Genomic DNA, 50488 nt, shown 5'->3' with positions numbered 1-50488 from the left:
AGCAGGTCATAGTGGACTACATCAACGGCGACCCGGACCGCCCCATCGTGACGGCGTTCGTGCCCGATGTGAACAACATGCCGGCGTGGAAGCTGCCCGAGAATCAGGCGCTCACGGGCATCGTCACGCGCAGCCTCGGGCGCGGCACCACGACCAACCATCTCGCGTTCGACGATACCCAGGACCGGCAACAGGTGCAGCTCGCCAGCGACCATGCGAATTCGAGCCTGAGCCTGGGCTATATCACACGCATCGAGGGCAATGCGGGACGTCAGGAAGCAAGGGGTGAGGGATTCGAACTCAAAAGCATCAAGGCAGGCGTGCTGCGCTCGCTTGGCATGTACATCTCGACCTTCGTTCAGGCCGCCACAAGCGGCATGGTCAAGGAGATGCGTGAGACCGTGGCGCGTCTCACGCAGGCTCGTCAGCAGCATGAGGACCTGTCACAGCTTGCTGCCAGGCACCAGGCGCAAACGTCCGAGTCCAACCAGAATGACGTGACCCGCACCATCAAGGCGCAGAACGATGCAATCAGGGGAGATGCGCAGACAAGCGAGAACACGTTCCCTGAACTCTCCCGCCCCGACATTGTGATCGCGAGCGCTGCGGGTATCGCTACTTCGGCGAACGATAGCACGCACATGGCGAGCCACCATGATCACGCCATCACGGCAGGACGCGACGCGAGCGTGTCGTCGGGCCGCTCGTTCTTCGTTGCGGCGCGCGAAGCGATCTCGATGTTTGCCGACCAGTTGGGGCTGAAGCTGGTCGCGGCCAATGGCAAGGTCATGATCCAGGCGCAGAACGACGGGATCGATACGACTGCGAGGGGTGATATAACAAACACGAGCACTGGTGGCGCGATTACGCTGGCGGCGCCAAATTACATCGAGTTCAAGGTGCAGAACACCACGGTTCGCGTCACGCCTCAGGGCTTCTTTGTGTTTACCAATGGGCAGCACCTCGTCCATGCAGCAAATCACGCGACGGATGACCCGCAGGCTCCACCTGTGCAGTTCCCGGTCACGCCTGATAACCCCGGCAAGCTCGCGGCCCATCATGTGCTCGTCGAGAGCGGTGGCGGCTTTACGGTCCCGAATCAGCCATACCGCCTCACGCTGGACGATGGCCAAATCATCCAGGGCGTCACAAACGAACTCGGCGAATTGCAGATGGCGACGAGTAACGTCGTGTCGTTCGGCATGATTGAATTGATGTCACAGAGTGAGCCCGATAACGTAATTGGATTCGCCAGTGCGTCAGTCGTCCGTGACAAGGACTTGCTTCCGCCGAATGCACCACTGCCAGCACGAATAGTGCAGGTCGGAGGTAAGACCGCGTCAACGCCTGAATCAGACGTGACTTCCCAGCAGCAACCGGCTCTATACCTGACGTGTGATCCGATGAACTTCGGCTTGCGTACCTATCGCTATACCGGCAAGGAGAAGGAGCATCCCCCAAGCGAATTTATCCGGAAGGACGTGGAATATCCGGTTGCCAAAGCATACACCGCAGGAGCCAGGAAATCGTTGACAGCAATAGAGTGGGCCAAGCTCAGTTCAGGTGACACAAAAAATGTTCAGAATGCCGTTGTCGCTGCGATACGAGAGCCTTTGATTGCCGCACTCAAGTCAGGCGCGTTTGGGCTTCCAGGAACAGCCATGCCGGAAATTGAGCTTGTCACCCAAGACAATTCCGAGAAGCTGAATATTCCCATCGACGGTGAAAGAGTGGCCGCCTTTAACGCCAAATATTGGGGTTTAGGCATAACGCAGACCACTATCGACCGCCTATTTGCGGCGCTCGACAAAATTAATGAAATGAAGGACGATGAATATAAGCTCAAAATTGCCAGGATGACTTTTGATGGAAAACTGTGCAGCCTTGCTAAAACCATCTATCACGAAGCTCGCCACTGTCAGCAGAAGTTCTGGATGCTTTCGTTGCTCGGGACTTATCCAGATGACTACAAGCAATTCAAGTCGATTAAGGGATTTGAATTGGCGACCGTAAATGATGGCATCTATACGCTTGCGACTAAAACACAATTCCCGAATGACGAGAGAGTCCGACTGGGAATGCATCGCATGCTAGTGTTCGATTATTACTGGTCGCTACGAAATTCAAAATACCTGCCTGATTCCATGCGTAGCGATACTCCGATCGTCGAGGCAGAAGTTTGCAAAATGCGGAATGTCAGCTCTGAACAAGCCCAGCAAATGGCGGCACACAAACCAGGCTACCGCAGCCAGTATCACGAAGAGGATGCATATGCAACTGAATACGCGATTGAAAAATATTGGAATGATCCTGACTATCCTTTCTTGCTCAATCCAGGCGTATGCACAACCGAATACACTGCTACCCTCAGGCAACTCGGAGTTGAAGGAAATGGATAAGCCGATTGCGAATTCCCAGATTGAAACAATCATGTCCATGCTTGAAGAGGCTATGATAATTCTTCGTGACGACAAGCAGCGCCCAAAAAATGATTTGGTTTTTGGCAACATTCGAAAAATCCAAAAATCAGTTTTTTCAGACTATGGAGACGAATATTCATTCGACAACGATAAAATTCCGCTGGCAGACATAACATTCCACACCGTGGACGATCCACTCAACTACTCTGATGATCGAAGCAGCGTCGCGCTTGTTCCGTCAGATTTTACACTGCGTTTCTATCGTTCAATAGCGGGAATTACGCCCGAGATGATAGCAAAGCGCCTCGACCTCGCGGACTACTGGATAGATCCAGACGGGCAGCGTACTCCGAATCACATGAACATTCGCGTCCCCCCGAATCTCGCGCAACACTCATATCGTTATAGAGCGAATGCACATGCGAACAGCCGCTTCCCGGTTGACGTAGAAGTTTTTTATATCGATTCGTCACTGGATGCACCCCAAGGTTCGCTAGCCAAACTAGATCGAATCAAGATTCGTCGTGCCTATCCGCTCGTCACCGCTGAGGACCGCGAGAGAATGCGCGAGGAAAAGGAACAGCGCATCCGCGAGCTGTACGGCAAACCGGAGGCCGGCAAATAAAGCCGCGCTTCGAACAAACGATCTCGCAGATCGATCATGCTGCATCGGTGGCGGCCCGCACTAATGCGCCTCGCCTAGACAGCGGAACGACCCCATAATTCCCAACATCCGCGTCCAACACCCCACCCACCCTCAGCGCGCAGCGTCCCCCGCCAGTTCATAGGCACCCCAATAATAAGGATGCCGATACACCTTCCCATCCTTCCCCGCGAGCATGTCACGTTCGGCCTGCGCAAGCGCGCCGGCTTTCGAAAGCGCGGGATTGGCAGCATAAGCCTCGAACACGCCCGCGGTGATCCGCGCCGCCGACTGCGACTCCACAGCCCACTGAGTAACAAGCAACGAGCGAGCGCCAGCAGCAAAAAAAGCGCGCGACAGCGCGGAGATGGCGTCGCCCGCGTTCCCCGTCGCGAGTCCCGTATTGCAGGCCGAGAGCACGACCCAGTCGGCGTTCAGGCGCAGCGTCACGATGTCGTCCGCGGTAAGGATGGAGTCGACGAGTCCGTGCCCTTCATAGGCAAGCGCCAGCCCGGACTTGCGCCAGCCCGGCACTTCGCCCGGCGAGATCCCGTGCGTGGCGAACAGCACCACGCGGTCGCTCGACAAGTCCGCTTTCATGACCGCGCTGCGCGAGGCGCGCGTGCCCCATCGCACGCTGTCTTGCGGTGCGCCGAGCGCCGCAGCAATCGAGCGCGCTTCGGCTAGCGTTTCGGGAAGTGGCGCCACGCGGTGGTAGTCGAACGCACGCGTGCCGGCGTCGAGCGGGAACGCGCGCGACGCCGCCAGCGTTGCGGCCGGCGCCCCCTGCTCCGGCGGCTCGGCGTCGAGGCCGTCGAAGCTCGGATCCGCGAACGCCAGCAGTGGCCGTTGCGCATGCGGCGCCGGATACGTACGCGCGAGCACGAGTGCGGCCGCGCTCGGTATGCGCACCGGCAGGGTCTTCTCGATCCACCACGACGCGCCGCTCAAGCTCGACGCCGGCTGCGTCACCAGCACGTCGAACGGCACGCTCGCGAGCAGGCCGCTGGTGGCCAGATAGACCGTGTCGGCGCCGGCGAATTCGGCTTCGATCGGTGCAATCAGCGCGCTGTACAACGCGGCTGCCGCGTTCAGATCGAAGCCCGCCAGTTCGCCTGGCCGCGTGGGCGGCACGCCCGCGTCGAAGCTCGCGCGCAAGGCCGCGATTTGCGTCTTGAGCGTCTCATGCGTCACCGCGAGCCGGATTGCGCGAAACGCACCGCCCGGGTGCACCACAAACGCATAGCTCGCGTCCCGGCCCGCATAGAGATCGACGTAGACCTCACCCGGATGGAGCACCGCGCCCACCTCGCGCGGCGCAGGGATGGCCGGCGACGCCAGTTGCCGATAGAGCGGAAACTGCTCGGCGATCTGCTTGCGCAGCGCCGCGAGCTGCGCGTTGGCCTCGCGTTGCGCGCGATCTTCGCGCGCGAGCTCGATGGGAGTGTCAGGCGCGGCGGACTCGTCATCGTTGTCTTGCACAGAAAGTCCGGCGTCGGCGCGCGCGAGCGCGAGCCGCGCCGTGTTCTGCCTGTAGCGCAACGCCTGCTCGCGCTCCACGAGCTCGCGCAATGCCGGCGTGGCGGCGGCAAGACGCGCCGCACCGTCGTTCATGGCGTCTTGCGTCGCGTCCATCTGAAAGTGCTCGGCAATGCGAAAGGCCAGCGCCGCATCGTCGCCGCCGCGCTCGACCAGATAGCGCGTCGACATTTCCAGCGCGCCATCCTCGACGTAGGCACCGCGCGACGTGGCGTCGTTCCAGCCCCCCTGCGTGCCGACGATCGGGGAAACATAGGCGATCACGTCCGCCTCCTTCGCGGGGGTGACGGGATCCTGCAGGCGGTAGAGCATCTGCATCGCGGTGGAATACTTGTAGAACGGGCCCTGCGCGCCCTCGACGCGTAGCTCGTATGCAATGACCGGGTCGAGGCGCTTGCTCGCCGCTTGCCATTGTCCGCGTGAGGCGAGGCTCAGCGACTCGCGGCCGTTGGCGCTGTCCCGCCGCTGGGCAAACGGATTGAGCGACACGACCCTCTCGTAAACTTCGACGTCGCCGCGATAGTCACCGATACGGCCCATGGCGAGCGCGATAAGCAGGCGCTGGCGCAGGCAATCGGCGTATTCGCTCGTAATCTTCCCGGGGTCCCCGTGCTCCTCACCGGCAAGCGCCGCGTCGATGGCGGCAAGCGCGCCGTCGTAGTCGTTGTTCGACTCACGCGCAATCGCGAGGCCGCGTTCGAGCCGCGCATGCTGGATCACACTGGCCCGCATATCCGGGCGATGTTCCGCATCCCAGCTCAGTTCATTCGCATAACTGAGCGCTTCGGCGGGCCGGTTGTTTTGCGCGAGAATGCGGATCAACTCGACGGCACTGTCGTAAAGCGCGTTCACCGCCGCCAGGTGGCGTTTTTCGCTGAGCGTGGGATCGTTGAGGTTGTGCCACGCGAGGTCGGCAATCTGCTGGTATTTGAGCAGTGCGAGGTCATTGCGGTTTTCGACGAGGCGCACCCTCTCGGCCTCCGCCGCAAAAAAAGCGTAGGCGGGATCGCGCGGCAGCGTTTCCAGCTCTGCCGGCGTGGTCTGTCGTGCAAGCGTGCGGGCGAGTGCAAGGAAGTGGTCGCACTTCTTGTAGTAGTGTGAGAGCACGTAAAGGAAAGCAAGATTGGAGGCCTCGAGCGAGCGCCGCCCGGCGCCGATCTTCGAGTCGTCCACGATCAGCTCGCGCACGCGCACCGAATCGGCAATCATGCCGGCCCGAAAGTACTCCGTCGAAACCGAGTCGAGCAAGGCGTAGCGTTTTTCGCCATCCTCGATGCCCGCCAGCCTCGCGTGGATCGCGCGTTCATGCTCGCCCGCCGTCTTCCATGGCGTTGCCGAGGAAGACCTGGCAGCGTGGGTACTATGGGATGTTTGCGTACGTGCAGGCGAGCACGCAACGCATGCCAGGCCAGCAAGGCCAAGCGCAGCGGCAAGCAAGACAGCATCGACGAGATTCAGCGTGCGGTGCGCCATCGCGCCGGCCCTCCCGAGCGCGCACGCATCGAACCCGGACGTCGCGTGCGGTGCGCGATCCCGACGATTCAAGCACCGCCGCAGCGGCGCTTCAAGCCGCCTCTGTGCGCTTGCGCACAGATGGCCGGCGCGCGGCTCACTCCCGCCCTGTCACGGCCGTCGAGTACGCCACGCGATTGCGCCCTTCGCGCTTGGCCCGGTAGAGCGCCGCGTCGGCCGCTTCGATCAGCGCGGTTTCCGCAAGCGTTTCGGTAGGCGTGAGCGTCGCCACGCCCACGCTGATCGTGAGATGCTCGCTCACGGCCGACCCCATATGCGGCAGCTCGAGCCCCGCCACGTCGCGGCGCATCTTCTCGGCCAGCAGGCGCGCGAGCGCGCTGCCCGCGCCCGGCAGCACGACGGCGAACTCCTCGCCGCCGAAGCGCGCCACGAGGTCGCGCGGCTGGTTCACCTCGCGGCGGATCGTGGTGGCCACCGAGCGCAGCACGTTGTCGCCGGCCACGTGGCCGTAGGTGTCGTTATAGGGCTTGAAGTAGTCCACGTCGATCATCAGCAGCGAGACTTCCGTGTTTTCGCGCTGCGCGCGCCGCCATTCCGCGCCGAGGAATTCGTCGAAATAGCGGCGGTTCGACAGACCCGTGAGGCCGTCCGACTGCGTGAGGCGGCGCAGCTCCAGGTTCACCTTGAGCAGCTCCTGCTGCGAGCGGCGCAGCGCGCGATAGGCCTCGTCGCGCTGGATCATGTTCACATAGGAGCGCGAATGATATCGGACGCGTGCGATGAGCTCCATGCTGTCCGGCAGCTTGACGAGATAGTCGTTCGCGCCCGAGGCGAAGGCCGCGCTCTTGATCGACGGCTCCTCCTTGGTGGAGAGCACGATGATGGGCACGTCGCGCGTGGCGTCGTTGGCGCGGTAGGCGCGCACCAGCGTGAGGCCGTCGGTGCCCGGCATCACGAGGTCCTGCAGGATCACGGTCGGGCGCACCTGCTCCGCCATATGCATGGCCTGGTCGGGGTGCGCGCAGTAATGGAAGTCGATGTCGCGCTCGCTCGCCAGCGCCCGCCGCACGGCCTCGGCGACGATGGCCTGATCGTCCACCAGCAGCACCATCATCGGCGCCTCGGCACCGGGCAGCGGCTGCGCGAGCGCGGTGCGCACGGCGGCAAGCGCGGCTTCGAGCGATGCCTCGTCGGGCCCGCCTTCGGTCAGCGCGGAGTCGGCTGCGGTTGATGGGTTCGGCTTCTCAGTCATGGTTTCTGTCGCTTTACGGTCGCTGTTTCAATTGCTTGACGTCCAGGTGCTTGACGTCTATCAGGCGCTACTACGGTCTTTCGCAGGCGCTCTTTAAGGTGCGGGCGGTCTCGTCGTGCCCAGCGTGGCGGGTGTGCCGCGCGCGCCCAGGCGGCTCACGAGTTCGCCGGCAATCGCGGAGAGCGGCAGGATCGCGCGCGCGGCGCCCAGCGCGGCGGCCGCCTTCGGCATGCCGTAGACCGCGCTCGTCGCCTCGTCCTGGGCAATCGTGTAGTAGCCCTTCGCGCGCATCGCCTTCAGGCCGATGGCGCCATCGCGCCCCATCCCCGTGAGCAGCACGCCGATCGCCTCGCCCGGCCAGTGCTCGACGACACTATGAAAAAACGTGTCCACGGAAGGCCGATACGGCGTCTCGGCCGGCTCGCGCGTGTACGCGAGGCGCCCGGAAGCCGTCATGCGCAGATGGTCGTTGGTCGCCGCGAGTAGCGCTTCGCCCGGCGCCGCCCGGTCGCCTTCGCGCGCGACGCGCACCTTGAGCGCGGTTTGTCCGTCGAGCCAGTCGGCCATGCCCAGCGCGAACGACTGGTCCACGTGCTGCACGATCACGATGCCCGCGCTCAAGCTGGCCGGCAGTTCGCCCAGCACCGCCGCGAGCGCCGTGGGCCCGCCCGCCGAGGCGCCGATCGCCACCAGCGGCGTGCGCGCGTCGGGGGCCGCCGCAAACGCCTCGGGCGCGCGCACCGCCTCGGCCGTGCCGTTCACGCGGCCGATCTGGTCGATCTTCGCGAGCAGCAGGTCCATCGTGCTGCGCGCGGCGGGGCCCGCGAGCGTGGGCGTGTCGACCGCGTCGAGCGCGCCGGCGCCCATCGCCTCGTACACGCGCCAGGCGTTCGCGCCCACGCTGCTCGTCACGATCAGGATCGGGCACGGCGAGCGCGCCATGATGCGCCGCGTGGCCTCCACGCCGTCGATCCTCGGCATCACGAGATCCATCAGGATCACGTCGGGCGGCTGGGCGGCGCAGAAGTCCACCGCCTGCTCGCCATCGGCGGCCACCCACAGCACGCGATGCCCGGGCCGGGCCGCGATGGCATGGCGCAGCGCCTCCACGGCGAGGGGCATGTCGTTCGCGATACCGATGTTCATCAGGTCGCCTCTCCGATCAGGTCGTTCACTGCGTCGAGCAGCGCTTCGTCGTGGAAGCTGCCCTTGGTGAGGTAATAGTCAGCGCCGGCGTCGAGGCCGCGGCGCCGGTCGTCCTCGCGGTCCTTGTACGAGACGATCATGACCGGCACGCCGCGCTGCTGCGGATCGTTGCGGATCATCGTGACGAGCTCGATGCCGTCCATGCGCGGCATGTCCACGTCGGTGATGACGAGGTCGTACTGGCCCGTGCGCAAGGTGTTCCAGCCGTCCATGCCGTCCACCGCCACGCTCACCTGGTAGCCGCGTTTTTCGAGCAGCTTGCGCTCCAGCTCCCGCACGGTCAAGGAATCCTCGACCACGAGGATGCGCTTGCGTTCGCGCGCGGCGGCCTGGGTGCCGCGCGCCACGCCCGCAAGCTGGCCTTCGCGCACGAGGCGCGCGACCGAGGCCACGAGATCCTCCACATCGACGATCAGCGCCACGGCGCCGTCTTCGAGCAGCGCCGCGGCGGCCACGTTGCGCACCTTGCCGAGGCGCGCGTCGAGCGGCTGCACGGCAAGCGTGCGCTCGCCCGCGAAGCGGTCCACCGCGATGCCGTAGAGCGCCGCTTCGTGGTCAGCGCCATGGCCCGCGCCGATGAGCACGACGCACACGTCGCCCGAGCTCGTCTGCGCCCCGCTCGCGCCGAATAGCTGGCGCGCCGTGACGAGCCCGACGGGCCGCCCTTCGTAGATGATGTGCTGCTGGCCCTCGAGCATCTCGATGGATTCGCGCGGCACGCGCAGCGCGCGCCGCACGTGCGCGAGCGGGAACGCATAGGCCTCGCCCGCCACCTCGACGATCAGGCTGCGCAGCACCGAAAGCGTGAGCGGCAATTGCAGCACGAAGCGCGTGCCGCGCCCCGCCGCGCTTTCGATGCGCACGGTGCCGCGCACGGCCTTGGCGAAATTCTGCACGGCGTCCAGACCCACGCCGCGTCCCGAAACATCGGTCACGCGCTCGCGCATCGTGAAGCCAGGCAGCAGCAGGAACTCGAGCAGCTCGGGCTCGGACATGGCCGCGACGGCCTCGGGTTGGGCGAGCCCGCGCGCGACGATCGCGCGCCTGAGCGCTGGCAGGTCGACGCCCGCGCCGTCGTCGGCCACGGCGATCAGCAGCTTGCCCGCGCTGTGGCGCGCTTCGAGCGTGAGGCGCGCCTCTTCGGGCTTGCCTGCGAGCCGCCGCGTCTCGGGGTCTTCGACGCCGTGATCGAGCGCGTTGCGCAGCAAGTGGCCGAGCGGCGCGTCGAGCATTTCGAGGATGTCGCGATCGACTTGCGTCGTCTCGCCCTCGATGACGAGGCGCACGCGCTTGCCGAGCGAGCGCGCGAGATCGCGCACGATGCGCGGGTACGCATGCGCCGCGTCGCCGAACGGGCGCATGCGGCATTGCAGGGCTTCGTCGTAGAGACGCTGCGCGAGCTGGGTGCCGCGCCGGTCGATGCGGTCGAGGTCGTCGAAGCGCTCGCCTAGCTGGCGCTCGAGCGCGGCAAGCTGCTCGCGGATGCCCGCGAGCGAGGCGCGCGCCTCGGCGCCGAGCGCTTGCGCGTGGCGCTCGTGGAACTGGCCGAGCGCGGCGAGCACTTCGCCCTGCGCGCGGCGCACCCGCAGCAAGGTGTTTGCGAACGGACGCATGCGGCGCGACTCCACCAGCGACTCGCCCGCCAGGCCCAGCACGCGGTCGAGCGTGCCGGCGCGCACGCGCAGCATGCGGTCGCGGTCCTGAGTGGCGTGGGTCGCGGAGCGTTGCGTGAAGGCGGGCGTGGAAGCGGTGGCTTCTGTGGCGGCTTCACTGCCGATGTCGCCGCCAATCTCGCGGCCTGGTTCGCCACCAGCGTCTGCGGAAGCGGATTCGCCGTATGCCCCGCCTTCGCTCCACGCCGGCGAACCCAAACCCGGTATGCCCGCAAGACTCGCGGCCAGTAGCGCCTCCGCGTCCGGCAACCCGGGTGGCGCCGGATCGTGCGCGCCGTCGTCCGTGCCGCGCGTAAGCCCAGCCGCCGCATCCCGCCCCGGCTGCGCGTGTGCGGGCGCAACGGCATCCGCAGCGGCGCCCGCCAGCCGCGCGACAAAATCGTCGACGGCCTCGCGCGCGAGCGGCGGCGCCGAAGCGTCCCCCGCCGCCAGCAGCAGATCGATGCCCACCAGCAGCGCGTCGATGCGCGCCGCATCGATCGTCACCGCGCCGTGCTGCGCGGCGACGAAGCAATCTTCCATCGCACTCGCCACGTCCACCGCCTCGGGCAACCCGACGATGCGCGCCGCGCCCTTGAGCGAATGCGTCGCGCGCATGCAGGCCTCGAGCGTGGCCGCGTCGGCGGGCGTGGACTCGAGCGCGAGCAGGCCCGCCGAGAGCGTGCGCGTCTGCGTCTGCGCCTCCTCGCGAAAGAGGTCGAGCAGCGACCGGCGGCTCAGTTCGTCGTCGCTCATCGCAGGCTCCGGGTCAGCGCGCCGAATAGCGCATCGGGATCGAGCACGCCCACCGAACGCCCACGCCAGGCGAACACGCCGCGCACATGGCGGCCCGCCGCGTGCGAGAGCGTGGCAGGCGCACTCAGCAAATCGTCCTTGCCGAAGTAGGCCACCCCTTCGACATCGTCGACGGGAAACGCTGTCGTCTCGCCGCCCCACTCGGCCACGAGCAGGCGCGGCGTGGCGGCGCGCGCGCCTGCCGCGCTCGCTGCGCCAGCGCCAGGCGTCGCGAATTTCAGCGCTGCGGCCGCCGTTGCGTCCGCTGTCACGTCGATATGCAGCAGCTCGGCGAGCGAAGCCGCGAGCGTGAGCACGCCGCGCACGTTCACGACGCCGAGCACCGCGGGGCTGCGCCGGTGCGGCAACGAATGAATCGCGCGCGCCTCGCCCACGTAGCGCAACGCCTGCGCGCTGAGCGCGAGCCACTCGGCCCCCACGCGGAACACCAGCGAGCCTTCCTGGCGCGCGCCCGCTTGCGCGGTGTGGCCGCCCTCGAGTTCGGGCGCGCGCGCCGTGCGCGGCGCGGGACGGTCGAGCATGCGTGCGGCGGCCGCCTCGAAGACGGGGCAGTTCAGGCAGCGCACATATTGCGCGAGCCGCTCGCATGAGCCGTCGCCGCGCGTGCCGATGCGGTTCCAGCAATCGTCGAGCGGCGCGGCGCGCGCGCCCGATTCGTGAATCGCGTCGTGTTCGTGCTCGATTGCGTGCATGGCGTTCAGGTGCGGGGAAGTCGAGTCACGCATCTACACCTCCATGGCCCGCGCTGCGCTGCGCCGCGCGTTCGGCGCGACGCATCAGGCGGCTCGCGCCATCCGCGTCGCCCTGCACTTCGAGCAGCGCGGCCAGATGCGTGAGCGCCTCGTAATGGCCAGGCTCCAGATACAGCGCCTTGCGATAGTGCTCGAGCGCTAGCGCGGCGCGGCCCTGGGCATCGGCGATCAGGCCGAGCAGATACCACGCCTCGGCGTCATGCGGCGACGTCTGTGTGACTTGCGCGGCGGCGCGGGCGGCTTCCTCGAGCGCGCCGGCGTCGGCAAGGCGGCGCGCGGATGCCAGCGTAGCGACGCCCGAAGTAGCGATGCCCGGCGTAGCGACGCCTGGAGTAGAGAGGCCTCGCGAAGCTTCGACCGGCGGGTTGGCGCCCGGCGAAGCTGTGCCTCGCGTAGCTGCGCCCGACGCGGTGGCGCCCGTCGTAAGGGCGGCGCGTTCCGCTGAACCTGGCGCTACGGCTGCGTGGATAGTGACCCCCTTCATCAACGCGCCTCGCAACTGCGTGGATGCGGCTGCGCTATTGGCCGACACACGCACGGTGGCAGAAGGTGCCCACAGTCCGGGTGAAGGCACGCCGGGCGTCGCCACGCCGGGCATCGCCACACCGACGCGGCCACCCGCGCGCGCAGGCGGCACAAGCGGCACGGCCGGCAACGGACGCCGCGCATCGGCCGCCGGCTGTGCCCCTCCCACTGCAGGCAGCGTCACACCAGGCAAGCCAGGCGCCCACGCGGACCGCAAGGTATCCGAAACATGCGCGCCGCGCGCGGCGCCCTCGCCCGGCGCGGTGAAACCGAACGCAAGCGGGATCTGCGCCGACATCCACTCATGGCGCATCATGAGCCCCGTCTCCGCCGGCCCGACAAAGATCATCCCGCCATCGGCAAGACGGGCGCGCAACAGGCCGATCGCGCGGTCCTGCGCCTCGCGATCGAAATAGATCAGCACGTTGCGGCAAAAGATGAAGTCGTAGCGCACGGGATGCGCCGCGAGCCAGTCGAACAGGTTCGCACGCTCGAACGACACGGCGCGCCGCACGGCGTCGGCGAGCTGCCAGCCGTCCGGCGTCGCATGGAAGTAGCGCTCGCGAAACGCCAGCGCATCGCCGCGAAACGCGTTGCGGCCATAGACGCCGCGCGCCGCGGCCTCGATCGAGGCCGCACTGATGTCGATGGCGTCGATGCCGAACTGCTCGTGCGCGAAGCCCGCGTCGATGAGCGCCATCGCCGCCGAATAAGGCTCCTCGCCGGTCGAGCACGGCACGCTGAGGACCCGCACGAGCTCGCCGGGCTGCGCCGCAAGGCGCTGCGCACCGCCGCGCGCGAGCGCCGCGAACGCCTCGCGCTCGCGAAAGAACCAGGTTTCGGGCACGACGAGCGCGTCGATGAGCGCCTGGCGCTCGGCGGCGTCGGTCGTGAGGCGCGCCCAGTAGGCGTCGCGCACCGCTTCGGGCAGCGCCGCGCCGCCGGCCCACTGTGCCGGCATCGCCGCGGCGTGCGCTGCACGCGCGCCGTGTGGCTCGGGCGCGCCGTCCTGTGCGTCCGGCGCCACGACGAGCGCCGCGCGCGCGGCCACTGCGCGAGCGAGCGCGTGGGAGCCCAGCGATTCGGCGTCGATGCCGGTCTCCTGCACGAGCCAGGCCGCGAAACGCGGGTCCACGTACTGTTGGGCGACCATCATGGCATGCGCCCTGCCGGTATCGAATCGCCCGGCATGGCGTCGCCGGGCACGGCCGCGTCGCGCCAGGTGGGCGGATCGGGAAAGAGCAGCGCGCGCACCCGCGCGTCGAGCAGTTGCCCGACCTTCACCCATTGCACGAAGCCGTGCGCGTCGCTCGCCACGGGGCCAAGCCAGCGCGCCTCGGGCGTCGCGATGCCGCCATCGATGAACGCTTCGGGCGCGAGCGTCTGGGTGCGCGTCGCGCATTCGAGCAGCAGCGCGATGCAGCGCGGCCGCGCCCCATGTCCGGCCGATGCCGCAGCCACGGCCGCAGTCGTGTCCGCTGTGGTGGTCCGAGTCATGTCCAAAGCGTCCGGCGCTTTATCGTTCACGAGCACAAGCCGCGTCGACATGAGCGCGCGCGCCGGCCGGCCGAGCGCGAGCATCGCCATGTCGACGACCGGCACCGGCGCGCCCTCGTGATCGATCACGCCCGCGATATACGGCGGCGTGCCCGCGAACGCGCGCACCGGCTGCAGCGGCAGCACGCGCACGATCTCGCGCGCATCGAGCGCGTACCGTTCGCCGTCCAGCTCGAACACGAGAAACAGCATCGCGGCTCCGTTCAATGGACCGAAAAGCGGGAAACCAACAAGCGGCGGCCCGCAAAGCCGACGCCGTCGCGCGCACCTGCGCGCACCATGCCGCTCACGACCCTCACGCCTCGATCCTGAAACGCGAAACGCCGGTGCGCAGCTCGTTGGCCACGAGCGTGAGATTGTCGATGGCCTGCGAGGACTGGCGCAGCGACTCCGCGGTCTGCTGCGCCGCTTCGGAGAGCTGCGTGAGCGCCTGGGTAATCTGCTCGGCGCTGGTGGCCTGGGCCTGCATGCCGTCGTTGACCACCTGGAAGCGCGGCGCGAGCGTCTGCACCGCGCCGATGATCTGCGAAAGCTGCGCACCCACTTCCTGCACGTCGTGCATGCCGCGGCGCACTTCCTCGGCGAACTTGTCCATGCCCATCACGCCCGCCGAGACCGCCGACTGGATCTCCTTGACGGTCTGCTCGATGTCGTAGGTCGCCACCGCCGTCTGGTCGGCGAGGCGCCGGATCTCGGTGGCCACCACCGCGAAGCCGCGCCCATACTCACCGGCCTTTTCCGCCTCGATGGCGGCGTTCAGCGAAAGCAGGTTGGTCTGGTCGGCGACCTTGGTGATGGTCGCCACGACCTGGTTGATGCTCACGGCCTTCTCGTTGAGGATCGCGAGCTTGGCGTTGACGGAGCCCGCGGCCTCCATCACGCCGCGCATGGTGTTCTCCATATGCGTGAGGCCGCTCTGGCTCGTGGTGGCGAGCGCCGCCGACTGCTCGGCCACGGTCGCCACCTCGCCCATCGTGCGCACGAGGTCGCGCGCGGTCGCGAAGATCTCGCGCGAGGTCGCGCCGATCTCGGTCGTGGTGGCCGCGGTCTCGCTCGCCGTGGCCTGCTGCTCCTTCGAGGTGGCCGCCACCTCGGCCACCGAGGTCGTCACCTGCAGCGACGACTTCTGTGCCTGGGCAACGAGGCTCGCGAGCTCGTCGCTCATGCGGTTGAAGCCGTCCTCGAGCACGCCGAACTCGTCGCGGCGGTTCAGGTGCAGACGCTGCGAGAGGTTGCCCATGCGCATCGAATCGTGCACCTCGACGAGGCGCGTCATCGGCCGCGTGATCGCGCGATGCAGCGCATAGCCGGTCGCGAGCGAGGCGAGCAGCACCACGCCGAGCGCCGTGGCCAGCGTAATCTCCGTGCCCGTTACCGAGCCGCGGATGGTCTGCGCCGAGTCGTCGGCCTGGGCGCGGTTTTCGTCGACGAGCGTGTTGGCCGCGTCTTCCACCTCGTGCCACGCCGCGCCGACCTGCAAGAACGCGGCCTGCGCGGCGGCGCGCTGGCCGGGCACTTGCCGCACGATTGCCATCAGCTGCGGCAGGTAGCGTGCATAAGCATCGTGGAAGCGCTGGTAACGCGCGCGGTCGTCGCTGCGATACACCGTGCGCTCGTATTGCTTCTCGTCCTGATCGACCTGGTTCAGGGCTGCCGGCAATGTCCCGAGCATGCTCGCAATGCCCGCCGCATCGGGCTCGACGAACGCGGCGCGCTCGACGATGTTGTAGGTCTTTCTCGTGGAGGCGCGCAGCGAGGTCGCATAGAACAGGCCCGGCACGGAATCGCGCGTGAGGCTCAAGCCCTCGTCGTCGATGGCGCGCAGGCGGCTGTAGGAGATCGCGGCCATCACGAGCATCAGCACGAACAGCAAGCCGAAGCTCAAGACGATGCGCGTTCCGAGGGTATAGCGGCCATGGGTCTGGCGCGGGAGTCCGGCTGAGCCGGAACGGGGCATGGCTGTGCTCATTACGCGTGGCCTTAACCGGTTGGCGAGGGAAGGCGCCCTGCGCCCGCGCAACGTGCGTGAGCGTACAGACGACGCAGCAAAAGCCCGTCAGCCGGGCTTCCGGGGCGTAGTGTAATGCGTCCGGGCACTTTTATGGGATGAGGGAAGAACAGGATGTGCCGCCGCCACGCGCCCCAGCGTGAATATCGGGATTGCTTTGCGCGCTCGCGAAGCTCAGGCGGTCTTGCGCGCGAACCGCACCACGGCGTCCACCACCATCTCGCGGTGACGCGCACGCAGCCGCGGATGCGAGGGGTCGCGCCCGAACGCCGCGCCGAAGGTGTGGCGGTTGCTCACGCGATGAAAGCACATCGAGCTGATCAGCAAGTGCAGGTCGATGGGATCGATGTCGTCGCGGAACACGCCCGCGCTCACGCCGCGCGCGAGCAGGTCCTCGATGGTGCGGATCACGCTGGCGTTGCGGCTGCGGAACGTCTTGAGCCGCTCGAGGTACTTCGCGCCATGAATGTTCTCGATCGTCACGAGGCGCACGAAGTCGCGATGGCGGTCGTGATAGTCGAAGGTGAATTCGACGAGGCGCTGCAAGCCCTCCTCGGGATCGAGCTCGTCGATATGCAGGTCCTGCTCCAGCGCCCGGATGTCGCCGTACACCTTGTCGAGCACCGCTTCGTACAGCCCTTCCTTGCTGCCGAAGTAGTAATAGAGCATGCGCTTGGTGGTGTGCGTGCGTTCGGCGATCTGGTCCACGCGCGCGCCCGCGAGTCCCATGGCCGAAAACTCGGCGGTCGCGACTTCGAGAATGTTGCGCTTGGTCTGCTCCGGATCGTACTTGCGCCGGCTTTCGGATTGAGCGTCGTTGCGTTCGGGCGAAGCCGCCGGTCTTGCCATTTTGAGTGGAGCGCGAGTGGAGAGGAATGCCGGCGATTCTAGCATGGGCGCCTGAAGCCCCGCCGGGCCGGACGCCCGGGCCGGCGGGGCTTCGGGCCGCTCCGGGAGCGCCCCAGCCACCGCCTTACAGCTCGATGCGCTTGATGTCGCCCACCACGAAGATGTACGACGCGGCGCCGACCAGCGCGATCGTGCCGATGAACGCGAGCGCCCAGACGAACGAGCCCGTCGCGCCCACGATCACCCCGACCACGAGCGGCGTGATGATGCCGGCGAGGTTGGCCGCCAGGTTGAAGATGCCGCCCGTGAGACCGAGCATGCCGGCCGGCGCGATATCGGAAACGAGCGTCCAGCCGAGCGCGGCCATGCCCTGCGCGAAGAACGCCACCGAGAGGATCGCGATCACGGCCACGTTGCTCTGGACGAAGTTCGCGAGAATGATGGTCGAGGCGAGCAGCAGGCCGGCGATGATCGGCAGCTTGCGCGCCACATTGGCCGAGAGGCCCCGGCGCAGCATCCAGTCCGAGAAGGTGCCGCCGAACATCACGCCGATCGAAGCGGCGATGAACGGCATGATCGCGAAGAAGCCAATCTTGAGCCATCCCATGTGGCGCTCGGTGGCGAGGTAGGTCGGGAACCACGTGAGGAAGAACACGAGCGTGGAGTTGCCCGCGAACTGGCCGAGGCAGATGCCCGCGAGCTGACGCTTGCGCAGCAGCTTGCCGGCCATGCGCCAGTCGAACCCCTTCTTGCCATCGGCCGCCTGCGCCTTGTCCGCATCGGCCTTCTTGTCGTGCTTCGCGAGGCCGCCGCCCGCCTCGATATAGTCGAGCTCCGCGCGGTTGGCGCCCGGATGATCGTGCGGCTCGCGGTAGAAGCACCACCAGACGAGGCCGAACGCGATGCCCACGCCGCCCACCACGTAGAACAGCGAGCGCCAGCCATAGGCGCCCATCAGCGCGAACAGGAAGGGGCTGAAGAACGCGAGGCCGACGTACTCGCCTACCGTATAGGTACCGGTCGCGAACGCGCGTTCCTGTTGCGGGAACCATGTCGCCACCACACGGCTATTGGTGGGGAAGCACGGCGATTCGGCCACGCCGAGACCCAGCCGGCACGCGAGCAGCGCGCCCACGCTGCCGACGAACCCTTGCACGAGCGTGCACATCGACCACAGCGTCATCGCCAGGTAGTACGTGACCTTGCTGCCGAAGCGGTCGAGAAACACGCCACCCGGAATCTGCGCCACCACGTAGCTCCACGAGAACGCCGAAAAGATCAGCCCCATGAGCGCCGCGTTGATGCCCAGCTCCCTGGTGAGCTGCGGCGCCGCGATGCCGAGCACCGTGCGGTCCAGATAGTTGATCATCGTGCCGACGGCCAGCAGGCCGAGGATCCGATAGCGCGCCTTCGAGCGCCGCAGCGCGCCTTCGGCGGGCGTCGCGGCAAGGGTAGGCGCGTCGCGCCCCGTCGATACGGGTGGTGCCATGTCTCTCTCCTGACTATTTATGGCCGAGCTGACTCTCGAGCGGCGGGTTATTGGCCGGCGTCCTGCGCCAGCATCGTTTGCAAATGTGCATACATGCGCTCGGCGTCCGGTTCGAGGCCGGTGAAGAGCCTGAATGCATCCACGGCCTGATAGACGGCCATGCCGCCGCCGCTCAAGACACAGCAGCCGCGCGCTTCAGCCGCTTCGAGCAACGCGGTGCGGATCGGGAAATAGACGATGTCGGCCACCCACAGGCGCTCATGCAGATACTCGGCGGGCAGCGGCAAGCCGGGCAGCTTCGCCATGCCGGTGGGGGTGGCGTGAATGAGGCCCGTGGCGGCGGCCAGCGTCGCCTGCAAGTCGCCGCCCGCGCTCACGCGCGCGGCGGGAAAGCGCGCCTGCAACTCGTCGGCGAGCGCCTGGGCGCGCGTGGCGTCCACGTCGAACAGCGTGAGTGCGTGTGCACCCATCTGCAGCGCGGCATGCGCAACCGCCGCGCCCGCGCCGCCTGCACCCAGCTGCACGACCGATTCGAGCGACACGTCGGGCAGCCCGCGCTTGAACGCGCTGGCGAATCCCGACCAATCGGTGTTGTGGCCGATGCGCTTGCCGTCGCGGAACAGCACCGTGTTCACGGCGCCCAGCGCCCGTGCGTCGTCCGAGAGTTCGTCGAGCAAGGGGATCACGGCCTGCTTGCACGGATAGGTGATGTTCAGGCCGTCGAAGCCCATGCGCTGCGCCGCGAGCAGCAGCTCGGGCAGCGCGTCGATGGCGAGGCCGAGCGCATCGAGATCGATACGCCGATACACATAGTTGAAGCCGAGCTCGCGCCCTTCCTTCTCGTGCATCGCGGGCGTGAGCGAGCCGCCGATACCCTTGCCGATCAGCCCGCAAAGGAACGAGCGCGGCTTCGTTGCGGTGTTGTGCTGGCTCATTTCGACACCTTCCCTGCCAGCAGCGTGGCCATGCGTTCGAGCGCGAGCACATAGCCCTGGGTGCCGCAGCCGACGATGATGCCGTCGGCTATAGGCGAAACGAACGAATGGTGCCGGAACGCCTCGCGCTTGTGGACGTTGGAAATATGGACCTCGATCACGGGCTTGGCGATGGCCGAAAGCGCATCGGCAATGGCCACCGACGTGTGCGTGTAGGCGGCCGGATTGATGACGATGCCGTCGACGCGCGTACGTGCCTCGTGCAGCCAGTCGATCAACTGATGCTCGGCGTTCGACTGGCGGAAGTCGACTTCGAGCTGCAACCGCCCGGCAGCTTCGCGGCACAGGCGCGCCACGTCGTCCAGCGTTTCGGACCCATATACCGCGGGTTCCCGCGTTCCCAGCAGATTGAGATTCGGCCCGTTCAGGACCAGTACCGACGGCAATTGCATCAGGCGCTCCACAATACGTAACAACTCGATAACGACGCGACAACTCCGTTTCAGGCGCGGCATTTGCGGCGCATTGGCCCTGCCCCGCGGCCCATGCGCTCACCCCACGCATGGCCGCCAGTGTGCCGCGCACGCGCGCTCAGGTCACCCTGGGGTTTCCGAGAATTTGTACTAACTAGTTAGTTTTATTATCCTTGCAACACTCCGGCGGCGCTTGCGTGTTCAGCTTGCTTGCCCGCTGAACGCGCAGCGCGCGCCCCGCCGGCACGCGCAAGCCCGCGCCGCCGGCCCCTGGGTTATCGTTCAACCGTTGCCGCGCCACGCCATGTCCAAGCCGCCTCTCGCTTCAGCCCTCGCCCCGTTGTGCCGCTCGATCGCGACCGTCTCGATCAGCGGCACGCTTGCGGAAAAGCTCGCCGCGATCAGCGCCGCGGGCTTCGCGGGCGTGGAGATCTTCGAAAACGATCTGCTCTATTTCGAAGGCTCGCCCGCCGACGTGCGCCGCATGGCCGCCGACTTCGGGCTCGCCATCGTGCTGTACCAGCCGTTTCGCGACTTCGAGGGCGTGAGCGCCGGGCGGCTGGCGCGCAACCTCGAGCGCGTGAAGCGCAAATTCGATTTGATGCACGAGCTGGGCACGGACCGCCTGCTGGTCTGCAGCAGCGTCTCGCCCGACACGATCGACGACGATGCGCTGGCCATCGATCAACTCGGCCAGCTCGCGCAGGCCGCCGCGCAGGCGGGCGTGGTGACGTGCTACGAAGCGCTCGCCTGGGGCCGCCACGTACGCACGTACCGCCATGCATGGAAGCTCGTGAACGCCGTGAACCATCCGAACCTCACGCTCGCGCTCGACAGCTTCCACACGCTCTCGCTCGACGACACGCCCGATGCGATCGCCACGATTCCGGGCGAGCGCATTGGCTTCGTGCAGATCGCCGACGCACCGAAGATGAACATGGACGTACTCGAATGGAGCCGCCATTACCGCTGCTTTCCGGGCCAGGGCGACTTCGCGCTCGCGGACTTTACGGCGCAAGTCGTGAAGAGTGGCTACACGGGCCCGCTCTCGCTGGAAATCTTCAACGACGGCTTTCGCGGCGCGCCGCCCGCGGCCACCGCGGCGGACGGCAATCGCTCACTGCTGCTACTCGAAGAGCTGACACGCGAAGCGTTGACGCACGAAGCACCACGCGGCGCCGATGCGCAAGCGGCACCGCTCTACAACCCGCCCGCCGCGCCGGCGCACGCGGGCTGGCAATTCCTCGAGTTCGCAGTGGACGACGCCGCGCGCCAGCGCGTGGCCGACTGGCTCGAAAAGCTCCATTTCCGCCGCGCGGGGCAGCACCGCTCGAAAGACGTGACGCTCTACCAGCACGGCTCGGCGGCCATCGTGCTGAACGCCGAGCCCGATTCGTTCGCCGATGCGTTCTTCCAGCGCCACGGTCTTTCGCTGTGCGCCTCGGCCTTGCGCGTGGACGACGCGCGTCTCGCGCTCGAACGCGCGGCGGGTTTCGGCTATCAGCCGTTCTCTGGCCGCCTCGGCCCCAACGAGCGCGTGGTGCCGGCCGTCCAGGCACCGGACGGCAGTCTTAACTATTTCGTTAACGAACAACCGGGCGAGCCGACGCTCTTCGAAGCCGACTTCGTGCTCACCGATGTGGACGGTCCCACGGAGGTCGGCCCGATCACGGGCATCGATCACGTGAGCCTCGCGCTGCCGGCCGGTTCGTTCGATGCATGGGTGCTGTTCCTGAAAGCGGTGTTCGGCCTGCAGGCGAGCGCCGCCGTCCTGCTGCCCGATCCCTACGGCCTCGTGCGCAGCCGCGCGCTCTTCAGCGCCGACCGCGGCCTGCGCATGGTGCTCAACGCCTCGGTCGACCCGCACACCGCGACCGCCGAGAGCGTGCGCGCCTATCACGGCACCGGCCTGAACCACGTGGCGTTCAGCACCGGCGACATCTTCCGCGCCGTCACGGAATTCGAGGCGGCGGGCGTGCCGCTGCTGCGCGTGCCGGCCAACTACTACGACGATCTCGAAGCGCGCCACACACTGCCCGCCGAGTTCCTCGACGCGCTGCGCCAGCACAACCTCCTCTACGACCGCGACGAACAAGGCGGCGAGTTCCTGCACGCCTACACCGAAACGCTCGACCAGCGCTTCTTCCTGGAATTGGTGGAGCGGCGCGGCGGCTACGACGGTTATGGCGCGCCGAACGCCGCGGTGCGCCTCGCCGCGCAGGCACGCCAGCGCTCGCGCGACGCGCGTCAGGACGACGAACAAGACAAGAGCCTATAAGGGCCCCCCAGAAGCATCCCCGGCGATATCGATCAAGCGACACGGAGCAATCCGTGCCGCTCGCAGCGCGCGCTCACGCAAAGCACATGCACCGGTCGTGCGATACACCAACAATCAATAAGTAATCCTATAATTCTTGGAGATTTACGACGATGAAGAAGACTGGCTTCGGTCCGGGTATTTTCGTAACCGCAGGCGCCGCATTGATCGCGGGCCCGGCGTTCGCGCAATCCAGCGTCACGCTCTACGGCGCTGTCGACGACGCAATTACTTACGTCAACAACCAGAACGGTCACTCGAACGTGTACCTGCGTCAGGGCAACGTCTATGCCTCGAAGTTCGGCCTGCAAGGCAAGGAAGACCTGGGCGGCGGCACGCTCGCGATCTTCGACCTGCAAAACGGCTTCGATCCGAATAGCGGAGCGCTCCAGACCAATGGCCTGCTTTTCAACCGCCAGGCTTACGTAGGTTTGCAGAACCTCAGCGTGGGCCAGCTCACGCTCGGCCGCCAATACACGCCCTACTATCAGTTCGTGGGGCCGCTCACGGGCAGCAACTGGCTCACCGGCGCGACCGGCGCGCACCCCGGCGATATCGACGGACTCGACACCACCGTACGCATCAACAACTCGGCGATCTACACGTCGCCCACCTGGTACGGCGTGCAGGCGAGCGCCATGTACGCGTTCGGCGGCATTGCGGGCAGCACCGGCAAGGGCCAGACATGGAGCACCGCGCTGCGTTATGCGAACGGGCCGGTCTCGCTCGCCGCAGGCTACCTGCGCATGGACAACGCCGCGCTCACGAGCGGCTTCGACACCTCCTCGACCGCGAGCTTCGGCAAGTCGTCGCTGAACACGGGCTATGTTTCGGCGCGCGCCGTGCAGCACGTGGCCGTGGCAGGCAACTACACGATCGGCAATGTGATGCTGGGCGCATCGTATTCCAACGTCGAATACCTCGCGGGCGGCAAGTCGCTCTTCGGCACCACGGCCGTCTTCAACACCTGGGCAGCGCTCGCCACCTATCGCTTCTCGCCCGCGTTCGACGTGGGCGGCGGCTTTGCCTACACGCTGGCCTCGAAAGCCAACGGCGTCACGAGTGCCGCGCGGTATGAACAGGTCTCGCTCAAGGAGACCTATCACCTCTCCAAGCGGACTTCGCTTTACGCGCTGCAAGGCTATCAGCACGCGAGCGGCCAGACGCTCGGCGCGAACGGCGCGGGCGATATCGTCGAGGCCAGCCCCTCGGTGGGCGACTCGCAGAACAGCACGCCTTCGAGCACGCACGCGCAGTTCGTCGGCATGGCGGGCATTGCGCTGCTGTTCTGACGCGTCAATCCGACGCAATTCGCCGCGGACCCGCGTCACACGGGCGTCGCGGCGCCGAAGCAGCCCGGCACGGTGGCATCCTGGCTACGGCGATTCGGCCGGTGTGCGACACTGGCGCGTCTCGATCGAGCCGCCCCGGTTCTGGCGCGCCCGACGCGCCCGCCGCCATCGGCGCCATCGACTGGCGGCGTCATGGCACATGGCGCCTTCAAGGCGCAGCGCGCGAGGCTCATGAGCCCAACCCTCAGCGCACATCCATGCCGGACGTCCCCTTATCCCAGCCGCGCGCGGCGCAACCGCGCCGCCGAGGCCTCGCCGCCGCGCTCTTCTTCCTCGTCATCGCAGCGGGCGCGGTCTATGTCATCAACCATCTCGTCGTCGACCTGCGCACCGTGCAGGGCAGCTCCGCGCTGCCGTTCGTCCTGCTCGGCATCGCGCTTGTCATCGCGCTCGGCTTCGAGTTCGTGAACGGCTTTCACGACACCGCCAACGCCGTCGCCACGGTCATCTATACGAACTCGCTCGAACCGCACACCGCCGTGGTCTGGTCGGGCGCATGGAATTTTCTCGGCGTGCTCGTCTCGAGCGGCGCGGTCGCGTTCGGCATCCTGCAACTGCTGCCCGTCGAGCTGATCCTCCAGGTGGGCAGCCACGCCGGGTTCGCCATGGTGTTCTCGCTGCTGATCGCGGCCATCCTCTGGAATCTCGGCACCTGGTATCTCGGGCTGCCCTCGTCGAGCTCGCATGCGCTGGTTGGCTCGATCATCGGCGTGGGCATCATGAACCAGTGGCTCAGCGGCGCTTCTGGCACTTCGGGCGTCGACTGGACCCAGGCGCTGGGCGTGGGCAAGGCCCTGTTGTTTTCGCCCGTGGTGGGGTTCGTGCTCTCCGCGCTCTTGCTGCTCGCGCTGAAGTGCTTCGTGCGCGCGCCGCGCCTCTACCGCGAGCCTAAGGCGAACGAGCCGCCGCCGTTCTGGATCCGCGCGCTGCTCATTCTCACCTGCACGGGCGTCTCGTTCGCGCACGGCTCCAACGACGGGCAGAAAGGCATGGGCCTCATCATGCTGATCCTGATTGGCGTGGTGCCCACCGCCTATGCGCTCAACAGGGCCGTCACGCCCGAGCAGACCGTGACGTTCGTGGCATCCGCCCGCGCGGCTTCGACCACGCTCGCGCACTACGCGAGCGCCACGCCGCCCGACAATCCGCGCGCGGAAGTCGAAGCCTACGTGAGCACGCAGCGCCTGCAGCCCGCGACGCTGCCGGCGCTGCGCGCGCTCACCGACACCATCGGCGACCAGGTGAGCCTCTCGGGCTCGATGGCGCAGGTGCCGCAAACGATGGTCGACAACGTGCGCAACAACATGTACGTCGCGTCCGAGGCCATCCGGCTGATGGAGAAAGCGCACGCGCCCGCCTTCTCCGCCACCGACACCGCCACGCTCGAGGACTTTCGCAAGCAGATGGACCACGCCACCAAGTTCATCCCCACGTGGGTCAAGGTGGCGGTGGCCATCGCGCTCGGACTGGGGACGATGGTGGGCTGGAAGCGCGTCGTGGTGACCGTGGGCGAGAAGATCGGCAAGCAGCATCTGACCTATGGGCAGGGCGCCTCCGCCGAAGCGGTGGCCATGCTGACCATCGGCATGGCCGACGTCTACGGCTTGCCCGTTTCGACCACCCACGTGCTGGCCTCGGGCGTGGCTGGAACCATGGCCGCCAATGGCTCAGGCCTGCAATGGTCGACCGTGCGCAATCTCGCGCTTGCATGGCTGCTCACGCTGCCCGCCTCGATTGCGCTTGCCGCCTCGCTGTTCTGGGTTTTTCGTCAGTTATTCTGAGTGAATTTCCGGCTACGCGCGGCGCATGAATCAGCGATGCGTGAACACCGGGTCGCGCTTTTCGAGGAAGGGCGCCATGCCTTCCTTCGCATCCTCGCTCGCAAACCGAGCATGCAGCTCGCGCCGCTCGAACAGCATGCCCTCGCTCAACGCGCTCTCCCAGGCGCGGTTCACCGACTCCTTGATCGTCAAGCGCGTTCAGATGCTTCGGCCGGTTGAGCGTGATCTTTTCCGGGCACTCGGCCACGCAGGCGTCCAGTTCGTCGTTGATGGTGCGCCCCGGCCACCAGCGGCGCGTTGCTTCGCTCGCGCGCATCTGCGCGATCAATACCGCGTCGAACGCCATCGTATGCCCCCGTGCAAGAGAAGCGCCGCTCATGCGGGAACGGCGTCGCGCCCGGCGTTCGCGCGCGCCACGATGGTCTTCATGATCTGCGCCGTGCCGTCGCCAATCTGAAAGCCGAGGACGTCGCGCAGGCGCTGCTCCAGCGGCCCGCGATCGTAGCCGCCGTGGCCGAATGAGAGCAGGCATTGATGCACGACGTCGTAAGCGAGCTTCGGCCCCCACCATTTGCACATGGCCGCCTGCGCCGTGTGCGGCAGGCCACGGTCCTTGAGCCAGAGCGTTTGCAGACACAGCAGGCGCGCGGCCTCCACCTGGGTCGCGTACTCGGCGAGCGGATGCGAGACGCCCTGAAACGCCGAAAGCGGCTTGCCGAACGCCTCGCGCTGCGCGATGTACTCCCACGTCTCCTCGAGGCTCACGCTCGCGACCGCGAGCACCTGCAAACCGATCAGCGCGCGCGAGAAGTCGAAGCCCTGCATCACCTGCACGAAGCCCTTGCCCTCGTCGCCTAGCCGATGATCGACGGGCACGCGCACGTTCTCGAAGAAGATCGAGCCGCGCCCGATGGCGCGCTGGCCATGACAATCGAAACGGTTGCGCGTGATGCCGGGAAGATCCATCGGCACGAGCAGCGCGGAAACGCCGCGCGCGCCATCTTCCGCGCGGCCCGTGCGGGCGAATACCACGGCGGCGTCCGCCTGATCGGCTGCCGAGATCGAAGTCTTCTCGCCGTTGAGCACGTAGTGGTCCCCCACGCGCTCCATCTTCAGTCGCAGGTTCGCCGCGTCCGAGCCGCCGCGTGGCTCGGTCAACGCGATTGCGAGCAGCGCGCGCCCCTGCGTCAGGCGCTCGAGCCAAGGACGCGCGATCTCGGGCGCCGCGTGCTGCGCCAGGATCTGCCCATTGAGCGAAGCGAGCAGGTTGATATAGGAGAGGCTCAGGTCGGCGCGGGCGATCTCCTCGTGGATCACACCCGCCGCGAGGCAGCCGAGCCCCTGCCCGCCGTAGGCTTCAGGCAGCTCCGGCGCGATGAATCCCATCTCGCCCATTTCGCGCATCAAGCCACGGTCGAGCACGCGCGTTTGATCGCGCTCCTGAAAGCCCGGCGCGACGCGTCCCTGCGCGAAACGCCGCGCGTGCTCGCCAAGGGCGACGAGGTCTTCGTCGATATAGGGATTCATGTCCACTCCTGGTACGGGGTCGCTCTATTCATTCGTCATGCTAAACGTGATGGATACGCCTTTACTTCGCGTATTTGCGGAACTCGGGCTTGCGTTTCTGATTGAACGCCCGCACGCCCTCGCGCGACTCCTCCGTGTCGTAATAGAGCTTGAGCGCATACATGCCCATGCCCGCGATGCCGGCCTGATGCGCGGTATCCATGTTGAACGAGCGCTTGGCGATGGCGATGGCCGTCGGGCTCTTTTCCATGATCTCGTCGCACCACTTCTGCACTTCCGCGTCCAGTTGCTCGTGCGGCACGACCGCATTCACGAGCCCCATCACCAGCGCTTCGGCGGCCGGATAGCGGCGGCACAGATACCAGATCTCGCGCGCTTTCTTCTCGCCCACCACGCGCGCAAGAAAGGCCGTGCCGTAGCCGGGGTCCACCGAGCCGACCTTCGGGCCCGCCTGCGCGAATACGGCCTTCTCCGAGGCGATCGTGAAATCGCAGATCGTGCACAGCACGTTGCCGCCGCCCACCGCATAGCCCTGCACGCGCGCGATCACGGGCTTGGGCACGTCGCGGATCGCAGTGTGCAATTCCTCCATCGGCAGCCCGATGGTGCCGCGCCCGTCGTATTGGCCTTCGTGGGCAGACTGATCGCCGCCGGTGCAGAACGCCTTGTCGCCCGCGCCCGCCAGCACGATCACGCCAATCTCGCGCGAATAGCCCGCCTTGTTGATCGCGTGAATCAGCTCGTCGCAGGTGCGAGCGCGAAACGCGTTCATCTTCTCCGGGCGATTGATGGTGATCCATGCCGCGCCGTTGCGCACTTCGTAAAGAATGTCTTCGTAGTTCATGAACGAATCCTGTGTTGTACTGACAATCAATCAGCCGGCCATGGTCAGGCCGCCGGACACGCTCAGCACCTGCCCGGTGATGTAGCCTGCGTCGTCGCTGGCGAAGAAGACGATTGCGCCCGGCAAGTCCTCGGGCTGGCCGATGCGGCCCAGCGGAATCGAGCGCTGGAACGCTTCTAGCAGCTTCTCGGGATTGCCCGCGCCTTCCTTGTAATCGGCGAAAAGCGCCGTGTCGGTCGGGCCCGGGCAGACCTCGTTCACGGTGATGCCGTGGCGCGCATGCTCGCGCGCGATGGTCTTGGAGAACGACACGAGGCCGCCCTTGCATGCCGCGTAGACGGCCTCGCCCGACGAGCCCACGCGCGCCGCATCGGAAGCGATATTGACGATGCGCCCGCGCTTGCGCTCGACCATGCCGGGCAACACGGCATGGTGCAGGTGCAGTGCGCCCATGAGATTGATCGCGATGAGCCGCTCCCACTGCGCGGGCTCCGTTTTCGTGAAGGGCTTGAAGACGTCCCAGCCCGCATTGTTCACGAGCACATCCACGGGGCCGAGTTGCGCCTCGGCTTGCGCGAGCGCCGCATCCACCTCAGCGCGATTCGTGATGTCGCAGCGCAGCGCAAGCGCCTTGCCGTCGTGCGCCTCGATCGACGCGCTCACCTTCTGCGACGCTTCGAGCGAGAGATCGAGCACCGCGACGCGCGCGCCCTCCGCCGCAAAGCGCCGGCAAGTCGCACCGCCAATGCCGCCTCCACCTCCCGTCACGACCACCGTGCGGCCTTCGAACCTTTTCATCGTGCTCCTCCATGCGTTACCAGGGTTACCATTGAGCCTGCTGGCGGTCGCGCACCTTTTTCGGCCGCCCTAATTATGTCAATATGTTGACGTATACTAGGCAGCACATCGATCGAAGACAAGCGCAGCCACATCAGGAGAAACCCTTTGTCTAAGCCTGCAAAAACCCATGATAAAGAAGACCTTGCGCGCTTCGAGCTGGCCAATCGGTTGTTCTTCCGCCTCTACCAATCTGCAAATATGTTGCATAAAACGGGAACTCGGGCCGTGGAAGAGGAAGGGCTGACCACGCAGCAGTGGGCCGTGCTCGGTGCACTTTCGCGCGAGGAGGTTCAGGAAGGCATGAGTGTGGGCGAGCTGGCGCGCTATCTGATGGTGAGCCGGCAGAACCTCTCGGGCCTGATCAGCCGGATGGAGCGCGACGGGCATTTGAGCGCCGCCCCGGACGCGCTCGACCGCCGCTCGCGCCGCGTGCGCATGAGCGAGACGGGCCGCGCGCTATGGCTGCATCAGGCCACACCCAAGATCCAGGCGTATTACGAAGAGGTGCTAGGGAATTTTTCCGTCGACGACATGACGCACACGCTGCACTATCTGCTCAAGCTGCTGGACAACATGAAGCGCATCGACGAACGCGGCACGGCGGAAGAAGAATGAGCGCGCGTGCCATACGCCATTCCAGACAAACTGCACATACCAAAGGACACACAACGCGATGAAAATGCACCCGTTCAGCTTCGGCACGACCGACTGGGCCGAGATTGAGCCCACCCAGCACAAAGGCGAGACCGGCATGGCCACATGGCGCACGCAGCATTTCGGCGACGCGCAGAACCCGATCCGCGTGCGCATGGTCGAGTACTCGCCCAACTACCTCGCCGATCATTGGTGCAGCAAAGGGCACATCCTCTTCTGCCTCGAAGGCGAACTGGAAACGACGCTGGAAGACGGCCGCAAATTCGTGCTCAAGCCCGGCATGAGCTATCAGGTGGGCGACAACGCCGAGGCGCACCAGTCGTACACGCGCACGGGCGCGCGGCTTTTCATCGTCGATTGAGGCGCGCAGCAGGCGCCCGCGGTGGCGCTAGCGTGCGGGGAGCACGCTTAGAGGCGCGCGGCGAGATCCGTCTCGATCCGCCTGCGCAATTCGCGCACGACCTTTGCCGCCGGCAGGAGCCACCACGTGGGCGCCTGCACGCCAAAGTCCCAGGCGATGCGCGTCTCGCCCGCACTCACGGCGCGCGCGCGGCAGCGGAAAGTCACGGCTTGATGCGCTTCGCCCTCGCTCTCGCCGTGGCGCGCCATCGAGTAGCGCAGGACCGCGCGCAGCTCGAAGCCCGCGCTTCCGGGCAGGTGCTCACTGGCTTCGATGCCCCATTCGGCGCCATGGCGGCCCGTACCGCGCAGCGCGGCGCCCACGCGCTGCCACGTTTCGTGGACGGGCAGCGGCATGCCATGCTCGCGCCCCGCGCGATCGGCCCGATAGAAAGTCCGCTGCGCCCACGCGTAACCGCCCACCAGCACCACGCCCGCGGCAATCAGCAGTCCTTGCAAAATTTCGCCGAGCCAGCGCCATGACCCGGCCGCGTCGAATACGCTGAAGACGATCTTGTGCGCCACCACAAAGAGGACGATGAACATCACGGCGATGCCGCTCAACGTCATCAACCAGCCGCGCGCGGGGTCGTCAAAACGTGAGAAGAAGAAGTCGCGCACGGGGTGTCGTTCGAGCGGCGCGAGGCTCGCGCCGGGATTGCCGCCATTGCCGACTTTGCCGCTATTTCCGCCGTTGCCGGAGCCCGGGCTCGCGGTAGCGGCTGCCTCAGCCTGCCGGGACGCCTGCTCCTCGTCGCGTCGCGCGGCAGCGCTTGCGCGCTCACGCACGGCTTCCTCGCGCAGGTGCACGAGTTCGCCGATCAGACGCTCGCGCTCGGTCTGCATGCGCGCAAACTCGGCCAGGCCACGCAGCCTGGTGCTCTGCAGCGCGTCGAGCTCGGCCTGCAGACGCTCGCGACGCAGTTGCAGGTCGCGCAACTGCTCGCGCACGCGGACGAGGTGCGCATCGCCCAGGGCCACGCGGCTCGCGGGCGCCTCGTGATGCGCGGACCAGTAGTCCTCCAGCACCTCGCGCGCTTCCTTGATCTTCTTGAACTGCTCGGAGGCCCAGTGCAGCGACGCCGGGCTCGGATGCCGCCATTTGTCCGGATGAAAGATCTGGGCGAGCTGCCGATAGTTGTGCTTGATTTCGGCCGCGCTGGCGCCAGGCTCGAGATCGAGCCGGTAGTAGAGGCGGTCGTAGTCTTCGTGGGTCCTCGGGTCGGGGGCGCTCATGACCGAAGTGTCGATAGGGGTTCAGTCGATACGCCGCATTCGTGGCGGCTTTGTCAGACAAGGTATAACAGGTCAGCTCCGGCGGCAAGAATCGCACCGGCCGCGTCAACCCCGGCGCGTGCGCCGCGCAAGCATCCGGCTCAGCGTCGCGAACGCCACGGCGGGCAGTTCGTGGAGCTTGCGCACGACCACGGCCTGCGGATAGAACGCCTCGACGGCATCGTCCTGTATGCCGATGCCGACCAGCTCGATGCCCTGCTCGCCCACCTCGGCCACGCGCGCATGCAAGTCGCTGCGCAACACCGCGGGGTCGCCGTCGCTCGTGGACGGATAGCCGTCCGAGAGCACGAACAGCAGGCGCCGCCGCGCCTTGCGCGCCATCAGCCGCGCGGCGGCCCAGGCGAGCGCTTCGCCGTCGGGATTCTCATGGCCGCACTCGATGGCCGCGAGGCCGCTCGCGGCGTTCGAATCGCGCGCTTCGAAGCGCTTGAAGATCCGCAGGTCAAGCCGCTCCACGAAGCGATTGAAGCCGCGCAGGTCCACGCCCGCCGCGCGGGCGCGCTCGAACTGCGCGCGCATGTCGGGCGACTCGACCGAGCTGTAGCCAAGCACTTCGCAGTCGAAGCCGAGTTGCATGAGCGCGTCGGTGAGCGCGGCCGCGCATAGCCGCGCGAGCTCGATCTTGCGCCCCGCCATCGAGCCGCTCAGGTCGAGCAGCAGCGTCACCGCGGCGTCGCGGCCGCTCGCGTGCGTGGCCACGCGAAACGGCGTGCGGTAGCCGCGCGAGGCGGCCAGGCGCGCGAGCGCGGCACGGTCGATCTCGCCGCGCTCCTGCTCGCGCTTCCAGTGGGTGAGTTCGTCGGCTTTCAGCACGCGCTCGAGATGCGTCCTGAGCGCGCCCGTCTCCGCGCGCGCCAGCGCGCGCAGCTTGCGCCACGCCGTGGCGTCGCCACTGCCGGTGAGGTCGGTCACGGCATCGAAGGCCGTGGTGAGCGGGATCGACCGGACCGCCTTTGCAAACGGCGCCGCGCCGGCTGCCGCGCGCGGCGGCGCAGCATCGGCCTCGGAGAGCGTGGCACCGGGCGCGGACATGGCGTCGCCGAGCGCCTCGCCGGCCGCTTCCAGCGCCTGCGCGCCGGGCTGGCGCAGCGCCTCCGCGGATGCCTCGGCAGCGGCGGCATCCAGCGTCAGCGCGAAAGCCGTGTCGTCGTGCGCGCCGAAGTCGTCGAGCTCGCGCGCGAGCGTTTCGTCGTCGAGCGAATCGGGTGGGCGCGCCGACTGCATCATATTGTTCGCGCCGCGCGAGGCGAGCGAGCGCACGCCCGCCACGATGGCCTGCGCGGCCCGCACGCTCTCGCTGGTCGAGCGGCTCGCGCGTGCCACAGCGAGCGGCCCGCCCGGGCCTTCCAATACGCGCAGCGCAGCCGCGAGCGTTGCCGCGTCGCGCTCGCCCGCGCGAGCGGGCTCGCCCCAGAGCGTGCGCTCGATGGTCCAGATGAGCCGCTCGGGCCACGAGAGCGCGCCCCAGCGCCGTGAGGCGTCGCGGGCGAGCTGCGCGCGCAGCCGCTCGACGTAGCGGCGCGCGCCCGGATAGGCCGCCACGAGCCGGGCCAGCACGCGCCGGTCCTCGACGGCTTGCGCAATGCGCCCCGTCACGCCCGCCTGGGCAAGGTCGAGCCGATGCGGTGCGCTATGCCGCCAGCGCGCCGCCAGCAAGTCGAGGTAGCCGATCAGCAAATCTTCATCGGCTTCGGTGGATTCGCCGGATTGAGCGGCCTGCACGGCCTGAGCGGCTTGCGTTGATTCGTCCGCGTGCGAAGGCAATACGAAGCGCTCATGCTCCACGCGCGGCCCACCGGCGCCAATCGACACCGCAAGGCGCGGCTCGCCGGTCAGCACGCGCGCGAGCTTGCCAAGGCGCGCTTCGAGATCGTCCAGGCGGGCGGCATCCATGACGATAGGCTCGCCTCTAGCTCGCGCCCGGATCGGCGTCGAAGATCGCGTGATGGCGGATGATGCTGCGGATGAGCGACGCGTCCTCCGCGCTGACTTTCGCGTAGATCGACGGGCCGGCGGCGCGCTCGGCGTCGCCCGTGCGCAACATCAGCTCGGCCCAATCGATCAGACGCCGCGTGGAGAACGCGCTCGCCAGATCTTCGCGTGCGAACGCGGCGCGGCAGTCGGCGGCAATGGCGGCGAGCGTGTGCGCGAGCGCGGGCGTGAGTTGCGGCAAGGTCCGCCGCAATACTTCGGCTTCCTCATCTTTCGACAAATAGTCGAACAGGTACACGCGCCAGCGGTCGAGAAAGGCTTCGTTGAGCAGATTCGCGCCCTGATACAGGTGACGGTACGCGCTCATCGCGCCCGCCGCGTTCGCCGTGGCGAAGAGGCGAAACGCCGGATGCGGCGTCACGATCTCGTTGCCGCGCTCCTTGAGCAGGAGCTTGCCGTTCGGCTCGAGCACGGCGGTCAGCACGGCGAGGATCGAAGGCTCGGCGAAATCGAGTTCGTCGATGATGAGCCAATAGCCCTCGCGCATCGACACGGGCAGCACGCCGTCCACCCAGACCGTCTCGCCGCCCTTCACGGTCCAGAAGCCCACGAAGTCGCCGATGGTGGTCTGGCCGTTCATGTTCGCGCGCAGCACGCCGTGCCCCGTGCGCGCGGCCACCTGCTCGATGAAGCTGGTCTTGCCCGAGCCCGTGTGGCCGATCAGCATCACGCGGCGGTTCTCGACGATGTCGAGCGCGACGTCGTCGGTGCGGGCCGTGAACAGATACGCGTCGTTGATGCGCGGCACCAGCGCTTGCGAAGCCGGCGAGCCCGCCTGCGCGACCGGCATGTCCACATTGCCGATGCGCACGGTCGCGCCAGGGAGCCGCGCTTCGTTGTCCGACTCATTGCACACTTCACTGCCCGCCACATCGCCCGCTCCGCCGCCTTCGCGCGCCGCCCGCGCAGCCGCCGCCGCATGGCGCAAATCGGCGGAGAAACGGCTGCCGGCCTCGGCGGCACGCGCCTCGTCCTCGCGGCCCGCCTCGGACACGAAGCCCTCGCGGCGCCACTTCAGCAGCTTCGCTTCGAGGTTGTCGAGGTCGACGACGGTGTCGATGTCCACCTCGCCGATGGTGTCGCCATCGCCACCGCGGCCGTGCTCGATGCGGAACATGTTCGCGCGCTCGGAGAGCGAGACGCGCCACCATTCGCGCGCCTCGCCCGAGCCGCGCGTGTAGACGCCCTCGGGGCCGTCGTCGTGAACTGCGAGAGGTGTGGCGTTCATCGGCAAAAGAACACGCGCGAGCGCGAATAAAGGGATTAACCGCTCATGTTACCCGCTGTCCAGCCACTGCCTCGCTCCAGAACGGCACGCAAGCGGGCCTGCCGCCGGCGCCAACGCATGTTGTAGCGGTGCGACACCATGACAAATTTGTTGCAGATGTTTTAACGTTTCGAAATATTATCGCCATCTTCGCGCGCAGGACTCGATCTGCGTACGCGAAAGTTTCACGAAATGACGCCAGCGCACGCACCCATGCGGCGCCGGCCAACGAATAAAAATGGGGATTACATGAAGAAGACCACCGCGGCACTCGGCGCCGCCCTGCTTGCCGTTTCCGCACAATCGGCATTCGCGCAAAGCTCGGTCACGCTGTACGGCATCGTCGACACCAGCATCCGCTACCTGACCAACGCCAACGCCAACAACGACAGCGAAGTGCAAATGGGCGTCGGCCCGGTCACCGGCAGCCGCTGGGGCCTGAAGGGCTCCGAAGACCTGGGCGGCGGCCTCTCGGCTGTGTTCCGCCTCGAAAGCGGCTTCAACCTCTGGAACGGCCAGATGGCCAGCCAGAACACGCTGTTCAACCGGATGGCCTATGTCGGCCTGCAGAGCAGCCAGTACGGCGCGCTCACGTTCGGCCGCCAGAACACCCCGCTGTTCGACCAGCTCGGCAACGTCTATGACCCGCTGACCGTCGGCAACTTCGACCAGGACAGCTGGCTGCCGGGCGCGCTCGGCTACGGCCTGCGCGAGAACAACTCGGTCAAGTACGACGGCCACTTCGGCGGCCTCGAAGTCGAAGGCATGTACAGCTTCGGCGGCGTGGCGGGCAGCACCGGCGCGAACAACATGTACGGCTTCACCGCGTCGTACACCTACGGCCCGGCCTCGCTCGACGCGGGCTACCAGCAGAACAGCGACCTGCACAACAACAAGTACCGCGTCGTGAACGTGAGCGGCGTCTACCAGATCGGCCCCGTCAAGGCGATGGCCGGCTGGCTCTGGGGCCAGGACAACACCGGCATCGTCGACATGTACATGGCCGCAACGGGCTCGCCGGCTGCCAACTTCTCGACGCCGGTGACGAACACCAACCGCATCGACAACGGCCTCTACGCCGGCGCCGTGTGGCAGGTCACCGCGCCGCTGACGCTGACGGCCGCCTACTACTACGACCACGCCAGCAACGCGCTGAACGCGGACGGCTCGACGCTGAGCACCGGCGTGCGCTACACGGGCGTCCTGCTGGCCGAGTACGCACTCTCCAAGCGCACCGAAGTGTATGGCACGGTCGACTTCACGCGCGCCACGGGTGCATCGACCGCGGACTTCCCGGGCCGCAACAACCAGACCGGCGTTGCCGTCGGCCTGCGCAACATCTTCTGATGGCGCGCGCGGCCCCTTGTTCGGGCCGCGCGCCAGCAAGATCGGCAAGCTCGACACGAACCGCACGCGTTTTCAGCGTGCGGTTTTTTTATTCATCGACGCATTCATCGGCGATAGCGAAAGCACGCGGCGCTGCCCGCGTGAAAATGGCCGAAACGTGGCTAAAAACGCCCTGAAACCCGGGGGCGGCACGCCATGGCGGGCGGTGTGGGATAATTGCCGTTTGCCCAGAGTGCAGCTCAAGAGGTTGTTCGCACGGGCGCGCAGGGGGCCGTCAATCCCGTGGCCCGCTACCCAATCGGCACTAAATCACTCTCAGGCAACCACGATGCCCGCATACCGTTCCAAGACCTCCACCGCCGGCCGCAACATGGCAGGTGCGCGCTCCCTGTGGCGCGCCACCGGCATGAAAGACGAAGACTTTTCCAAGCCGATCATCGCGGTGGTCAACTCGTTCACCCAGTTCGTGCCCGGCCACGTGCACCTGAAGGACCTCGGCCAACTCGTTGCGCGCGAAATCGAAGCCGCGGGCGGCGTGGCCAAGGAATTCAACACCATCGCCGTGGACGACGGCATCGCCATGGGCCACGACGGCATGCTGTATTCGCTGCCGAGCCGCGACATCATCGCGGATTCGGTGGAATACATGGTCAACGCGCACTGCGCCGACGCCATGGTCTGCATCTCGAACTGCGACAAGATCACCCCGGGCATGCTGATGGCCGCGATGCGCCTGAACATCCCCGTGATCTTCGTCTCCGGCGGCCCGATGGAAGCGGGCAAGACGCGCCTCGCCAACCCCGTCACGAAGGCCATCGAGGTCAAGAAGCTCGACCTGATCGACGCCATGGTGATCGCGGCGGACAGCAAGTACTCCGACGCCGAAGTGGCCGAAGTCGAGCGCTCCGCCTGCCCGACCTGCGGCTCGTGCTCGGGCATGTTCACGGCCAACTCGATGAACTGCCTGACCGAGGCGCTGGGGCTCTCGCTGCCCGGCAACGGCACGGTGGTGGCTACGCACGCGGACCGCGAGCAGCTTTTCAAGCGCGCTGGACGCCGTATCGTCGAGCTCGCGCGCCAGTACTACGAGCACGAAGACGAGCGCGTGCTGCCGCGCTCGGTAGGCTTCAAGGCGTTCGAGAACGCGATGACGCTCGACATCGCCATGGGCGGCTCGACCAATACCATCCTGCATTTGCTGGCCATTGCGCAGGAAGCGGGCATCGAGTTCACCATGGCCGACATCGACCGCCTCTCGCGCGTCGTGCCGCAGCTGTGCAAGGTGGCGCCCAACACCAACAAGTACCACATCGAAGACGTGCATCGCGCGGGCGGCATCATGGCGATCCTCGGCGAGCTCGATCGCGCCGGCAAGCTGCACACCGACGTGCCGACCGTGCATGCGCCCACGCTGAAGGACGCGCTCGCGCAGTGGGACATCGCCCTCACCGAGGACGACGCCGTGAAGACGTTCTACATGGCCGGTCCGGCGGGCATCCCCACGCAGGTGGCGTTCAGCCAGAACACGCGCTGGCCGAGCCTCGACACCGATCGCGCCGAAGGCTGCATCCGCTCGAACGCGCATGCGTTCTCGCAGGAAGGCGGCCTCGCGGTGCTCACGGGCAATATCGCGCTGGACGGCTGCGTGGTGAAGACCGCGGGCGTGGACGACAGCATTCTCGTATTCGAAGGCACGGCTCACGTGACCGAATCGCAGGACGAGGCGGTTGAGAACATCCTCGCCGACAAGGTCAAGGCCGGCGACGTCGTGATCGTGCGTTACGAAGGACCCAAGGGCGGGCCGGGCATGCAGGAAATGCTTTACCCCACGAGCTATATCAAGTCGAAGGGCCTGGGCAAGGCTTGTGCGCTGCTCACCGACGGGCGCTTCTCGGGCGGCACCTCGGGGCTTTCGATCGGCCACTGCTCGCCCGAGGCGGCGGCGGGCGGCGCCATCGGTCTCGTGCGCAATGGCGACAAGATCCGCATCGACATTCCGAATCGCACGATCAACGTGCTCGTGTCCGATGAGGAACTGGCGCGCCGTCGCGAAGAGCAGAACGCCAAGGGGTGGAAGCCGGTGAAGGCGCGCCCGCGCAAGGTGTCGGCTGCGCTCAAGGCTTATGCGAAGCTGGTGATGTCGGCGGATAAGGGCGCGGTGCGCGATCTTTCGCTGCTCGACGATTAAAACCGGCGCGCTTTGCGCATGGGTGTCAGGAAGCCGCTCTTCGGAGCGGCTTTTTTTTTGGTTCTTGCCGCGTGGGCGGAGAAAGAGACGGCTTGCGCTCCTGAAGCAACGGTCGAACCTGTGTCGGCTCGGATAGATCCAAGTAGCGCAAACCTTGAGGCGCGACTCCATTGATCCGCCTGCCTTGCACCCTGCGACCGGTCTAAATGCGCACAATAGTGCGCAAAATTGGCCGATATTTGTATCTTGCGCACGATAGTGCGCATTCTGACAAGCTCGAGCGACTCAGCCCGATGGCCAACATAAAAATGCGCATCATCGCGCGCAAAATCGCCAATTTTTACTATAATGCGCACTATGATGCGCAAAAAAACCTCCAGCACTCCGCTCTCCAGTGTTGAGCGCCTCGCCGCCACCCTGCGGGCGACCCGGCGTGAGCGCAAGCTGACCCAGCAAGCACTCGCCGAGCGCGCGGGCGTCGCGCGCCGTACGATCACCAATGCCGAAAGCGCCGGGAATGTGGGCATCCGCGAGTGGTGCCGCCTCGTTAGCGCGCTCGGTTACGAGCTGGTTCTGCGCCCGCGCGACACCGTGGTGCTGGACGAACTCGACACCATCTTCAAGGACGATGACTGATGAGCGGGGGCAAGACATTGGACATCGAGCGGCTCTTTGGCAAAATCCGCACCCTCGAGGTACACACGCCCCAAGGTACGAGCGGCCTGCTGGCCAAGGAGAGCCGCTACGTCTTCAACTACGGCCAGGTGTCCGACTCCGCGGCCGTATCGCTGACGATGCCGGTGCGCCAGGAAAGCTATGCCCGAGGCGACCTGATGGGTGTCTTCGCGATGAACCGTCCCGAAGGCTATCTGCGTCACATCATCGAGGAACGCCTTGCGCGTCTCGGAACCCCAAGCGACATGTTCCTGCTCTTCCTCGCCGGTCGTAACCAGATCGGGCGGCTGACGTATTCGGTGCCGGGGGAAAGCGTGCCGGAGCACGACGGCGAACACCTCGAGGAGCTTCTGTCCTCCCCATCCGGCAAGCTCTTTGCGCGCCTCGTCGACGAATATGCGCTCGGCTCAGGTATTTCGGGGGTCCAGCCCAAAACCGTGGTGCCCATCGCGGAACAAGGCCAGCGCGCGCCCGACGAGCACACCGCGTTGCCCCTCAATTCGGTCATCGTCAAGGCTGAGGGCGGCGACTTTCCGGGGATCGCGCGCAACGAATTCTTCTGCATGTCCGTTGCGAAGGAGGCCGGGCTGGAGGTTCCCCAGTTCTGGCTTTCCGATGATGGCAAGCTCTTTGTGATGGCGCGTTTCGACCGGCACCCGGACGGCTCTCCGCTGGGCTTTGAGGACATGGGTGTGCTCACCGGCAAGCCCAAGTACGAGGGCAGCTACGAGATGATCGCGAAGGCCGTCGACATCTTTACGGGCTCCGACTATCAACAGAATGTCTGCCTCTTTGAGCGGGTCGCCTTGTCGTGTCTGCTGCGCGATGGCGACGCGCATATGAAGAACATCGGCATCGTCTACGAGGATCCGACCGGGCCACGCCGCCTCGCCCCGGTGTTCGATGTCGTGTGCACCGACATCTATCCGGAGCTCGACGGCAGGTTGGCGCTCAAGCTCAACAAGTCCAAGGTGTTTCCCATCCCCCAGGTCCTCGTGGAGTACGGCAGCCGCCTGGGTTTGCGCGCGGACGAGTGCAAGTCCATCATGAGCCGGCTGCGCAATGCCTATGAGTCCGTCGCCGTGCGGTTTGAAAACGACCCGCGCTTCGTGGAGGATGGGCTTCTCGCGAACATCCGGCGGGTTATCGAGCGCGTCGGCGTGCAGCCGGTCGTGAGGCCCAAGGTCAAATAGCACGAACTGTGGCGCACATCGAATTCGCAGGGATCGCTTTCTGGCGCGTCACGCCGCGCAGCTTCACAAGGGCGATTGATATTCCATTGGCTTGAACGGCACCGAAGCACGTTTTCGGATCGTGACGCAATATTTATTGCGTCCGGTGTAACCAATTCGGCTTGCCAGCCGTATTGCACTATGCGCGTTGGCGATCTGCGCGCAGTCAGGAAATTCCTCAGGCATTGCCTCAGTGCTTTGTTTGCCGTACCGCGACGCTGCACCGGCGCGGCACTTATAGGAGCTGGTAATGAAATCGAACCTGCGATGTGTCTTGTGTGCGTCTTTTCTGTTGATCTTTGCGGGCATGTCCCATGCCCAGTCCGCCAATGCGCCTTCGGGCGCGTCAAACCCGGCGGGCGCGATGCCGGCAGCGCCTGGCGCGAAAAAGGCGGACCGCGCGCTCTCCCATGCTGTCCGGCACGCATTGGCTAAAGCGCCAGGCCTGGATGTTTCCGGGATTTTCGTTCGCGCGCGAGACGGTGCCGTGACGCTGAGCGGCTCGGTTCGCAATAGCGACCAGCTCCGGCAGGCGGAAGACGTTGCGCGCTCTGTGCAGGGCGTGAATTCCGTATCGAACAAGCTGACTTACTTTCACGGCGGCAACGGCTGAACGCTTGGTGACAGCAAAACAGACAGGGGGCAACCGTTTCGCGCGCCGATTGTACCGGGTGCGATGTGATGACCGGGGCGGTCATGGTCCATTACGGAGGGGAGGTCAAAATCGCTTCGGTTGGAATGAACCGGCCGGAACTGGTCGCCAGGTGGCTCCTGACTGATCCCGTTCAGCGGGCAGCGTCGAGCAAGCATAAGCAATCGTGCCATTGAGCAACACCGGCGAGGTACCGTGATCGACCAGATGCAGCTGGTAGTCCCGCAGGTCCTCGACGGTGGCGGTATCGGGGGAACGTCCGAGAAACCTGGCGCAGCGTCGGACCGGAGCCCCCTACCGCGCAAGCGGTTTAGTCCGCCGACCCTTTGCGGTCCATCAGTCCAAGGACGCACAAAGGGCCGCTTTCAGCTTTTCTTCGGACGCACGGTTTTTGTGTGGCTCATACGTTTTTGCGCGACTTTGGATCGACGCTCACACGAAGCTGTCACAGTGCCGAAGCCATAAGTCGCTCGTCGGCATACATCGGGATAGACAACTGTTCGAGCGCAGCTTGCTGCTGGGCGCCGAACACGTCTCGCTCATCCAGCGATGCGGAAATGATCGGGCGGTCCAACGTTACCTTGATGGCGTTACAGCTATCGACGAAGAATGCGCCCACTACACCTGCCTGCTCGACGCCCAGGATCCCGGCGATGTTGCGGGGGCAAAAGATATTCGCTCGCAACGCTGCGTCGTACGCCTCCTGAGACGCGAAGAGCACATCGAAGGTCAGCCGGTTGATTCCCGCATCCTTGCTGCGAATGACACGTGCAATATCCAGCAGGCGTTGAGTGCCATGCTGTACGCCTGCTGGCGCGACATCCTCGATGAGCGAGAGCGTCCGGTCGTCCAGATTCTGCGCACCGGCCGCTTCGCCGACGTCGAAATAGGCTGGGCAACCCTGACCGGCCGGCCTCCATTCGCGCCCGGTTGCTATGTAGTATTCGATTGGGAAAAGCACGTTGCGGATCACGTCCTCGTTCTGCAGGAGGTGATAAAGCGTCCATTCGTAGGCATCGGACGCATCGAGATCGAGCAACGAGCCGGAGCGAGGCCGGGTGATGGACGTGATGCGCTCAATTTCGGCGCGATGACGAGTGGCGAGTTTGCCGGCATCGCGGTCCACGGTGCGCAGCAGCGCCACGGGGCGCTCCGCGTCCGCTTCGATGAAGGCATACTCGGCCCGAGCGAGTGCTTCGGGAAATTCTCGCTGCGCGAGTTCGACAACGGCGCGACGGATTGACGGGTAGTTCTGGATGAAGACGGGGTCGCGCGTGCCGCTGGGGACGACTGCGCCGTAGCTACCGTCGGCACGCGTAAAGCTGATGAGGTTCGGCGAAAGCGGATAGGCGATATTGCCTGCCGTCGCCTTGGGCCCCGGATAGCCATAGTGAATCAGGTAGTGCGTCAGCACACTCGCGAGCTTGTTCGCCGCTTCTGCCGTACGCGCACGCGTTTCGATGATGATTCCGAGTTCGCGCTGAGTGGGCGCAACGGGTGTCTGTTGTACGCCGTTACGGCCATACACGAGGATATCCTCGGGAACAGCGTGTAGATCTTTGGGATCGAAGTAGATCAGCGATACTTTTCGCGCACCGACACGGCGTGCGCCTTCGAGCTTGATGCTCAGCGGCCAGGGCTTCTTCGTACGGAAGAAACGGCTGTTGCGGATGCCGCTCGTGCGCTCGTCGCGGGCGAAGAACTCGGTACGAGCCATCTCGAGTACGCCCTCCGGGTAAAACTGCAACTGCGGGTGCCCTTCCTCATAGAGCGAATGGGCGGCAATCGAGTAAGGTGTGCAGCGACGATTTTCGTCCGGCGCAACGAAAATCGCGCTGCCGTCGTCGTAGATCTCGGCCACGAGGCAGTCCGAAGGCGAGCCTGGATCGCACGCGAGCGCGCCGCACTCAAGCACGTGGCCGACGTGGTACGCGAGACCGGGTTCAATGCCGCGCCGGATCATGTCGGCGGCGAAGAGCGCCACGTCACAAGAACGACCCGCGAAGACGTATTTCGCGCCGCTTTCCAGCGCACTCAGGATCGGATGGATGCCCATCTGGCCGACGATCGTGCTTTCGCGCAGCGCGTTCGCGTCGAGCGCCGGCCCTGCACCCGTCGGCAGCAATGCGCCGGTGCGCAGTTCATCGAGCACGATCGACGGCTCAAGTTCAGAACGGATCACGGCTACCTTCGCGTCGTGCACGCCCAGCTCATCGAATACTTCCTTCGCGACGTCGAGCATCCAGTCAAGGTTGCGATTGCCTCCGGCCATCCCGCAACTGCCGAGAATCACCGGGCCGTCGATCTGTTTGCCCACTTCAACCATATTGCGAAAATCATTCTTGACTGCGTCGCGTTCGAAATACTCGCTGCCGGTGCCGAGATAAAATGGACCCGCATCCATCGACCCGGCATCGGAGATGACTGCGTCGATGCCGCCGGCCATTGCCTTCTGAATGGATTCCCGCGGAAATCCGTATCCCAGTGCACCGCACGCAGAGACCACACGGTAGACGAGCTTTGCCATCACATTCCCCTTGGGTTGCGTCGGACAACGACATGCCGTCCCTCTGACGCTTCGGGGTGAAGTCTGCGCGCTATTGCGGTTTGCGAATAATACGGTCTTGCGATAGGGGTATCGTCGACGCCTATGGCTTGCGAACTTCAATCATCGAGCGGTTCGCAGCCGGCGAGCGAGTGCTCGCGCAGTTGCCTTCCCACGAACGCAGCGATGAAGTCCCGCACGGATTCTCCCGCGGCGGTGAGCGGTGCCTCGGCAGATGTAACGATGTTGGCGGTGATCCAGATCGGTGGTTCGATGGGGAGCGAAACCAGTGCGCGACCGCCAGACAGCTGCTCCGTCGAGCCCAGCGGCAGGACGGCACCGCCGACGCCTGCCTGCACGGCAGCGACCATGCTGGTAACCGAGTCGGTTTCTGTGACCACGTGCGGCTCGAGTCCGGCCTTCGCGAATGCTCTGTCCAGCACGGTACGTGTGACGTTGGGCGAATAGGGCAGGATGAGCGGGACCTCGGCGAGTTTGCTGAAAGCAACGCTCGTGCGGGCCCGTGAACCGTCCGCGCGGCGCACAAGGAAGAGCCGTTGACGAAAAAGCGGGATAGATGCGCATTTGCGTGGCGGGGCATCCGCGAATAGTACGGCGAGATCGAGTGTCTGTTCGCGAATGCAGTCAGCCAACTGGTTGCTGGTTGACGACGAGAGTTTCAGATGGACCTTGGGAAGCGCGGTGTGGCATGCCGCCACGATTGGGCCGCCAAGCACTGATGCCAGCGTCGACGACATGCCAATGCAAACGTTTCCCTCAATTTCCCCGCCTTGTTCACACACGATTTCCCGCAGGCGATCCACACGTCTTAGAATCGCGCGCGCTTCGACATAGAGCCGCTCGCCTGCGGCGGTAGCACGCACGCCGCGCACGCTGCGCTGCAGCAGCGTGACACCGAGCAGTGCCTCGAGATCCGCGATTTGCTGGCTGAGTGCAGGTTGCGCGATATGGGCGACCTGTGCGGCGCGGGAGAAACTGCCAGCGTCCACGATAATGACGAAGTAGCGCAACTGACGGAGATTCATGCTGGGGCACCTCACAGACCCGGAAGAGTCAATGGTTCGCGCTCCCACCCCGGCTCTGGTCAGAGGAGCCGGGACTGAGGTTCGTGCCGGTTCTGGCTTGTCGGCCCGTCGGCCTGCCGGCGTGCGGAGGTCTGTGACCGGGTGGCAACCTGACACTCAAATGGCCATGCATCCGTGTCGATCATTGGCTGCTTATGGCCGACTTTACGCGCTCGCCGACTTCGCCGTAAGCTGGCGTTCAAAAACATTCGCCGAGCGTCAGCGGCGGCTTGGTGGCGTCATGGCTCGGCGGGTGAAACGGGCCAGCTTGGGACACTCGCAACGGCCACGTCAATCGTTGATGACCTGCGAGCGACGTTTGAGAGCGGCCAGTTGCGGTTATGCGTAGACGGCAGGGCAGGTCATTGCGAGCGCTCTATAATCTCTGCCGAACGCGCAATCGACGAACAACACTCCGCTACTGCGAGGCCTCTCATGAATATCGCGCTCAAAGCATTTCTGCTCGGCATGGTCGTTTCCCCGATGGTGTGCGCCGCTCAAACTAGCGGTTGTGATGCGAAGCGCCAATCGATAGAGCGAGAAATCACTTACGCGAAAGCACACGGCAATGCGAAGCGCGTAGATGGCCTCGAAACCGCGCTCGCTCAAATGAATGCCAATTGCACCGATGCTGTGCTGCGCAGCGACGCGCAACGCAAGGTAGTCGCGGCGCAAAAGAAGCTCGCTGAACGCGAGCGTGACCTGCAGGAAGCAAAGGCCAACGGCAAGAGCGCGAAGAAAATCGCCGATCGCCAACGCAAAGTCGACGAAGCGCATGTCGAGCTTGAAAATGCACAGATGAACGTACCGCAGTGATCGAGCATGGCCGAAAGCGGCTACGAATAGTGCCAGGCCTCTTCTGCTATCTGGATCGCTGGCGAACGACCGCCTCGGAGAATCGCGACCGTCCCTTGCGGGTCCGGAAGACTCATTCGTCGATAAAGAGATGAGACATTCGTCGGCGCGGATTTGCGATTGTCAGTGAAGCGACCTTCAGCCGCCACACAGCGGCTGATCGGCGACCCTCGGGTTTGGCCGATAAGTAACACCTCAATATCGCCAGGTAAATGACCGGTTCCGGATAGCTCTGACACTTGAATGTCCAAGCAACGGTGCAAGCGAATGACATTTCATGGCCGCGTGTACGCGCTCGTCTCCCTCCACCGGAAGCCGTCGTTAGAAAACATCCGCACTCCGATAGCGGCAGCTTTGTACGGTCGCAGCTCAGCGGTCCGCTCGCCACAGAGAGACATCGAACATGCTGCTTCGAACGACCGGGATCTGGCCGGCAATCGCCATCGGCAATACATAGCCGCAACCTTCAGCGCGCTTACCGGCCGCTTATGTGCCTATGGCCTTTTGTGCCTGGGTGCTTGGTTCTGACCCAGCCTAGCAGCAAGACGCCAGAAATTCCGCTTAGGCCGATAATGACTGGCCAAAATTTGGCAATGACGATTGTGCTCATGGTAGCCGCGCTCCTTGAGAGAAAGACGACCGCTCCTGCACCGAATTATGCGACTTCGGTGCATCTCGTAAAGCGCACGTCCATCCAAGGATCACCGTTTTGCGCGTACCGGACAGTGCCCTGCCGCACATCCGTGCCACGCTCCCTGGCCGATCTCGACCAGGAAACGTCTGGTCTTGACGACTGAAAACGACCTTTACACGCCCAGCCAATACTCGTCTGACGAAAACGCCGTGGTCACGGGATGGGTTTCCAGCGTATAGAAGCGCAGATGCCGGCCGTCCGGGTCTTCCGCTGCCAACAACCAGCCGGTCACGCCGGTAAAGACCGGCGAATGCCGGATGCCATTCGCTTCCAGATAGTCGTGCCACGCAACCAGATCGTCGTGCGTCTCGACCGAAAACGTCACCGGGTCGAGCCCTGCCTCGCGCGCCGCTTTATCCGGCGACGCGCGCAGTTCGAGGTAAGTGCCGAGGCGGTCGACCTCGAGGATATAGGCGAAGAGCTCGCCGTCCGGAAGCCTGTGATCGAGTTCGGGAATGCGCTTCGCGCCCAGCGCCGATGAATAGAAAGCGAGGCTCCGGTCCAGGTCCGACACATTGAACTTGAGATGATGAATTCCTGCGATTGATGGACGATTCATAAGTTTTTGCCTTTTGCACAAGAACAGTTAGTTTCGAGGGAGCGCCCTTCTGTCGAACGCATCCGCAGCGCCTGCCGGAGCCGCGCATCAAGCCCAGGCGCTTCAGCCACGAGCGCGCCTTGCGCGCGCTCGGCATCGCGCATGGCCGGCCCGAGCGTGAGGAAAATCAGGGCGGCGACGACGAACAGCGCCGCCGACATCAACAACGCCGTGACATAGCCGCCGGTGCGGTCATGGATGACGCCGTATGCGATGCCCCCGGTCGCAATGCCCGTATAGAAGAACGCCGCAAGCCCGCCATACACCGCGCCGTAATGCCTGAGCCCAAAGAGGCGCGCACAGAAGAACGACAGGAAGTCGAGCTCGGCTCCGATGCTCAGTCCAATCAGAAGGACCGCGATCAATGCCGTGGCGGCATGCGGGCCGCTGAACATCCAGAGCAGCATGCCGAGCGCGGCGAGGCAAAGCGCGGTCGCGGCGACTCGCTCCGGACGCAACGCATCGAGCGCGCCCCCGATGACCAGCCGGCTCACCAGCACCGATGCGGCAAGCGCCGACAACAGGAAGGGTGCCGTTGCCGGCGCGAGCCCTTTCTCGATGGCGATGGACTGGAATTGCGACACGAATCCGAGCGACGCCACGCTCAGGCCGAAAATCGCCATGCCGAGCAGCCAGAACGCGCGCTTTGTGGCAGCCGTGGCGAGCCGGTCGCCCGCGAGCGTATCGGGCGCGCTTGCGCCTTGCACCGGCCCGCGGCTCAGCGCGAGCGCCAGCAGCCCGCCGACGAGCACCGCCGCGGCGAAGAACCGGTAGCCGCCCCGCCAGCCCCAGTGCGCCAATATGGCGGCGATCAAGGGAGGCAGGATCATCGCGGTCATGCCGATGCCGAGCAGCGAAAACGCAAGCGCCGTGCCGCGCGACTTCCTGAAGCGCGTCGAGATGGTTCGCGTATAGCTGACGGGCCCGGTTGCGCAGCCGAGCACATTGAGCACGATGAACGCCGCATAGAACGTCCACAACTGGCCGTTCATGGCCGAGAGCCACACGAAGCACGCCGACATGCAGATCGTCGAAAGCGCCGCCACGCGGCGCACGCCGAAACGATCGAGCAACAAGCCCGCGAAAGGCAGCACCGCGGCAGTGACAGGTAGCGCGATCAGCGACACGGCTGCGGCCGCCTTCGACCAGCCGAACTCGTGCTCGAGCGCCCGAAAGAAGAAACTCGAAACCGGGTTGTAGGCGCCAATGCCGAGCCCCAGGCCGATCACGGCGCCGATCAAGTCACGCCAGCCGCCGCGCAGTTCGTCGAGGAATGCGCTCATGATGCATCCCGCCAGCGATAGGGGTCATGGGGGGTGTTCATGTCTCGTCCTTGCCTGAAAGTGGAGATGCATCGTTCACGTCTGTCTCCAGTTGCAGAACGCCCGCGGCGATTTTCTTTGCACTCTTGAGCATCGCGGCCAGATGCTGGCGCGCGGCTTCTTCGGGCCTCAAAGCGCTGGCGATGAAAGTCATGTTGATGCAGCCGATGATTCGCTCATCAAGGACGATGGGCACTGCAATCGCGCCGGTCTCCGTGGGCTCCTCGCCGTATCGCAGGCCGTAGCCCTGCTCTCGCGTGCGTTGAAGCAATGCCTCGACCTCCGCGGGCCGCTCTATCATCTCGTTGCCGGGCTCGGGTAGCCGCGAGAGATTGGCGAGAATCTGCTCGCGTTCGTTGTCCGGGCAGAAAGCCAGATACGCCCGGCCCGTCGCCCCCTGCAGCATCGGAAAGCGCAGGCCGACCACACCGCGATCGATCGTCAGCGGGCTCGATTGCCGTGTCGTCTCGCGAATCCACATCGCGTTGTTCATGAACGTGCCGAGATCGACGGGCCAGAGCACCTTGCGCTGCAGCGCGCTCAACACCGGCCTTGCGACCTGCGTCACCCAGTCTTCATCGGAGAAGCCCTGTGCGAGCGTACGCACGAGCATGGTCAGGCAGTAGCGCTGCTGGCGCAGATTCACGGAGACGTAGCCCGCCGAGCGCAGCGTTTCCAGAATCCGGTAGAGGGCCGGCCGCGAGATGCCGGTCGCCGCCGAGAGCTCGGCAACGGTCGCGCCGTTGCGCACATTCAGCGCTCGCAGCACGGCGATGGTTCTGAGCGGCCCGCGCATCAGGCTCGCCTCGTCGTTGGCGTGGCTGGAGCGCTTTGACTTCGCGTCTGAGTTCATGGCTGTCGATCCGGTTGACGGCGCCGGACCATTTTCGCATGCGGCTTGCCCGCGGTTAAGCACGTACATGGCGCGGCTACCGGATCATCTCGCGGCCCGGATGCGCGCGCGGATATTGGCGCACGTACCGGATGCCATGAGCGAGGAAACGATCGGACGCGGTCAGATTATCGCGGCGGAAGCTGAGCGTATCGAAGATCGGCGCATCTTCGTTCACGAGGCGCAGCGAGTAGTCGCGCGACTGCGCGAGCAGCGCCCTCAGTTCGCCGTCACCGTCCGAAGCGCAATCGGCAGGCGTGGCGTTGACCAGGAACCCCTGCGTGGCGTTCGGTCCGATCGGGCACAGGCTATGCATCAGATAGAGCTTTCGCCCTTTCGTCTCGCTTGCGATGGTGACCGTGTTGACGCCCCACAGCTTGCGCATCTGGATCACGTCGCCGAATTCCGGCGCGCTCACCCGTGCTTCGTATGACAACGTGCTGTCGTGCTCGCGGACTTGCGACAGGTCGACCTCGATCGGCATGCCGTGCACGACGCGGAAGTGCTGAAGGTCGAAGCTGTTCAGGAACACGATCGAGCTGTCGACGTGCATCGGCAGCGGATTGCGAAACGCGTCGATCACGAGTGGTGATTCGTATGCACCCTGCTCGAAGTGCGGCGCAGGATGAAGCGGTGTTTCGCCGTTGAATGCCCAGACGATGCCGAGCGACTCCGCCGTCGGATAGCTGAACAGCCTGGCGTAGGGCGGCGGCGGGTCGCCAGCCGGAACCTCGGCGCAGGCGCCGGTCGAGTCGTAGCGCCAGAAGTGGAACGGGCATTGAATCCTGTCGTCGACGAGGCGCCCCACCGAAAGGTCCGCGCCGAGGTGCCGGCAATAGGAGCTCTTGACGTGGGCCACGCCGTCGGACGTGCGATAGACGATCACGCGGCCATCGAGGAACGGCGCGCCGACCAGACCGCCTTTCGACACCTCGGACGACAGCGCGACCGGATACCAGCATTGATGAAACTCGTCCTCGCCGCGAAATTCGATCTTCCTGCCGCGTCGCCATGCGCCGGCCAGCGAGGCCGTCTTTTCGGCTTCGTTTAAAGCGGTTTGCTCTGCCATCTCTGTCTCCACCACAGTCTTCGTCAATCCGCCCGCATGAAATCGGGCTTTGTTCGTCAGTGCCGCTCGCCGCTTGATGAATCAGGCGTGCAGCACCTCCCGGTAATCCGCCGGGCGCCGGCGCGCCTCGGCAATTTCCACTTCCAGACAACCGACCTTGTCGATCTCCGCGCGAATGCGGTCGCCCGGCTTCAGGAACTGACCGATCGACGCGCCGGAGCCCGCGCACGAGCCGGTAAACACGATGTCACCGGGCTCGAGCGTGATAAAGCGGCTGATCGTGGCGACCTGCTCGTACACGGAATAGAGCATGTCGGACGTGGTGCCGTTTTGCTTGATTTCGCCGTTGACGTACAGACGCAGGCCCAATTGCTGAGGATCGCCAACGAACTCGGCCGGCATCAGCATGGGCCCGACTGGCGCCATATCGTCCTGCGCCTTGGCGCGAACGAGATCGATGCCGGCCGCCGAGTCGCGGTCGAGCAGATCGCGGCACGTCAAGTCGACGCCGACGCAATAGCCCGCGATGGCGGCTTTTGCCGAGTCGAGATTTGCGTCGGTGAGCCTCGCGCCCATCACGACCGCGAGCTCGATCTCCCAGTCGAATTGCGCCGTGCCGGGGGGAATCGCAATCTTCGCGCCGGGCCCGACGATCGAGGTCGTCGGCGGACGCAGGAACATCGGCATCTTCGGCCAGCGCTGCGCAGGCAGATTGAACTCGCGAAGATGGTCTTTGTAGACCGCGCCGACGCAGACGAGCTTGTTCGGGAACCGGATCGGCGTGGCGAGTTCGGCATCGGCTTTCGATACATAGGCGGCGGACGACGCGCCCAACGTCTCGCATTGCCGTGCCACCTCGATGATCAGCGGGTAGGCCGTGTCCCACCGGTTCACGACTGCGCGCAGACTCGTGGCGAAACCGCTGGCGAGCCTGTCTAGCCGGAAGTAGCCGTGCGGCAGTGCGACGGCGGCGCGTTCGCCGTCGACGGTACAAAGATTGGCAAGTGCAAATTCCATAGCGACCGTTTTCCTTGAATTGACTGCTGCGTAGCGTTTGCGCGCGCCGGCCAACCGGAGCGGCCGATCGGCCCGCAGCGCATCCTGTTGATTTCACTTTACGAGGTGGCATGGCGCCCATCAACGCCCATTTCAGCTTTGTCCGGTGAGCGGACAGCGGGCGCGCGCATCTCCTTGACGCTTGACACAGGCTTTGCGGCGGCCGGCACGCCGGAGTCGGCGGGCTGTGCGTGTGAGCTGGCGCGGCACAGGACGGTGAGCATGCCGCCCATGACGTAATGGGTGAGGTTGATCTTCATGGATTTTTCCGACTGTGCGGGAATGGGATGCAATGCGATGCAGGCCGAGCTATACGGGCCGCTTGAATCGCGGGAGGGCGTTGGCGTTGGCGTTGGCGTTGGCGTTGGCGTTGGCGTTGGCGTTGGCGTTGGCGTTGGCGTTGGCGTTGGCGTTGGCGTT

At 65.6% G+C, this 50488-nt stretch carries 41 protein-coding genes and 1 pseudogene; 13 read left to right on the top strand and 29 right to left on the bottom strand.

Translation table 11 applies throughout. The features are described 5' to 3' along the window. The first annotated feature begins 11 nt into the window (after window positions 1-11). Together BO1_RS53755 and BO1_RS53750 are read left to right on the top strand one after the other, a co-directional pair. Window positions 12-2399 carry a type VI secretion system Vgr family protein gene (locus tag BO1_RS53755; protein WP_052409693.1) on the top strand — a complete coding sequence of 796 codons (2388 nt, stop codon included), beginning with the start codon at window positions 12-14 and terminating at the stop codon, window positions 2397-2399. Next, the gene (locus BO1_RS53750; RefSeq protein WP_052409692.1) at window positions 2392-3045 is read left to right on the top strand and encodes a hypothetical protein; all 654 of its coding nucleotides are present in this window, start codon (window positions 2392-2394) and stop codon (window positions 3043-3045) included. Before BO1_RS53755 ends, BO1_RS53750 begins: the two co-directional genes overlap by 8 nt. A 132-nt stretch (window positions 3046-3177) precedes the next feature. Here BO1_RS53750 and BO1_RS32840 read toward each other — a convergent pair whose 3' ends face one another. The 12 genes from BO1_RS32840 to aroQ all read right to left on the bottom strand — a co-directional run bounded on the left by BO1_RS32840 (window position 3178) and on the right by aroQ (window position 19568). Continuing rightward, complete coding sequence (locus BO1_RS32840) at window positions 3178-6075, bottom strand: CHAT domain-containing protein (RefSeq protein ID WP_028221181.1); 2898 nt, start codon at window positions 6073-6075, stop codon at window positions 3178-3180. 136 nt (window positions 6076-6211) lie between these two features. Further along, on the bottom strand, window positions 6212-7327 hold the full coding sequence (locus BO1_RS32835) for a diguanylate cyclase (protein ID WP_043287552.1): 1116 nt from the start codon (window positions 7325-7327) through the stop codon (window positions 6212-6214). A gap of 93 nt (window positions 7328-7420) precedes the next feature. Further along, window positions 7421-8473: a chemotaxis response regulator protein-glutamate methylesterase gene (gene cheB / locus BO1_RS53745; RefSeq protein WP_043287550.1), complete on the bottom strand. Its 1053-nt coding sequence runs from the start codon at window positions 8471-8473 to the stop codon at window positions 7421-7423. Continuing rightward, window positions 8473-10941, bottom strand: coding sequence for a hybrid sensor histidine kinase/response regulator (locus BO1_RS32825; protein ID WP_028221179.1), 2469 nt, complete (start codon window positions 10939-10941; stop codon window positions 8473-8475). The genes cheB and BO1_RS32825 overlap by 1 nt, the downstream gene beginning before the upstream one ends. Further along, entirely contained in the window at window positions 10938-11693 is a 756-nt protein-coding gene (locus BO1_RS32820) for a chemotaxis protein CheW (RefSeq protein ID WP_043287562.1), read from the bottom strand. Before BO1_RS32820 ends, BO1_RS32825 begins: the two co-directional genes overlap by 4 nt. Window positions 11694-11718: 25 nt before the next feature. Then, window positions 11719-13434, bottom strand: a complete 1716-nt coding sequence (locus tag BO1_RS62320) for a CheR family methyltransferase (protein WP_052409691.1) — start codon at window positions 13432-13434, stop codon at window positions 11719-11721. Beyond that, window positions 13431-14027, bottom strand: a complete 597-nt coding sequence (locus BO1_RS53740; protein ID WP_043287547.1) for a chemotaxis protein CheW — start codon at window positions 14025-14027, stop codon at window positions 13431-13433. Before BO1_RS53740 ends, BO1_RS62320 begins: the two co-directional genes overlap by 4 nt. A 103-nt stretch (window positions 14028-14130) precedes the next feature. Further along, window positions 14131-15804 (bottom strand): methyl-accepting chemotaxis protein, encoded by a 1674-nt coding sequence (locus BO1_RS32805; RefSeq protein WP_028221176.1) that lies wholly within the window; start codon window positions 15802-15804, stop codon window positions 14131-14133. Window positions 15805-16017: 213 nt separating this feature from the next. Further along, window positions 16018-16692, bottom strand: a complete 675-nt coding sequence (locus BO1_RS32800) for a TetR/AcrR family transcriptional regulator (RefSeq protein ID WP_028221175.1) — start codon at window positions 16690-16692, stop codon at window positions 16018-16020. Window positions 16693-16816: 124 nt separating this feature from the next. Then, window positions 16817-18181 carry an MFS transporter gene (locus tag BO1_RS32795; protein WP_028221174.1) on the bottom strand — a complete coding sequence of 455 codons (1365 nt, stop codon included), beginning with the start codon at window positions 18179-18181 and terminating at the stop codon, window positions 16817-16819. 47 nt (window positions 18182-18228) lie between these two features. Next, complete coding sequence (locus BO1_RS32790) at window positions 18229-19116, bottom strand: shikimate dehydrogenase (protein WP_028221173.1); 888 nt, start codon at window positions 19114-19116, stop codon at window positions 18229-18231. After that, window positions 19113-19568 carry a type II 3-dehydroquinate dehydratase gene (aroQ, locus tag BO1_RS32785; RefSeq protein ID WP_028221172.1) on the bottom strand — a complete coding sequence of 152 codons (456 nt, stop codon included), beginning with the start codon at window positions 19566-19568 and terminating at the stop codon, window positions 19113-19115. The genes BO1_RS32790 and aroQ overlap by 4 nt, the downstream gene beginning before the upstream one ends. A gap of 361 nt (window positions 19569-19929) precedes the next feature. Here aroQ and BO1_RS32780 point away from each other — a divergent pair, with 361 nt between their 5' ends. The 3 genes from BO1_RS32780 (at window position 19930) to BO1_RS32770 (ending at window position 25039) form a co-directional block, all read left to right on the top strand. Next, on the top strand, window positions 19930-21867 hold the full coding sequence (locus tag BO1_RS32780) for a bifunctional sugar phosphate isomerase/epimerase/4-hydroxyphenylpyruvate dioxygenase family protein (protein ID WP_028221171.1): 1938 nt from the start codon (window positions 19930-19932) through the stop codon (window positions 21865-21867). 152 nt (window positions 21868-22019) lie between these two features. Beyond that, window positions 22020-23198 (top strand): porin, encoded by a 1179-nt coding sequence (locus BO1_RS32775; RefSeq protein WP_028221170.1) that lies wholly within the window; start codon window positions 22020-22022, stop codon window positions 23196-23198. A gap of 257 nt (window positions 23199-23455) precedes the next feature. Beyond that, a complete protein-coding gene (locus BO1_RS32770; protein ID WP_028221169.1) occupies window positions 23456-25039 on the top strand; it encodes an inorganic phosphate transporter in 1584 nt (527 codons plus the stop codon). Between the two features lie 30 nt (window positions 25040-25069). On the opposite strand, the gene BO1_RS59660 is transcribed toward BO1_RS32770, so the two are convergent. The 4 genes from BO1_RS59660 to badH all read right to left on the bottom strand — a co-directional run bounded on the left by BO1_RS59660 (window position 25070) and on the right by badH (window position 28208). Further along, complete coding sequence (locus BO1_RS59660) at window positions 25070-25231, bottom strand: enoyl-CoA hydratase-related protein (RefSeq protein ID WP_156992522.1); 162 nt, start codon at window positions 25229-25231, stop codon at window positions 25070-25072. Between the two features lie 183 nt (window positions 25232-25414). After that, on the bottom strand, window positions 25415-26566 hold the full coding sequence (aliB, locus tag BO1_RS32760; RefSeq protein WP_028221168.1) for a cyclohexanecarboxyl-CoA dehydrogenase: 1152 nt from the start codon (window positions 26564-26566) through the stop codon (window positions 25415-25417). 61 nt (window positions 26567-26627) lie between these two features. Continuing rightward, a complete protein-coding gene (gene badI, locus BO1_RS32755; protein WP_028221167.1) occupies window positions 26628-27410 on the bottom strand; it encodes a 2-ketocyclohexanecarboxyl-CoA hydrolase in 783 nt (260 codons plus the stop codon). Between the two features lie 30 nt (window positions 27411-27440). Then, the gene (gene badH / locus BO1_RS32750) at window positions 27441-28208 is read right to left on the bottom strand and encodes a 2-hydroxycyclohexanecarboxyl-CoA dehydrogenase (RefSeq protein ID WP_028221166.1); all 768 of its coding nucleotides are present in this window, start codon (window positions 28206-28208) and stop codon (window positions 27441-27443) included. 240 nt (window positions 28209-28448) lie between these two features. Between badH and BO1_RS32745 the strand changes: the two genes are divergently transcribed. Then, complete coding sequence (locus BO1_RS32745; RefSeq protein WP_084688360.1) at window positions 28449-28865, top strand: MarR family winged helix-turn-helix transcriptional regulator; 417 nt, start codon at window positions 28449-28451, stop codon at window positions 28863-28865. A gap of 58 nt (window positions 28866-28923) precedes the next feature. Next, on the top strand, window positions 28924-29265 hold the full coding sequence (locus tag BO1_RS32740; protein ID WP_028221164.1) for a DHCW motif cupin fold protein: 342 nt from the start codon (window positions 28924-28926) through the stop codon (window positions 29263-29265). 47 nt (window positions 29266-29312) lie between these two features. Here BO1_RS32740 and BO1_RS32735 read toward each other — a convergent pair whose 3' ends face one another. The 3 genes from BO1_RS32735 to BO1_RS32725 form a co-directional block, all read right to left on the bottom strand. After that, on the bottom strand, window positions 29313-30539 hold the full coding sequence (locus BO1_RS32735) for a J domain-containing protein (RefSeq protein WP_028221163.1): 1227 nt from the start codon (window positions 30537-30539) through the stop codon (window positions 29313-29315). A gap of 105 nt (window positions 30540-30644) precedes the next feature. Continuing rightward, window positions 30645-32492, bottom strand: a complete 1848-nt coding sequence (locus BO1_RS32730) for a cobaltochelatase CobT-related protein (protein ID WP_028221162.1) — start codon at window positions 32490-32492, stop codon at window positions 30645-30647. A 16-nt stretch (window positions 32493-32508) separates the two neighbouring features. Next, window positions 32509-33819: an AAA family ATPase gene (locus BO1_RS32725; RefSeq protein WP_028221161.1), complete on the bottom strand. Its 1311-nt coding sequence runs from the start codon at window positions 33817-33819 to the stop codon at window positions 32509-32511. A 288-nt stretch (window positions 33820-34107) separates the two neighbouring features. Between BO1_RS32725 and BO1_RS32720 the strand changes: the two genes are divergently transcribed. Continuing rightward, window positions 34108-35205 carry a porin gene (locus BO1_RS32720; protein WP_028221160.1) on the top strand — a complete coding sequence of 366 codons (1098 nt, stop codon included), beginning with the start codon at window positions 34108-34110 and terminating at the stop codon, window positions 35203-35205. A 328-nt stretch (window positions 35206-35533) separates the two neighbouring features. Further along, window positions 35534-37393, top strand: a complete 1860-nt coding sequence (gene ilvD, locus BO1_RS32715) for a dihydroxy-acid dehydratase (RefSeq protein WP_028221159.1) — start codon at window positions 35534-35536, stop codon at window positions 37391-37393. Here ilvD and BO1_RS59655 read toward each other — a convergent pair. Continuing rightward, window positions 37390-37776 (bottom strand): hypothetical protein, encoded by a 387-nt coding sequence (locus BO1_RS59655; protein ID WP_156992520.1) that lies wholly within the window; start codon window positions 37774-37776, stop codon window positions 37390-37392. The two genes, ilvD and BO1_RS59655, sit on opposite strands and share 4 nt — an antisense overlap. Here BO1_RS59655 and BO1_RS32710 point away from each other — a divergent pair. The 3 genes from BO1_RS32710 (at window position 37754) to BO1_RS32700 (ending at window position 39913) form a co-directional block, all read left to right on the top strand. After that, window positions 37754-38029, top strand: coding sequence for a helix-turn-helix domain-containing protein (locus tag BO1_RS32710; RefSeq protein WP_245643965.1), 276 nt, complete (start codon window positions 37754-37756; stop codon window positions 38027-38029). The two genes, BO1_RS59655 and BO1_RS32710, sit on opposite strands and share 23 nt — an antisense overlap. Then, window positions 38029-39261, top strand: a complete 1233-nt coding sequence (locus BO1_RS53735) for a type II toxin-antitoxin system HipA family toxin (RefSeq protein WP_043287540.1) — start codon at window positions 38029-38031, stop codon at window positions 39259-39261. The genes BO1_RS32710 and BO1_RS53735 overlap by 1 nt, the downstream gene beginning before the upstream one ends. Window positions 39262-39550: 289 nt before the next feature. Then, a complete protein-coding gene (locus tag BO1_RS32700; protein ID WP_028221157.1) occupies window positions 39551-39913 on the top strand; it encodes a BON domain-containing protein in 363 nt (120 codons plus the stop codon). Window positions 39914-40114: 201 nt separating this feature from the next. Here BO1_RS32700 and BO1_RS61440 read toward each other — a convergent pair. From BO1_RS61440 to BO1_RS53725, 3 genes and pseudogenes are all read right to left on the bottom strand, one after another. Beyond that, window positions 40115-40237 (bottom strand): annotated as a pseudogene (locus BO1_RS61440) (integrase); the annotation flags it as partial. 160 nt (window positions 40238-40397) lie between these two features. Further along, window positions 40398-42479 carry a DUF4387 family protein gene (locus tag BO1_RS56645; RefSeq protein WP_084688359.1) on the bottom strand — a complete coding sequence of 694 codons (2082 nt, stop codon included), beginning with the start codon at window positions 42477-42479 and terminating at the stop codon, window positions 40398-40400. Between the two features lie 137 nt (window positions 42480-42616). Beyond that, window positions 42617-43543 (bottom strand): LysR substrate-binding domain-containing protein, encoded by a 927-nt coding sequence (locus BO1_RS53725; protein WP_043287537.1) that lies wholly within the window; start codon window positions 43541-43543, stop codon window positions 42617-42619. A 474-nt stretch (window positions 43544-44017) separates the two neighbouring features. Here BO1_RS53725 and BO1_RS32685 point away from each other — a divergent pair, with 474 nt between their 5' ends. Next, window positions 44018-44398, top strand: coding sequence for a DUF1090 domain-containing protein (locus tag BO1_RS32685; RefSeq protein ID WP_028221156.1), 381 nt, complete (start codon window positions 44018-44020; stop codon window positions 44396-44398). Window positions 44399-45243: 845 nt separating this feature from the next. Here the strand turns inward: BO1_RS32685 and BO1_RS53720 are convergent. The 6 genes from BO1_RS53720 to BO1_RS60370 all read right to left on the bottom strand — a co-directional run bounded on the left by BO1_RS53720 (window position 45244) and on the right by BO1_RS60370 (window position 50328). Continuing rightward, a complete protein-coding gene (locus BO1_RS53720; RefSeq protein ID WP_043287535.1) occupies window positions 45244-45690 on the bottom strand; it encodes a VOC family protein in 447 nt (148 codons plus the stop codon). Beyond that, window positions 45687-47012, bottom strand: a complete 1326-nt coding sequence (locus BO1_RS32675; protein ID WP_028221155.1) for an MFS transporter — start codon at window positions 47010-47012, stop codon at window positions 45687-45689. The genes BO1_RS53720 and BO1_RS32675 overlap by 4 nt, the downstream gene beginning before the upstream one ends. 37 nt (window positions 47013-47049) lie before the next feature. Further along, window positions 47050-47904 carry an IclR family transcriptional regulator domain-containing protein gene (locus BO1_RS53715; RefSeq protein WP_052409689.1) on the bottom strand — a complete coding sequence of 285 codons (855 nt, stop codon included), beginning with the start codon at window positions 47902-47904 and terminating at the stop codon, window positions 47050-47052. Between the two features lie 76 nt (window positions 47905-47980). After that, window positions 47981-49012, bottom strand: coding sequence for a Rieske 2Fe-2S domain-containing protein (locus tag BO1_RS32665; RefSeq protein ID WP_028221154.1), 1032 nt, complete (start codon window positions 49010-49012; stop codon window positions 47981-47983). Between the two features lie 81 nt (window positions 49013-49093). Continuing rightward, window positions 49094-50029, bottom strand: coding sequence for a fumarylacetoacetate hydrolase family protein (locus tag BO1_RS53710; protein WP_052409688.1), 936 nt, complete (start codon window positions 50027-50029; stop codon window positions 49094-49096). A gap of 98 nt (window positions 50030-50127) precedes the next feature. Next, window positions 50128-50328, bottom strand: coding sequence for a hypothetical protein (locus tag BO1_RS60370; protein WP_028221153.1), 201 nt, complete (start codon window positions 50326-50328; stop codon window positions 50128-50130). Between the last annotated feature and the right edge of the window lie 160 nt (window positions 50329-50488).

This window comes from Paraburkholderia oxyphila NBRC 105797 (assembly GCF_000685075.1).
Classification (GTDB): Bacteria; Pseudomonadota; Gammaproteobacteria; order Burkholderiales; family Burkholderiaceae; genus Paraburkholderia; species Paraburkholderia oxyphila.
This window is presented reverse-complemented; position numbering and strand designations above follow the sequence as displayed.

Bases quoted from the DNA above. Each gene is read 5' to 3' on its own strand.
- BO1_RS53750 (WP_052409692.1), top strand. From the start codon at position 2,392: ATGGATAAGCCGATTGCGAATTCCCAGATTGAAACAATCATGTCCATG.
- BO1_RS32840 (WP_028221181.1), bottom strand. From the start codon at position 6,075: ATGGCGCACCGCACGCTGAATCTCGTCGATGCTGTCTTGCTTGCCGCT.
- BO1_RS32835 (WP_043287552.1), bottom strand. From the start codon at position 7,327: ATGACTGAGAAGCCGAACCCATCAACCGCAGCCGACTCCGCGCTGACC.
- cheB (WP_043287550.1), bottom strand. From the start codon at position 8,473: ATGAACATCGGTATCGCGAACGACATGCCCCTCGCCGTGGAGGCGCTG.
- BO1_RS32825 (WP_028221179.1), bottom strand. From the start codon at position 10,941: ATGAGCGACGACGAACTGAGCCGCCGGTCGCTGCTCGACCTCTTTCGC.
- BO1_RS32820 (WP_043287562.1), bottom strand. From the start codon at position 11,693: ATGCACGCAATCGAGCACGAACACGACGCGATTCACGAATCGGGCGCG.
- BO1_RS62320 (WP_052409691.1), bottom strand. From the start codon at position 13,434: ATGATGGTCGCCCAACAGTACGTGGACCCGCGTTTCGCGGCCTGGCTC.
- BO1_RS53740 (WP_043287547.1), bottom strand. From the start codon at position 14,027: ATGCTGTTTCTCGTGTTCGAGCTGGACGGCGAACGGTACGCGCTCGAT.
- BO1_RS32805 (WP_028221176.1), bottom strand. From the start codon at position 15,804: ATGAGCACAGCCATGCCCCGTTCCGGCTCAGCCGGACTCCCGCGCCAG.
- BO1_RS32800 (WP_028221175.1), bottom strand. From the start codon at position 16,692: ATGGCAAGACCGGCGGCTTCGCCCGAACGCAACGACGCTCAATCCGAA.
- BO1_RS32795 (WP_028221174.1), bottom strand. From the start codon at position 18,181: ATGGCACCACCCGTATCGACGGGGCGCGACGCGCCTACCCTTGCCGCG.
- BO1_RS32790 (WP_028221173.1), bottom strand. From the start codon at position 19,116: ATGAGCCAGCACAACACCGCAACGAAGCCGCGCTCGTTCCTTTGCGGG.
- aroQ (WP_028221172.1), bottom strand. From the start codon at position 19,568: ATGCAATTGCCGTCGGTACTGGTCCTGAACGGGCCGAATCTCAATCTG.
- BO1_RS32775 (WP_028221170.1), top strand. From the start codon at position 22,020: ATGAAGAAGACTGGCTTCGGTCCGGGTATTTTCGTAACCGCAGGCGCC.
- BO1_RS32770 (WP_028221169.1), top strand. From the start codon at position 23,456: ATGCCGGACGTCCCCTTATCCCAGCCGCGCGCGGCGCAACCGCGCCGC.
- aliB (WP_028221168.1), bottom strand. From the start codon at position 26,566: ATGAATCCCTATATCGACGAAGACCTCGTCGCCCTTGGCGAGCACGCG.
- badI (WP_028221167.1), bottom strand. From the start codon at position 27,410: ATGAACTACGAAGACATTCTTTACGAAGTGCGCAACGGCGCGGCATGG.
- badH (WP_028221166.1), bottom strand. From the start codon at position 28,208: ATGAAAAGGTTCGAAGGCCGCACGGTGGTCGTGACGGGAGGTGGAGGC.
- BO1_RS32745 (WP_084688360.1), top strand. From the start codon at position 28,449: ATGTTGCATAAAACGGGAACTCGGGCCGTGGAAGAGGAAGGGCTGACC.
- BO1_RS32740 (WP_028221164.1), top strand. From the start codon at position 28,924: ATGAAAATGCACCCGTTCAGCTTCGGCACGACCGACTGGGCCGAGATT.
- BO1_RS32735 (WP_028221163.1), bottom strand. From the start codon at position 30,539: ATGAGCGCCCCCGACCCGAGGACCCACGAAGACTACGACCGCCTCTAC.
- BO1_RS32730 (WP_028221162.1), bottom strand. From the start codon at position 32,492: ATGGATGCCGCCCGCCTGGACGATCTCGAAGCGCGCCTTGGCAAGCTC.
- BO1_RS32725 (WP_028221161.1), bottom strand. From the start codon at position 33,819: ATGAACGCCACACCTCTCGCAGTTCACGACGACGGCCCCGAGGGCGTC.
- BO1_RS32720 (WP_028221160.1), top strand. From the start codon at position 34,108: ATGAAGAAGACCACCGCGGCACTCGGCGCCGCCCTGCTTGCCGTTTCC.
- ilvD (WP_028221159.1), top strand. From the start codon at position 35,534: ATGCCCGCATACCGTTCCAAGACCTCCACCGCCGGCCGCAACATGGCA.
- BO1_RS32710 (WP_245643965.1), top strand. From the start codon at position 37,754: ATGCGCAAAAAAACCTCCAGCACTCCGCTCTCCAGTGTTGAGCGCCTC.
- BO1_RS53735 (WP_043287540.1), top strand. From the start codon at position 38,029: ATGAGCGGGGGCAAGACATTGGACATCGAGCGGCTCTTTGGCAAAATC.
- BO1_RS32700 (WP_028221157.1), top strand. From the start codon at position 39,551: ATGAAATCGAACCTGCGATGTGTCTTGTGTGCGTCTTTTCTGTTGATC.
- BO1_RS56645 (WP_084688359.1), bottom strand. From the start codon at position 42,479: ATGGCAAAGCTCGTCTACCGTGTGGTCTCTGCGTGCGGTGCACTGGGA.
- BO1_RS53725 (WP_043287537.1), bottom strand. From the start codon at position 43,543: ATGAATCTCCGTCAGTTGCGCTACTTCGTCATTATCGTGGACGCTGGC.
- BO1_RS32685 (WP_028221156.1), top strand. From the start codon at position 44,018: ATGAATATCGCGCTCAAAGCATTTCTGCTCGGCATGGTCGTTTCCCCG.
- BO1_RS53720 (WP_043287535.1), bottom strand. From the start codon at position 45,690: ATGAATCGTCCATCAATCGCAGGAATTCATCATCTCAAGTTCAATGTG.
- BO1_RS32675 (WP_028221155.1), bottom strand. From the start codon at position 47,012: ATGAGCGCATTCCTCGACGAACTGCGCGGCGGCTGGCGTGACTTGATC.
- BO1_RS53715 (WP_052409689.1), bottom strand. From the start codon at position 47,904: ATGAACTCAGACGCGAAGTCAAAGCGCTCCAGCCACGCCAACGACGAG.
- BO1_RS32665 (WP_028221154.1), bottom strand. From the start codon at position 49,012: ATGGCAGAGCAAACCGCTTTAAACGAAGCCGAAAAGACGGCCTCGCTG.
- BO1_RS53710 (WP_052409688.1), bottom strand. From the start codon at position 50,029: ATGGAATTTGCACTTGCCAATCTTTGTACCGTCGACGGCGAACGCGCC.
- BO1_RS60370 (WP_028221153.1), bottom strand. From the start codon at position 50,328: ATGAAGATCAACCTCACCCATTACGTCATGGGCGGCATGCTCACCGTC.